This window comes from Shewanella vesiculosa (genome assembly GCF_009994065.1).
In the GTDB taxonomy this organism is placed as follows: domain Bacteria; phylum Pseudomonadota; class Gammaproteobacteria; order Enterobacterales; family Shewanellaceae; genus Shewanella; species Shewanella vesiculosa.
In genome coordinates this window covers 115,344-173,014 of the sequence record NZ_JAACSD010000003.1, presented here as the reverse complement: position 1 = coordinate 173,014, position 57,671 = coordinate 115,344, and the positions used below count along the sequence as shown (strand labels likewise).

Sequence of the window (57,671 nt, the reverse complement as noted above, 5' to 3'; positions counted from 1 at the left end):
TGGCTATAGCGAAACATATGTACCGCTATTGGTTAATGAAGACAGCTTATTAGGTACTGGTCAGCTTCCTAAGTTTGGTGAAGATTTATTTCACACCAAACCAGCAACAGAAGAAGGCCAAGGCTTGTCACTTATCCCGACCGCAGAAGTGCCATTAACTAACTATGTGCGCGACATGATTGTTGATGAAAGTGAGCTACCCATAAAAATGACCGCATTAACGTCATGCTTCAGAAGTGAAGCGGGCTCTTATGGTCGTGACACCCGTGGTTTGATCCGTCAGCATCAATTCGACAAAGTCGAATTAGTGCAAATTGCTCATCCAGACAATTCAATGCATGCGTTAGATGAAATTACCGCACATGCTGAAAAAGTATTGCAGTTATTAAACTTGCCGCATCGCACTATGGTGTTATGTACTGGTGATATGGGCTTTGGTTCAAGTAAAACATTTGATATTGAAGTGTGGTTACCAGCACAAAATACTTACCGTGAAATTTCATCGTGTTCAAACATGAAAGACTTCCAAGCACGCAGAATGCAAGCTCGATACCGTAGCAAGGTAGATAACAAACCCGCGTTATTGCACACTTTAAATGGTTCTGGTTTAGCGGTGGGACGGACATTAGTTGCCGTGCTTGAAAATTATCAGAATCAAGATGGCACTATCACAGTACCTGAGGTATTACGTTCATACATGGGCGGCTTAAGCGTTATTGGCTAGGTTTTCTAATCACTCTGTGCTTATTGCTATGAGCACAGAGTGAGGTAACAACGCATTATATTTGGGCTTACTTCGAGTATTTAAATTGGTGCCACTTTGTTTAAGTTGAGCATTATTGATAAGGATTGGTACAACCAGCAATGGGTTCAAGTCGGCGTGATAATCGTAGGCTTATCTATTTATCAGTTATCTTCTTTTTTATTTTGTTGGTAATTGTTGAACTAGCTCAAGCAGCATTGATAGTGGTAGAAAACATTTTCCCTAAATAACCTTTATCGAGGTTAATTATTTAAAAGCCCGCTTAAGTTATCTTAAGCGGGCTTTTTTGTAGGCTTTAATTAACTATAAACATTTAGCGGGTTTGGGCAGCCCAGCAATTTTGGTTGCTTGCTTAGCCGGGCCCCCAGGAAATAAGGTATACAAATATTTGGAGTTACCTTTATCGGCTCCTAATCGTTGACCGATAGCTTTAACCAGCACACGAATAGCAGGACTTGTTTTGTACTCTAGATAAAAATCACGCACAAAACGGATAACTTCCCAGTGTTGCTCGGTTAACTCAATGTTCTCAGTGGCGGCAATCACAGTTGCCATAGGTTCTTGCCAGTCATTGATATTTTTTAAATAGCCTTGATGATCGGTTTCAATTTGCAGGCCATTAAATTCAAAAAAGTTTACCAAGTTATCACCTTATCGTGTCGCAAAGATTGTTCAACAAATTGTGAATAGTCAATAATATCAAAATCACCCGCAGCTTTATTGGCTAAAATAATCATCAAGCGTTCGGATAACCCCCTAGCGACAACATCATCTTGTAGTACAAACAGTGCAATATTTGCTAAACGCTGTTGCCATTGAGGTTGTAATAAACAATTCACCGCATCGCTAGACAATAAAATACTGTCTTTAGGGTGAATATAGCGCAGGCATGTACTTAAGGCATCGTCACTCATTACTGATGCTTGGATATGATGTAATATCAAAATACTAGCACCTCATCAGCCGCTTGCAGGGTTTGCCTAATCATCTCTGGCGTCGCTACCGTTGCCGCAATACTGAGGTCATTGGGCTGCAATCCTAATGTGTGCATTGATTCAGCGCAAACCAATACGGTATCAATATCGTAAAGAGATAGCGCTTTAAACGCCGACACATAATCTTTCGATCCTGCTTGCTCAGGTGTTTGGCCTGCCAGTAAATGCAATACAGCTTCATTGGTAAACACAATACTCACCTGTTGTTCAAAGCTGGCACTGAGCATAGCAAAATCAAGCCCTTCACGAGTACTCGTGGTGCCTAAAGGTGCATGTCTAAAAATAATCACCAGTGATTTCATTATCTATTCCACAAATATCTTAAAAGCTAATTAATCTGTCTGCTTGTTCAATACCGACAACTAATTCACCTAAGCCGCCCATGGTAAATGCGTCACTGCTATTCCATTGTGGCTTACCATTTTCTGATGCATCTTGTGGTGAGAGTATGCCACGACGCAATGCTGCTGAAACACAATTGGTTAATGGTATTGCGTGTTGCGCTGACAAATTTTGCCAATGTGAGTGCATATCTATTTCATCAGATGCCGGACAAGTAAGGGAATTACTGTTGGTTACGCCATCTTGATAGAAAAAGACATTGATGATTTGATGACCGTTAGCTAATGCGCTTTGGCAAAAAGATAACGCACGAAAGCTGGCTGTTGAGCCATAAACACTTCCGTTTACTTGAATGATGAATTTGCTCATTATAAAAAAAATGACCCTAATGTAGGGTCATTTTAACGTAATTTACCAATGAACTCTATCGACGATTAATCGTCGTTGCCCATACCCAACAAATGTAGCAGGCTCATGAACAAGTTCAAAAAGTCTAAGTACAATGAAATGGTCGCGCGAACATAGTTGGTTTCGCCGCCATTCACGATTCGACTAGTGTCGTAGAGGATGAAACCGGTCATAAGCAATGCAATACCCGCATTCATTGCCATAAATAATACTGAACTACCGACGAAAATATTAATCACTACAGCACCGATCATCACTAACATACCGGCAAATAGGAAACCGCCCATAAATGAGAAGTCTTTTTTGGTGGTTAGTGCATAAGCCGACAGTGATACGAAAATCACTGAGGTTAAGCCTAACGCCTGCATGATAAGCCCTGGGCCGTTCGCCATACCAACATAATGATTTAAAATATAACCGAGTGACGCACCTTGCATACCCGTAAAGGCAAATACCCAAAATATGGCTGCAGCACTATCGGCTTTTTTTAGGGTCACAAATAACAATACTAAGCTACCAAGCGATAAACCTAATGACATCATTGGGCCAAGGTTAATTGCCATGGCTAAACCAGCAGTAACAGCAGAAAATGCCAATGTCATCGCCAGAAGCATGTAGGTGTTTTTTAGCATTTTATTGACATCAGTCGTCGATAGACTGGGTGATATAACTGATTGTTGATTCATTATCGTCTCCAGGTGTTAACTCAATGATTTGCTCAACGAGAAAAAAATCTTTCTCACTCTGAAGCTAAATCCTTTTCTATAGCGTAAGCAATGTACATTAAACAAAAATTAATTCATAACAAACATCATCTTAATAGGCGCTAATTTATCATAAACTATTCGATAAGTAATGTTATTAACAAAAACATATTTTGCATAATCTGTTTAGCTAAGCCATTCTTTTTTCAGTTTTTCAGTGTCACCTAAGTGATCTAATACCCACTGTAGAGCAGGGCTCATATTGGCAGTATTCCAAGCTAAACAGCAGGCGGTGTCTTGTTTGGGGGTAGCGAGCTGTTTTTCTATTAGCGCACCAGCTTTGATAAAGATATCGGCTAAATGATATGGCATATACCCCACACCTAAACCTTCTCTAAAGCAATTTATCGCTCTGATCCAATCGGGTACTACAATTCGACGTTGATTATTCAATAACCAATTCGGTCGATGAGCAATATTATGCGCTGTGTCTTGCAGGCAGATTGACGGATATTGTAATAACTCTTCATCGGTTAACGCGTGCTCAGCTTTAGCTAAAGGATGATTCTTCCCAACTAAAAAAGACCACTGGATCATCCCCATATCGCGAGATTTAAAGGTGCCACCAACAGGAATGCTCGAGGTAGCGCCAATCGCGATGTCACTTTTTCCTGTAGACAGTGCTTCCCAGACGCCGTTATATACTTCTAAGCGAATAATCAATTCAATGTCGGTAAAATGCCGATAAAAATCAGCTATTAAGCCACTTATTTTGTCGGCGCGAACCATATTGTCAATCGCAATCGACAATGAAGGGCGCCAGCCATTAGCCACTTTTTGTGTATCACGCTTAATGTTATTAAGTTTGGTCATGATCTCACGAGACTGGGCGACAAAATGTTCACCAGCAGGGGTTAAACTCACGCTGCGATGATGACGTTCAAACAATATTACCCCTAAGTCATCTTCAATCTGCTTAATGGCATAACTCACCGCAGAGGGCACTTTATTTAATTTATTTGCGGCGGCGGTAAAACTGCCTACGCGGGCCACAATATCTATCATTTCGAATGCTTGTTCTGAAAGCATCTCGCTATCCTTGGCATTAGCAACATTACTTGCAGTAAAGGTAAACATTAACCCAAATCAAATCAAGCAAAGTCGCTGTTATCGACCGTTTAATCACATTTGCATTAAGCTAGTGGCTATTTGTTGTGGCTTAAACAGCAGTTATTACAAATAGCGGGTTATGGGTGTTTATTGAGTGAATACCATCAAGCAAGCTGAGCTTTGTAACTATGTTTAATAGCAGATGTGCAAAGGGGATTTGAACTTGGGCATAAAATAGCCACTTAACCAATTATTTGCAATTTACTCTTTACACCATAGGGGCATTATCATATTATTCGCCCGCTCGGAGGGATGGCAGAGTGGTCGAATGCACCGGTCTTGAAAACCGGCAACGGTTTATCCCGTTCTAGGGTTCAAATCCCTATCCCTCCGCCACATTCAATGAAAAGGCCTTATCGAAAGATAAGGCCTTTTTGTTTGGGCAAAAGATAGAGATTTAAACCCAGGGTTCCTCTTTATTACAAGCAAGCTACCCCTCTGTCACATTCAACGGGGAAGCCTCATCAGTAATGATGGGGCTTTTTTGTATTTATAACATTTAAATCCAAGATTAATAGTTTTAAGATTGCTATATCTTTGCCATATTGAATAAATAGATAGGACTTTAATCCCACTAATTCTTGTTTGTTATAAACATGGTCATCCATCAATGTTGTTATCTTGAAAATGGCTGGCATAGTCAATTACTTTTAGATGTAGTAACTAAAGTTGATGCTGATAACGCGAAATAATAGCAGATAAGCATAGCGCCATTTATTTTTAATAGATTGAATATTGCTGCTGAAAACTGCTTAAAAATCACAATAGAGTTTGGCGCGTTATTCAAAGAAGAAGTAGGGGGCTTTGCCCATATTAAAAGACATTACCAGCATTTAGACCGAAAACGACGACAGAGCACAGCTAAATGCCAGCGTTGGAAGTGTGCGTATACAATCACTTCTGAATCCCACAAACTATTTTCTACTTGATCGATATCAAGCTTTTCTGTTGCCTTGGTTTTAACTAATGCGTCATTTTGTGGCTATTGAGTAAACATTATTTTTAATAACTCGGTTGAATCTGTGCGTTTAGAAAATGAGCGCAGGTGTTGGCAACTCAAAAACGAAAGGCGTTATGTGTTATCTTAAAATAGCTGGAATATTTTGATGGAGATAGTGATCTTATGCTCTCGGTTAAGAGCATGTAATGAGTTTTGTTCACCCTGACTGAGTAAGCTAGGCCATATTTGGCTTGATTATTGTTATTGTTGAGCCATGAAATAAATGGCAATTTAGGCTGAGAATTCCACATTAATGCCAGTAGAGGCAATCATATTCTGCACGTCCCATCATATCCTGCATATATAGACAAGAATTAACCTAAGGGGTCTTTAAGCATGAATAAAGCAAAGAATAGCGGCAGCCATCATTTGCCAGTTGACACTTTCAGTAGCCACACCCCGACAGCAACATCCGTTTCGCACCCCATACCCACGGGGTTTGTGCGCGTGCGCGGCGCCCGAGAGAATAACCTGCAGAACGTCGACGTGGATCTACCCAGGGACTCGATAGTCGCCTTTACTGGGGTGTCCGGCTCCGGCAAATCCTCGCTCGCCTTTGGCACCATTTTCGCTGAGGCCCAGCGACGTTTCTTCGAGTCCGTCGCGCCTTACGCCCGTCGCCTGATCCAGCAAGGCCATTCGCCTCAGGTGGATGAAATTACTGGATTACCGCCAGCCGTCGCACTGCAACAGCGCCGAGGAACACCCAACTCACGCTCAAGTGTAGGCACAGTTACCACCCTCTCGAATTCCCTGAGGATGCTTTATTCTCGAACAGGAGTTTATCCTGATGGGGCTTTGCGCCTCGAGTCAGACTCCTTCTCACCCAACACCGCCATGGGCGCATGCCCTAAATGTCAGGGACTTGGAACCGCGCACACAGTCACCGAGGCATCGCTGGTGCTCGACCCTTCACTGAGTATTCGCGAAGGTGCCGTCACGGCTTGGCCTGGGGCGTGGCAGGGTAAGAACCTGCGTGACATTCTTACAGCGCTCGGTTATGACGTGGATAAACCTTGGGAACAGCTGTCCCGCGCCGATCGCGATTGGATCTTGTTCACCGAGGAACAACCCGTGGTCGACATCATGCCGGAGCGGGAAAGGCCCCGACCTTACAAGGGAAAATTCTGGAGCGCGCAGAGTTACGTGATGCACACGCTTGCCGATTCAAAAAGCACCTCGGTGCGTAACCGTGTATTGAAATATGTTGAATCAGGGCCATGCCTAATGTGCGCGGGCAGTGGACTGCGCAGCGAAGCTCTCGCGGTTACCTTTAACGGCCGCACCATAGCCGAGCTTAACAGCTTGTCGCTCACCGATCTCCGCCGTGTGCTTGACCGTCCGGCGGCCAGCAATACCCCAGGTGAAACTATCACCAAGGATCTCACTCGCCGCCTCGATGTGCTGCTCGATCTCGGCCTCGGATACCTCAGTCTAGGCCGCGCAACACCCACGCTCTCTCCAGGTGAAATGCAGCGGCTGCGCATTGCCACCCAGCTGCGCTCTGGGCTTTTCGGTGTAATCTACGTACTCGACGAACCCTCCGCTGGGCTGCACCCGGCAGATGCCGAGCCGCTCCTTACCGTACTCGAGGAGCTCAAATCTAGCGGTAACTCAGTTTTTATCGTGGAACACAATATGGACGTGGTGCGCCGCGCTGACTGGGTCATCGACGTCGGCCCACATGCGGGAGAGCAGGGCGGAGTTGTCCTTTACAGCGGACCGACGGCGGGACTCAAAGATGTACCCGCCTCGATCACGCGAAAATTTCTCTTTGCAAGCGAGCGCCCCGTTCCGGCGGCACGCGAGCTACGACATCCGCTCGGCTGGCTGGGCCTGACGGGGATCACCCGCCATAACCTACGCGGCCTTGATGCCAAGTTTCCGCTCGGCATACTGACCGCGGTTACAGGTGTATCGGGCTCTGGCAAGTCCACCCTAGTGAGTCAGGTGCTCGCCGAGACTGTAGGCTTGTACCTTCATCCAGATCTAGACCCCAGTACCGGGATCGCATCCACAGCCTCGATGAATGGCGAGAAGGATGATCAACCCGAGCCTAAACCCGTCGAAATCACCACGGTTGAGACGATCACTGGGGCGGATCTGATCGATCGACTGGTGCGCGTTGACCAGAAACCGATTGGTCGCACACCGCGTTCCAACCTCGCCACCTATACAGGCCTGTTCGATGCCGTGCGTACCACATTCGCCGCGACCCCCGAGGCTCGAAGCCGAAACTTCGGCGCGAGCCGGTTTTCGTTCAACGTGGCGGGCGGCCGCTGCGAGACCTGCCTTGGAGAGGGATTTGTGGCGGTCGGTCTGCTTTTTTTACCAGGTAGTTATATGCCTTGTTCCGACTGCGACGGCACGCGATATAATCCTGAGACCCTCGAGGTGACGTACTGTAACAAGAATATAGCAGAGGTGCTTGAGCTTACCGTGGATGCGGCAATGGTGTTTCTCGCCGATGTGCCCTCGGCATTGCGCAGTCTTAAGACCCTTAGTGAGGTTGGGCTCGGCTACCTGCGACTCGGTCAACCCGCCACCGAGCTTTCCGGAGGCGAGGCGCAGCGCATCAAGCTCGCGACCGAGCTGCAGCGGGCACGCCGCGGCCATACGCTGTACATTCTCGACGAGCCCACAACCGGGCTGCATCCTGCCGACGTGCTATTGCTGCTCGCTCAGCTCAACCGGCTCGTCGATGCTGGCAATACCGTGATTGTGGTGGAACACGATATGGACGTAGTTGCCGCCGCCGACTGGGTTATCGACATTGGCCCTGAAGGCGGTGACAAGGGCGGCTGCATAGTGGTCGCCGGCACGCCCCATGCAGTGGCCGCTCACCCGGCGAGCCGAACGGCGCCTTACTTGGCCCAGTGCGTCTCTACCAACTGAGTTTACTGTTTGCCGTGGCAAATTCAGTAAACCTGACGCGCTGGGGCACCGATCCCAGCGCCAGTTGATAAGCCGCAATAGTTCCTACGCGGGTTCGACAGTGCAGCACAACGAGTAGCAAAGTAGGCAGCATAAATCTATCTGTAATAACACACTAAACCATCACTTTAGTATTCAAACCGATTACATTTTAACCGCGACAGCAAATAGAGAGGCAGTGCGAAATAGCACTGTCTCACAAACTACCGTTATTTTACTGATCCAAAAGCGTATTGTTATCATGGAAGTTAAATCTGATAAGTGTTTTTAAGCGGTTGTAATGGTTAACTCATATTTTGATGGTTAAAAAATTGACTTTTTAATTCAGGAATAAAGCCAGTTTCAGTTAGCAATTGCAGGGGTGATTTTAGCTTGTGAAACTAACCAATTGAAACAGAATGATTAATTTAATATTTAACGGGATGGCCTCGGGTGTAAACTCTTTTGGGAGCATTGCGGAGGCTTTATTTATCCATGGCCTTATTCCACATTTGCTTATAGGTATTACGGGTTCTTGAGCTTAGAGGGCGCCATAAATATTGCTCAGAGAAAAATGTCTCATCTCCGACTCTGGCATCTTTAACTAATTGTGGGTCGAGTAACTTAGCCGTAGCGCCATTCACTATAATGGAACCATACATTTCTAATATGCGTTTTTGCACTGGTTCGCTGATCATAAAGTCGATTAGTAAATAGGCCGCATCTAGCTTTTCACCTTTAACATGCCTTCCTATAGCTAAAGTATCTAGCCACACAGTTTGGCCTTCCTTAGGGGTTGCTAGTTTCCAGTTTTGTCCGCTTTTATTGGCAGCTGCTACCCCAAACCAATATGTGGTGGCCAATTCTAGATCTTTCATGCGCTCTACATCAGCCATACCGTTCCAAAATGAGTCTGCATTTTGGACTAGGCTCGTCAGTTTAGCTTGCACTTTAGGTTTATCAAACTCTATAGCATCTATGTCGTAGAAAGATTCTGGTGGGTAACCTAAAACCAGTAGCGTGGTATAGATGTTGGCTTCAAATTGATCACCTGTGATAGCAAATTTAGCTTTATTTTCCGGTTGCCACAATTCTTCCCAGGATTTTGGCTCATCTCGCTTTGCTGCATTGTAAGCCAGGCCATATGAGCCTCCAAGTAAAGGAACTGAATATTTTTTGCCTTTAAATTCATCGTATTGACTGTTTCTTAATGAATTAAGTACCTTGGGGTAATGACTCAGGCGACTAAAATCTATGGGTTGTAATACCTGAAGTAACCTGTTTTTATTCATCTTGTAGTAATTGTGTGTTGGGGTAGTCACATCAGCAGCTCTGGCTCGCAGTTTGTTGAAGATAAGTTCAGGATCTGTGATATAGGGATCCATAATATTTAGCTCAACTTCCATCCCCTTAGATTTAGCATAGACCTCAAAATCTTCTTTAAATGGGCTGATATAGCCTTCCCATTCTAGTATGTTCAATGTCACGGCTAGGGTATTTGTCGACATCAATATACCGGTTAAAAACAGGTTGTTTACTCTTAAGTATTTACCTATTTTCACTATGTGTATCCTTATTTAGTCACGAGCTTTGATTTATCGAATCAGTAAAGCGGTGAGTTCATCTAACCATGCATCTCATGTGTTATAAGGATTGTTCATAACAAGGAGTTTAGCCAGTTTGGCATAGCGTTTTTATTTGATACTTTGTGTTAATAATCTCATAAACCAACCACGCCAAACTAAAATAAACCCGCTTCTGTTGGTTGATTGCCGATACAAGTAACAGGTTTTTATCCGGTGTTAACTTAATTAAGTCTAAAAAACATCAATATGATATTTTCAAATAACATCATATTTTTATTCAATTCCCCGCTTACAAAAAGTGAAGTTTTACAGACCAAACTGGCTAAATTTACAGACTTTTATTAGGTTTTTTATGTTTTACCCACCAATGTTGATTATTTCAGCCTGACTTAAGCCACAAATAATAAACTAGTCGATAACGTATTCAATGAGTTGTTTACTATGAAAAATAACAAATATTAAAAGAAGGAAGTCGTTGTTATATGAAAATCAATCTTATCGCGCTAGCCGTTGCAGGTACACTTTCAACCACCCTGTTTCTCACGGGATGCCAATCAGCATCAGAAGCGGACAACAAGCAACAATTACATGTTAGTCCACTATCCGCAAATCCTTTATTTGTTGCTAGCACATTGCAATATCAAGCTCCCGATTTTAACATCATTAAAGATGAGCATTTTCAGCCAGCACTTGAGCAAGGTATTAAAGAGCATTATCAACAAGTACTGATGATTGCTAATAATAATGATAAAGCCACTTTTGCCAACACCATAGTTGCACTGGAAACTAGCGGTGAACTACTCAATAGAGCAGCGAATGTGTTTTATAATTTAGCGAGCACAGACAGTAACCCAACACTGCGAAAAATTCAGGGTGAAATGGCACCAAAAATGGCGGTTCACTCGGATAATATCCAACTCAACTCGGCATTGTTCTCTCGTATTGACTCACTTTATCAACAACGCCAGCAGTTAGGCTTGAGCGCTGAAGAGATCCGTCTGATTGAGGTTTATCATCAGCGCTTTATCATGGCTGGCGCTAAGCTAACCGATGAGCAAAAAGCCCAAATTAGATTACTCAATGAAGAGCAATCAACACTCACCAATGAATTTAGCCAACGCCTACTCAGGCTGACGAAAGAGATTGCAGTTGTTGTTGATTCTGAAGAAGAGCTTGCAGGATTATCTGTAAATGAGCTCCGAGCAGCGAAAGCAGATGCGAGTGCACAAGGTCTTGATGGTAAATATCTGCTAAGTATTACTAATACCACCCGCCAACCTGTATTAGCCAAGCTTGAAAATCGCGAATTGCGCCAACGTGTTTGGCAGGCTTCATCGACTCGCGGAATGAGTGGTGATAACGAAACCGCATCATTGGTGTCACGTTTAGCCCAGCTTCGTGCTGAGCGTGCAGCACTATTAGGGTACGATAGCTGGGCGGATTATACTCTGGCACCGCAAATGGCTAAGACGCCAGAGGCGGTATATGAAATGTTTGGATCTATGGTGCCCGCAGTTGTCGCTAATACCGAAAAAGAAGCCGCTGATATTCAAATGATGATCAACAAGACTGGCGCTGATTTTACCCTAGCACCATGGGACTGGGCTTTCTACGCTGAAAAAGTACGTAAAGAGAAGTACGATCTCGACGCCGCTTCAATCAAGCCTTACTTCGAATTTAACCGGGTATTGGAAGATGGTGTTTTCTTTACCCTTGAAAAACTCTACGGCGTCACCTTCAAGCCACGTCCAGATTTACCGGTTTACCATAAAGATGTAAAAGCCTATGAAATGTTTGATGTCGATGGCAGTTCGATGGCCATCTTCTATGCCGATCACTTTGCCCGAGAAGGTAAGCGCGGCGGAGCATGGATGAGTGCATTTGTCACTCAATCGACATTACTTAACAGCAAACCTGTCGTTGTTAATGTCATGAATATCAAAAAGGCACCTGAAGGTCAGCCTACGTATGTTAGCTATGATGAAGTGACCACAATGTTCCATGAAATGGGCCATGGCACCCATGGAATGTTTTCAAAAGTCACTTATCCAAGTCTTTCTGGCACGGCTGTTACCCGCGACTTTGTTGAGTTCCCATCAACCTTCGAAGAAGATTGGGCCGCGCACCCTGAAGTACTGGCAAATTACGCTAAACACTATCAAACCGGCGAGATGATCCCAGATGAGCTACTCCAAAAGTTACTTAAGTCGCGCAGCTTTAATCAAGGTTTCGACACTCTTGAGTATATGGCGGCCGCACTGGTAGATTTAGAGTGGCATTCGTTGCCGGCAGATGCGCCGCTTCAAGATGTCGCGCAGTTTGAAGCCGCTGCGTTGAAAAAGCATGGTGTTGATATCGCTGCAGTGCCGCCACGTTATAAATCGACTTACTTTGCTCACGCATTCCCTGGTGGATACTCAGCAAGTTACTACGCCTACATGTGGAGTGAGATCTTAGCTGCTGATGCATTTGCTTATGTACAAACTCAAGGTGGATTAAACCGTGAGATTGGGATGAAATACCGCAAGACCATTCGTGAAGTGGGTAACAGTGTGCCACCGATGGAAGCTTATAAAGCCTTCCGTGGACAAGAGCCGACAACTGAGGCTCTCCTTAAACGACGCGGTTTGAACTAAACATTCACATTGCATCGACAAAAATGCCGCTAAATTTAGCGGCATTTTTAATTAAATCAATTAAATATTCTGTTTGTGTTTTGTACATCAAGCCTCAGTAAGACCTTTTTTTTTAATCAACTAATGCTGATTAAGTAACCTAAGCATAGTGTGTTAGTGTTGATCAAGATCAAGCATATTGTTGCTCTGTGAGTCTACACTCATTAATGTAGCTGTGTTTAAAGCAGTCCGACGCTCCGTTGCAAACGTGTTTTTTGTTAGGGGATAACATGAATTTTAAAGACTATTACACGGTATTAGGCATAGATCCTCAAGCGGATGATAAGGCGGTAAAAGCCGCTTATAAAAAACTCGCGGTCAAGTATCATCCCGATGTGAGCAAGCATGATGATGCAGAGGCAAAATTCAAAGAAATTGGTGAAGCTTACGCGATATTACATAACGCTAAAAAGCGTGCTGAATACGATGAAGTGCGTCAGCATCATTTAAACCGAAGCCAAAATCAATATGCAAATCACGCAGCTGGCGGCCAAGATTGGGGCCAACAGCAAAGCGATCCTCAAACGGATCAAGAATTCTCTGATTTTTTCAATTCAATTTTTGGTGGCAGGCATACAGGCTTTGATCCTCACGGCCAATATCAAGGTCGACAGACTCAACCTGCAAAAGGCCAAGACATTGAAATGGAGTTCCCGATGTTTCTTGAAGAAACATTGGCCGACACGCTTAAGCCTGTCTCGTTCACTCTTCAACAACGCGATGCAGATGGTCATATTGTTGAACACCCCAAATCGTTAAAAGTTAACATTCCTGCCGGTGTAGTCAATGGTGAACGTATTCGTCTTAAAGGCCAAGGCGGACCGGGACAAACCAAAGCCGACAATGGTGATTTGTATTTGAAAATTCGTTTTGCGCCTCATCCTTTGTTTGATGTCGACGGGCGAGATTTAACTATTGTAGTGCCTGTAGCACCTTGGGAAGCCGTGCTGGGCACTAAGGTTAAATTACCAACATTAACAGGTCACATCCAATTAAGTATTCCTGCTAATAGTCAATCTGGACAGCGATTACGCATAAAAGGTAAAGGGTTACTGAGTAAAAAACAGCAAGGCGATTTATTTGCGCTGCTGAAAATTGTGGTGCCGACGGTATCAGATGAAACAAGCAAAAATTTATGGACTGAATTAGCCGAAAAAAATACATTCGACCCTCGTGCCAGTTGGAGTAAATAATCATGCTGCAGATTAATATAAGTGAACAAGATAGTTGGTTGAGCAGTGATGAATTGTGTGAATGCAGCGATATTAGCCTGGCACTACTACTGGAGCTTGTGGAGCATAGTATTGCCATTCCACAGCAGGGGGAGGTGATAGAGCAATGGCAATTTAGTGTCGAGAATTTACATCAAGTTAAAAAAGCCACTCGTATACAACGTGATTTTGCACTTGACTGGGGTGGCGTCGGTTTAATTTTACAATTACTCAATGAAAGAGACAGATTAGAGCATGAAGTGTATACGCTAAAACAGCAACTTAACCGTTTTAAGGTATAGCCTTATGCCGCTGCCTTAGTAAGGTTAACGCGCTTTGTGCCTTTATTTGTAGATGCAAAATAAGCGCAGGCTATGTAATGCTCAACGCTTATTTTGAGTCTTTATAGATGCTTATTAAACCGTTTTGCCGCTAATAGTACCCCAAGACAGGTAAAGCCCAGTAGCCACAGTGCATCTTGGCTTAATGACATGACTTCCGCTTCTCTAAGCACAATGCCTCGTACCATACGAATAAAATGGGTTGCAGGTAAAGCTTCCGATACCCATTGTGCTCCAATCGGCATGGCTTCATAAGGAAACATAAATCCAGATAATAAAATTGAGGGCATCAACACAAAAATGGTTAATTGCATGGCTTGAAGTTGAGTTTTCGCAATAGTACTTATCACTAAGCCTAGTGATAAACTGGCACAGATAAACAAGAAAGACGCCAGTAACAAAGAGTCTAATCCACCGCGAACCGGAACAGCAAAGATCCAGTGCCCAGCGCTAAGAATAATCGCGACTTGGATGAGCCCTACCAAAATGTACGGAATAATTTTACCCAGCATCAGTTCCAATGGCCGAACCGGAGTCGCAATTAAAAACTCCATATTTCCCAGTTCTTGCTCACGTACAATGGCCGCAGATGTAAACATAATCATTGTCATTGTTAGGATAACTGCCAGTAATCCAGGCACAATATTGACCACAGATCGCTGCTCAGGATTAAAGTATTCGACCACTTCAAATGTCGGCACACTCATGCTGGCTGAGCGGTTAGCCACTTCGTCCAACGGTAAATTCCTCAATGAGCGAATTGTTGCGGCTACCATAGTATCGGAACCGTCCAAAAGCCATTGACCTACCGGACGAGTGATTTGCGATGAACCTTGTTTGGCATCAAATGCAGGATGGATGAGTAAACGTTGAGGCAAATCAAGGGGTAAATAAAGTACGGCTTTGACTTCACCATTGGTAATCGCTTTCTCAGCTTGCTCGATAGAATAATATTGATATTGAAAATCCACTGCTTGGGTTGCAATTATCGTCTGAGTGACGGCTCGGCTATAGGTGGTTTGACTCATATCGATGATGCCTGCGGGCACATGGCGAATGTCGGTGTTAATGGCATACCCAAATAGCATTAACTGCAACAATGGGATCATCACTATCATGCCAAATGTCATCCGATCTCGAGACAGTTGCTTCATTTCTTTGACAACAATCGCCACTAATCTATCCCACATTGCGACCTCCGGTGCTGGTGACAAATACGTCTTCAAGACTCGGACGAACAATTTCAAGCTGATATTGCTGACAAATAGAACTCAGGTACTGCAGAGGCTCCGATATCGACTCATTCACCAGGACCCTTAAGCGCGTACCAGATTGAGACGCAGAAATAATTGCATCAACAGCCGACAGTTTCTGTTTTAACTCTCTTATATTATCGCCACTGACTTCAATAACCGTGGCTCCCATTGATTGCATCAAGTCACGCGGCGTGCCATTTGCTCGTCTGATACCATTTTCAAGAATGTCTAAGTGATGACAGCGCTCAGCTTCATCCATGTAGTGCGTTGATACCAAAATCGTTGTGCCACTGTTACTCAGATCAAATAAATGCTCCCAAAAATCACGTCGGTTTTGTGGATCAACGGCTGATGTTGGTTCGTCAAGAAACAGCAGTTCAGGGCGGTGCATCGTGGCACAGGCCAACGCCAAACGTTGTTTTTGTCCACCGCTCATGGTGCCTGCTAGCTGCTTTTGTTGCTGCTCGAGACCATATTGGCCCAGTAAGTCGGTTATGCGTTTTTTGTCTTTAACACTGTAGATAGCCGCCACGAAACGCATATTTTCCAATACCGTCAAATTGTCATATAAGGAAAATTTCTGCGTCATATAGCCGATTCGGCTTTTAAGTAATTCTTCATTTCCTTGCAACGGTAAACCTAAAATGGTGGCTTCGCCCGCAGTAGGCTTTAGTAACCCAGTTAACATTCTAATTAAGGTTGATTTACCACAGCCATTGGGGCCAAGAAAACCGTAAATGCTGCCTTTAGGCACCTGTAAATCGAGTTTATCTACCGCGATTAAATCGCCAAATTGACGGGTTAAGCCTTGTGTTTCGATCACATTTGCTAAGTCATTCATGGTAAACGAACCTCAACACCCAGACCATTAGGCAAGTTTGCATCAATAGGTAAGTCTATTTCGGTTAAATACATTAACCTTGCTCTATCTCGTTCATTTAGAGCAAAGTAAGGTGTAAACGCTGGGCTACTTCTGATATTGCGAACCGTCCCGGTTACTGGGTGTTCATAACCATCAACCCACACCGCTACAGTGTCACCGCGGTTAATTTTACCCAGAGCCGTTGCGGGCAAATATACTCGCGCGTAAAGTCGATCACTGGCTAGCAATGTCACTAATTGCACGTTCGCTGCGACTCGATCGCCAAGTTTCCAAGGTAAAACATCTACCACTCCAGCTTTAGGGGCTCGAATGCTTAATTCGGCTAGAGATTGCTGGGCATCGGCCAATGATGCTTGCGCCGCATCAGCTTGAGCTTGTGCTTGGACGACTTCTTCTCTACGGGTACCATTTTTAAGCTCTAACCATTGCTGTTTTGCTTGGGTTAATTGTGCAGCTGTTTGATCTTTTATTGCTTTGGCTGAATCAAAATCGGCTTTGGCGACAATTTTTTTAAACCAAAGGTCTTTCATGCGCACATAGTTTCGGTCTGCTTCTTGGGCTTGAGCTTGTACGGCAAGCATTGCTGCATTAGCGGCGGCAAGTTGCTCTAAACGAGTCCCGGTTTGCAATTGCTTAAGTTTTGCTTGGGCTTGAGTCAGCGTCGCTTGTCGTTGGTTAATAAGCCATTGCGCGTGCCGAGGATCAAGTTGAAGTAACAAGTCTCCTGCGTTGACTTGTTGTCCTTCTTTTACCTGTATCGAGCTAATCTGCTCTGTTACCGGCGCTGAAAGCATAATCCTATCCCGTTCAATTAAACCCATTGCGCGGTTACCTTCTTCAGCGGTACAGCCCGCGAAGAGCAAAATAATCGGCAAGTAAATTAGATGAGGTTTCATTTTTGGACTCCTGGTCCTGAAGATTCTAGAGGTGGAACTTGAAACAGTCCTTGATTCATCACCAGCATATTGTGGGCAATCAGTTGGTCTAACATAGACTCGCTCAGGGGGAGATTCATTTGTTTGAGTAATACTTTGGGAGCAATTAATGGAAAGACCATTAAGCTAATAAAGCTTAAGCGGACCCATTTGGGATCGAGCTGTGGGTTGATTTTTTGTTGGTCGGATAATTCTTTAATCCAGTCGCCTGCATAACCGAGCATTTCATGAATAACATTCGATACTATGATGAATGCCTCATCACTGGCCTGTTGATTTAATGATTGGAAAATTAGCCGAGGCAGGGCAGGAACATGTTCCATTATACGATAATAAGCGCGCATTAATGCTTCTGGTGAGTTCTGTTGTTTTTTTAAATCATGCTTGAATACACTGGCCACAGGAGCAATGGTTTCTCTCACCATGGTTTCAAACAAGCCAGCTTTAGAATCAAAGTAATAACGGATCATTGCTGCATCTACGCCAGCACGCCGAGCGAGTTCGCGAATAGACACACGATCGTAGCTGTTATGAAGAAAGCATCCTTTTGCCGCCTCTATCAGTGCCGCGCGAGTTTGTGTCTCCCCTTTGGGTCTTCCCGGTTTATCAGCCATATCAAACTCCGTTAATTCATCTATTGATGAATAATAACAAATACTGACTAAGAGAATAGGATATTAATTCCCCAACATAGGATCTCGTGCAGAATTATATTAATAAGCCGTATTTTGGTAAGACCAATAATTATCGCGCAGCAAGCTCAATAATTCATTTTATCAACTAAGCTATAATATGGTTTAAGTAATTATATTAGCGTAAAAAAATGACCTGAATAATAATAAATATGATTAAAAGCTAACTCTCTAATGGCGCAAGAAATGAATATATTTTTCGCGTATCTGGCTGTGTGTAAAAATTAATCTTGTTGAGTTTTTAGCAGGCAAAAATCTAATAATAGTCTACTGAGGCTAAATCAACTCTTATATCCTCATAAGATCAACTATTACAATATTGAATAAAGATAATTTATAGGGAAATATATTTAATATACAGCAGTTTATTTATAATTATTTTTGATTTAATAAGTTGTTTTCAAAGGGGATTATTTTTGTAAATATGCTTGATTTCTAAATAATCCTGAAATGATGAGCTTATTTTGTTAAAATCCCCACCAAGAACTGAATTGAGTGTCAAATTTACAGGGCTGGCGGCTCTAACAGAGGATTTATGAAGATAAATAAGGACAAATACAGTATAGATAATACCGATTATACTGTGGGGCAGGATAATATCCAAAAATGGGGCTTTGATATTCATAATTCCGTTTTTGGTATTAGTGCAGGTCTCATAGCGACCTTTTTAATTGCAATTTTAATTATTGATCCGGCAACATCAAAAGAATTTTTGGACGGTTTGAAATGGCAGATTATAGGCGCTTTTGACAGTCTATTTATGTGGTCTGCGAATTTTTTCGTACTCTTCTGTATCGGATTAATTTTATCTCCTTACGGTAAAATTCGTTTAGGTGGCGATGATGCCAAAGCGGACTATTCTAGGCTTTCTTGGATAGCAATGCTCTTTGCTGCTGGTATGGGGATTGGTTTGATGTTTTGGGGGGTTGCTGAGCCCCTAGCGTATTACACTGGTTGGTATGAAACGCCACTGAATGTGGTTGCTAATACACCTGAAGCGGCAGAGCTTGCTCTTGGTGCAACTATGTTCCATTGGGGATTACACCCATGGTCAATTTATGGCGTTGTTGCTTTGTCTATGGCTTTCTTTGCTTATAACAAAGGTTTGCCACTTTCAATACGCTCTGCTTTTTATCCTATCTTGGGTGACCGTACTTGGGGTTGGCCTGGACACATTATTGATATCTTAGCGGTATTAGCCACATTATTTGGTCTTGCAACGTCATTAGGTTTAGGTGCTCAACAAGCCGCTGGCGGATTCCAACATGTTTTTGGTATCGAAGCTGACTTGACCTTACAAATCACGATTATTGTGGTTGTCACATTACTTGCCGTTATTTCAGTGGTACGTGGTCTTGAAGGCGGTGTTAAAGTGATCAGTAACATCAATATGTTACTTGCGGTTGCTTTACTTGTGTTTGTTGCACTTGTTACTTTTGCCGTTTCCATGGGGACGATTCCGACCACGGTAATGGGCTATGTTAAAAATATTATTCCATTGAGCAATCCTATCGGTCGTGAAGATGAAGCTTGGATGCATGGTTGGACTGTGTTTTATTGGGCTTGGTGGATTTCTTGGTCTCCGTTTGTGGGTATGTTTATTGCTCGTATTTCACGCGGCAGAACCGTTCGTGAATTTCTGGCCACTGTATTGATTGTTCCAACTGTAGTAACCATTTTATGGATGTCTGTATTTGGTGGTATCGCTATCGATCAAGTGATCAATAATGTCGGTACATTGGGCAGTAAAGGGCTAACCGAAGTGCCATTAGCTATGTTCCAAATGTTTGATTCGTTGCCATTAGGTAATCTGTTATCAATGCTGGCGGTACTTTTAGTGTTGGTGTTCTTTATTACCTCTTCTGATTCAGGTTCACTTGTTATCGACAGTATTACAGCTGGTGGCAAAATAGATGCTCCGATCCCACAGCGTATTTTCTGGGCTGTCATCGAAGGTGCTATTGCTGCGGTATTATTGTGGGTTGGTGGTACTGAAGCGATTGAAGCATTGCAGGCCGGCGCGATATCAACAGGATTACCGTTTACCATTATTCTGTTAATCATGTGTGTCAGCTTACTGTTAGGCATGCGCACCGAGAAACATAATAAAGGCTAGTCTTAATCTGTAACAAAAAGCCGATGATTAATTCATCGGCTTTTTTATGGGTTAATGGTTATCGATGGGACTATAGCCACAATTTTCGAATTTCAGTATCAGAGCTAAAATGATAGTTAATTTGTGCCTGTAGTAACTCGGCAGTGGCAATCGCGTCGGTTAGGGCATCATGAGGTGCATAAGCGGGTAAGTTGTAACGCTCTCGAGTATTAGCCAGTCGAATTGACACCTTGTGTTTGGGTTTAAAAAAACTCAATATTCCCTGAGATTTAGCCCGTTGTAAATTAGCTTCAATTTGCATGGTATCAATCACTGGGAAGACAATGCCTTCATTAATCAACAGTCGTAAAGCGTGATCCAGAAAATCACGTTCAATATGGCGATAATGTACCACGACCACTTTACCTGCCAGTTCATCTAAAAGCTGCTCTAAAATCAGTAACAGATCAGGTGCTCCTTGTAAATCGGAGTGGGTAATACCATGGATAATAATCGAGTTTTCTTGGAGTTTATCTTGTGGATTTAGATACCATTTTTTGGCTTTACGGCAAAAAATTCGCCGTAAATTAAACGGCACTAGACCAATACTAATAATGCTATTTTGCTGCGAATCTAGGCCAGTAGTTTCAAAATCAAGCGCGACAAATTCAATGTCGCTCAATGGAGTTTCATTGCAGTAGGTACCCGCTTGATAAAAATCATATAAGCGTCGATCTTTACTGTTTTTTGCTTTTAATTTAAGCAACGCTGCCCAGTTTAAAATTTCGTTATCGCTGAAATTGGTCATGAGTTAGCCTTAAAGTTTGTTGGCTGTATAACGATATTTTAAAAAGTTTTGCGCATTACTTAACACTAAAAAAGCATCTTTAAGGTTGCGTCGCTCAAAATCAGACATACTTTCTGGTTCAATATTATTATCAGGCTCGATACCAGATTCGATATCTGACGACTGATGGCGCAAGCGAACCAGAGAGATAAGCTCCATGGCATGTTGTAAATCCTCACCTTTTGAGGTGGGCAGAATACCCGCTTCGATAATATCTTCTAAGCGTTCAAATGAGTTTTGTGATTGCGAACCGATGGCTAAGGCATGTACTCGAATTAAATCCGCCAATGGTGCAGTACCACGACGTTTTAAATTAATCGAGTTATTGTGGCGACCATCTTTTTCCATTACAAAATCTTTAAAAAATCCCAGCGGAGGTTTACGGTTAAGAGCATTGTGCGCCAAGCAGGCTAAGAAGCGGTTGTTTTTCTTTGCTTTTCTAAGAATAAATGCATTTAACTGCTCAGCCCATTTGATGCGGCCATAGACACCGGTAAGGTCAAAGAAAATTGAACAATTTAATAACGCTTGTGGATTAGGATTGTCTATCCAGTCACCGAAACATTCTTCCCACTGCGCACGTGTTTTGCGGTTCTCTGGGTTGCTGGCCATAATATCACCGGTGCAATAGCTGTAGCCGCAGGCGGCTAAACCATCACAGACAAAGTTTGCTAGCTGTTCAAAGTAGGCACCATGCAAGGCGACTTGATAACTATTGTCGAGAATAATGGCATTGTCTTGGTCGGTGACCATCAGCTGTTCATCACGGGCCATCGACCCCAGTGCTAAAAAGCAGTAGGGCACTGGTGGCGGGCCAAATTTTTCTTCCGCCAGTTCTAACAAACGCTGTTTAAAGTTACGGCCAATTTCTGACATTGCCCGACCAACCATGTGGGAGTTGGCATCTTCATTAACCATACGCACAAAACAATTTTTCAGCTGTGCAGAAAGAAACACTAAATCTTCGCTACTTTTTTGCTGAAAAATACTGCTGACAAATAACAAACTATTTTGTGATTCGTAACGGATAATATCCGCAACTTCGATCAGTCCAATGGGTTTTTTATTCTTTAAAATAGGCAGATGGTGAATGTTATTACGCAACATAAGCAGCATGGCTTCAAAGATATATGCGTTATGATCCAGTGAAAACAACTGAGTCGTCATGACTTGTGAGATAGGATTGTCAACATTGATGCCTGCAGCAATTACATTTGCACACAAATCGTGCTCAGTAATAATGCCAACGAAACTGCTGTCTTGTTGATTTTCTATCGTCGGATCATTAATTAATACTGCAGAAATATTCTCGTCGGCCATAATTTTGGCCACGGCCTGGATTGTCGTATTACAGGGAAGCACCAGAGCTTCCCGAGTCAGTAAGGTTTTCACCTTAGATGTGGTCAGCGCATTGTCACTGGTTTTACCTTTTACCGCCTGTTTTAAACGCGTGGTATCTTCAACCTCTACAAAATCGGCGAAATCGTCGTAATGTTCGCACAAATCAGTAAATACTGACTCTGGAATACAATATAGCAGGGTATCTTTTACCGCTTTGGCTGGGAAACGAACTTTATTATTAGTCAGTAAACCCATTTGGCCAAATAATTGCCCTTGATCGAGGCGATTATACAATTCACCTTTACGGCGATATAGCTCAACCACTCCGCTGCGGATCATATAAAGTTCGGTAATGTTATCGGTGAAATTAACTATCATGCTATCGGTACGGTAATAAGAAATTTCAACGCTTTTGGCAACTTCAATGATGACTTGTTCAGGAAGCTGATCAAAGGGAGCGTACTGGGCAATAAAGCTTTGAATTTCGAGTAGTTCGGCTGACATAAATAGGCCTGCTAATATGTGATGACTGAGCTTCGTTGATAGTATTTAAATGCAAATCTATCAACGCGAAAATAGTGGCGTCTATCGTTGTTGATGATTATTGAGTCTGCTTAGTGGTGATGTTATTGCAGATAATAAGTAAACAATAGGTAAAGACAAACGATAGTCAATTTGGAAGTCTCATTCTATCACTGCTGTGCTTGTGTTGTAACAAAAGCTGCTACCTGCTGTTGAACAATACCGATATAGCTAACCGTACTGGGTTTGCTTGATTGTATTTTAAGCACCTTTGTGGTGATTGATACCTAGGTTGCTGCTTGTTGAGTTAACTTGATGGGACAAAAAGATCACTAAAATATAAGTTCTCTAAAATATGAGAATACTAAAATATGAGAATACTAAAATATGAGATCACTAAAACATGAGATCACTAAAAACATAAGATGAATCACGCGACTCTTATACTTACTGTGCCCGGGTTAACAGGCACTGTGTTATTGAGAGAGATATTTATAATCGCTTAAAACGGTATTTTCAATTGAGATACGCCGTCAAAATAGACTCGTTCGCCTTTACTGTATACCGCCTCTATTGCCAATGTATGTGCATTAAGCAGATTAATATCGGCATCCAACCCAGCTGCGATACAGCCTTTAGTCTTAAGCTGCAAAATGCTCGCAGGGGACAGAGTTATCGACGTCAAAGCATCTTCAATTGACACGTCAAACTGTTTTACTGCGTCAACCATAGCTTGATGAAGACTGCAGACTTGACCCACTTGTAAATCGATTAATTTACCTAAGTGATCAAATACCGGCAAACTCGCATTACCATCGGAGCTCATGGTGATTTGGTGCACAGGTACTCCCTGTTTTAACGCTAAGGCTAATGCTTGTGCGGCCGGTATTTCGCCTTGCTCAATAATTTGCGCTGTTGTACTGGTAGTAAAGTCGATATAACCCCCTTTGGTGGTAAATTCAATCCCAGCTTCAAACAAGGCGCGACTGCGATTAATATGGGTTGGATAGTACTGGGTGATGGGAATATCAAATTGTGCTATAACATCATAAAGCAAATCTAGGCGACTGTTTTCATCGCCTAAATGCACACTTACAATTCCTGCTTTTCCCGCTAACATGCCGGCCACTCTTGCTTCAGATGTTAACCTTGCCATTTCATGAGCGGTTAATTGAGAACTTCTGTGATCAGCAATGGCCACCTCCCCAACACCAATAAACTTTTCAATAAGCATGATATCGTGTTTCATGGATTGAGTGACTGTCACCATAGGATAATGGTAAGAACCTGTATAACAGTAAACCGATATGCCTTGCTCTTCTAAGGCATAGGCTTTGGCGAGTAAGTTCTCTAAACTTCGGGTTTGTGCATCCGTTCCCAGTACTCCAATTACAGTCGTTACGCCACCTTTTATGGCTTCATTAATATGCATCTCCGGGGTGCGAGTGGTATAACCGCCTTCACCACCACCACCGGTAATATGCACAAGTGAATCAACAAAGCCTGGAGTTAAAATAAGTCCATCAGTTTGGATCACTTCAACAAATGAGCTGGCGATTAAGTTGATGTTGTCTTCAACGGCAATAATTTTATCACCAGCAATCAGCACATCTTTTTGACCAAGATATTGGGGTGCATAAACGTGAGCAGATTTAAATAATTTCATGAAATTCCTTAACTGAGATTAATGCTTACGGCAATCACGATGAATGAGATTGATATCACTGCCAGTAACAACATAAATCGCCATATAAATTTAGCCCACACAAACCAGTCTACTTTTGCAACACCTAGACAACCAATTAATGCAGCGGATGTGGGGATAATAATATTAGTGAGACCGTCACCGAGTTGAAAAGCTAATACTGCAATTTGCCTTGGTAAACCTAAAATATCTGATAACGGTGCCATAATGGGCATGGTTAACGCAGCTTGGCCTGACCCCGAAGCGATGAAGAAATTAAATACCGATTGAAATAAGTACATACAAACGGCGGAGATTGTTTTTGGCAAATCGCCTAAAAACAAGCCGGTATAGTAAAGCAGGGTGTTTAACACTGAGGGCGTATTGGCTTGATCACCACCTAATATAATAACAATGCCTTTTGCCATCCCTACAATCATTGCTGCTGGCAATAATTCCATTGCGCCTTTTTTAAATGCATCAGCAACAGCATTGACCTTAAGTCGGCCGCTAAAAATAGCAATAATGCCAACTAAGCAACCAAGAGTAAAAAACTGGCTTGCCAGTTCAGGAATATAGTATCCACGGGCGATAACCCCCCAAATAACCCAAACAATACCGAGTGCAAAGGTGGTTAAGATAAGGATATCGGTTAGAGTGATATTTGCTTTTAAGGTATTTTCAGCACTGGAGTCAGTGTCGCTATGGATTGTTAGATGACCATCAAGATGATCATCTAATAACCCACAATTGTGCTTTACCTGTTTGGCATACCGCATCGTAAACACCACACCAACAAGTGTGAAGATACACCACATGACGACTCTAAACTGCAAGCCAGACATTAAAGGTAAATCAGCGATACCCTGTGCTATGGCAACACTAAATGGGTTCATCCACGAGGCGGCAAAACCAATTTGTGTCGCGACATAAGTGACTAACACGGTCACAATACCGTTGTAACCAATAGCCCGCATTAATGGCAGCAAGACGATACAAAATGCTATGGCTTCTTCACCCATACCAAAAATAGCGCCACCAGCAGAAAACAACACAAATAAAATAGGGATAAAGGCTAATTCAAACTTTTGCGTTTTAGCGATGAGCGCTAAAATACCATTGTCTATGGCCTGTGTTTGCATGATGATGCCAAAGGCTCCCCCGGTAATAATGATAAACATCATTACGCCAATAGACGATCCCCACTTATCTCCAGAAACCATGCCTTCAAAGGCAAAATTGAGAAATCCAATTTCGCCGTGTTCAGCAAATAAAGGCACACCTTGGTACTGGCTTGCAAATTGAAAACTCCCGGCAACTAATTCAGATTTGTTTGTGTGTGGATTGATCGTAACTTCAAAAAAACCTGCTGGTATAAAGTGAGTTGCGATTGCTGCAAACATCACAACAAAAAATAAAATGATAAATGCATCAGGCATTTCTCGAACAGTTTGTGGCTTCATATTGTTATACTTTTTCACCGAAAAGAGAGAAACGTTGGTCGTTTATGGACAACGACCAACGCAGATTTACTTAGAATTTAAAAGTATATCGGACATTCCAACGACGGCCGAGCCAATCATGAATTGAACTGGCGTAACCGTTAGTCGGTGACGATGCATAGGGTGGTTGTTCATCAGTGAGATTACGAACCGAAAACAACAGTGCATGCTGTGGCGAGAAATCATATCCCAAGCTGGCACTAAAGGTTAACCAATCATCCACGGTTTCGTTATCAAATTTAAAGTCACCATCACCAAGTGAACTAATATAGTGGCTCGACACACTGGCATTCCAATCATCTAGCTGCCAATCAGCGCCAAAATCAAGTACGCTTTCTGGTCTGGCTATTTCAGATGCACCACTGAGTTTACCCAGTAAATCTTCAACAGGAGTTGTCGGAGACACTTGTCGTTCAAATGAGAAAGTTTCAGTACCCGTGAAATAGAATGAAAAATCACCCATATTGCTCGTTTGAAGACGATAGTTAATTTTATAATCTATGCCATCGGTACTTTGGTTACCAACGTTAAAGTAACCAGTGCGTAAAAAGCTAATGTCGCCTTGACCATCGACAACACAACCAAAATTATCACCTAAGTCACCGATATTGTTCACCACATTAGCTGGGTTTTTAATACACGAATCTAAGGTAGTATTGGCATCAATATCAACAATGTCATCGTGTTCATAGCGCCAATAATCAAGAGTGAATTGTAAATCATCTGTGGTATTCCAAGACAATCCTACATTCATCGCCTGTGATTTTTCAGCCTGCAGATTTTTATTGCCTATGGTTTCTTGATCAAATTCTAACTCGCCGTAATCAGCCCCCGCAACACCACAAAGTGCATTATATGGCTCGCCTGCACCACAATTAATATATTGGCTACCCAAAGATGTTCCCGCACCTAACTGCGATAGAGATGGTGCCCGAAAACCTGTACTCCATGAAGCGCGCAAGACAAGGTCATCAAAAGGATTGTATCTCAGTGACACTTTAGGATTAATATCGCCGCCAAAATCACTGTAATGGTCATAACGCAAAGCCGCGATGACATCCAGAGAATCGAAAATCGGGAAGTTAAATTCACCGTATGCTGCATATTGTGTTCTGTCTGCAGCTGCATCACTGGCTCCAAGACCAATAATGTTGTTATTAACCGCATTGAGTGACGGTGTGTCTGAGATATCTTCTTTTCTAAATTCGCCACCAAAAACAGAGCTTATTACGCCCGCGGGTAATTCGAATAAATCGCCTGAAAAGTTAAAGTCGACTGATAACACCTCTGACTCACCTTTGCGCACGCCAGGATCCCTTAATGCAGCAATTTGTTGTTGTGTATTATCAAGCCCAAGATTAAACGGATTAAAACTGCCATTTGCGATTGCTGCATCGAGTAAGTCGCCATTCATATAACCAGAAGTATTGCTAATCTCGTTAATCGACTTTCCGTAACTCAACGCCGTTTCCCAGCTCCAATCGTCCCATTCTCCGCGAAGACCAGATAACACACGATAACTTTGAGTATCATATTGCTGAATTCGACGTTCAGGGAAGCGGGTTCTTACGGTAATAGAATCACTTACTGTGCCATCAAGTAAGTCTATATCGCGCAGATACTGTGGAACATTAGTGGAATTACCATCGATATAAGTAGTATAGCCAGCGGGGGCTTCGTAAGATGATCCGCTATTTTTCTGGTACATTGCTTCGGCAAACAATGTCATCCCATTATCTAATCGATAAAGGTGATTTAACGTGGTGCCTATATTCTCATAATCTGGTTGAATTGCTCGTTGGATAACATAGTCATAATTACATCGACTACCATCTTGTTGAGTATCGTCACCACACCATGATTCAGCATAGTCATTACCATCTATCGACACTCGTGTACTTGATTCATAGGTAACATTAACCGCTCTGTCGCTATTAAATATGGCATTACGAGTCGCATAATCTACTACTACTGTGGTGTTGCTATTGGTTGTTTCAAAGCCTCCAGCATAGGTAATGTTGGTGCGACTTGCATCGTGGCTTGATGTGTCGTCTCCATACTGAGCGCTAAATTCATGACCGACAAAATCTTTACGTAAGATAAAGTTAATCACCCCAGCTATAGCGTCAGATCCGTAAATGGATGATGCGCCATCTGTTAGCACATCAATACGCTCAATGGCAGACAGTGGAATGGCATTAACATTCACAAATGAATCAGAACCATTGGAGAACGAATCAACCGCAACACGGCGGCCATTAATTAATACTAGGGTAGAACTGGATCCAAGACCACGTAAGCTGACACCAGACGAGCCTGCTGGGGCACCATCTGCACCGGCAACGCCACCGGTTTCTGAAAAGGTCCCAGCGCTGGAGGCTTGTGGTAAATCTCGAAGAAATTCGCTTACCGATCCATAGCCCTTTTTAGTGATGTCATCGTGAGTAAAGCTTTGTAATGGATTAGCGCCTTCCATATCAACGCCTTTTAACCTTGATCCGGTAATACTGACCCGTTCTACTTTATTGACCTCTGTTTGAGTGTCATTTAATTCATTGCTAACAGCACTTGCAACAGGTGATAACGCTACGCCAAATGCAGCGCATAATAATACTGAACTTCTCATGATAAGCTCCCGAGATATCTCTTATTGTATTTTTTTAGATGCAGACAAACTGCGCGTGAGTCAATACGCGTGGCATGTAAGAATATGCAGATGCACTACATCAATTAAGTTTTGAGAGGGGAGTAATGACAGCAAGACAAGACTCCACCGAACACTATTGTATTCAGTGGTTTATTCGTCCCACCATTCAGACAAATACCATGTGCGGTAATGGTATCTTTGGAAAATTGTTGCAATTAGAATCATGTTATAAACTATGAGCTATTGTTGTTGACCTGTTAAGAGGCTATCCGTAAGATAGGTGCTGAGTCAATACATGGCAGAAACTTTTTTTGAGTACTACCATGAAAATTTCGATTAAACCTAATTTCAATGCCTTATCTTGTCTATTATTTAGCTTGTTAATCAGTACTTTGTTGCTGTCGTTATACAGTTCAATGGCGCTGGCTAGTACTGCTGTCAATACCGATGTTACTCCGCCGGTTCAAACTTTCGATTTAATAATGGTTGGCGGTGGGTTGGTCACTTGCAGTTCTTTATCTAGACAAAACTGTGTGCCTGGCAGTCAATTTACTGCTGATGCAAAACAAACCTCTGTTTATCGATTAACGCATTCTGCACTCGAGCGAGCCTTTAAACATCCGAGTTTATCTGGGTTAACAGCACCTCAAAAAACTATATTGCTCCATGCCAGTCAGCAGCAGGGTGATGCGGGTTCTAGTTTGAGCTATCAAGCATTTTATGATGCCATCTCTGCTGTTGAAAAAGATTTTTTAACGGATTTAAACGATCAAGTTTATTATGCTTTATTGGATTTACTTGAAGACGAACAAGCAATTACCTCGGGTATCAATCGCCAAGAACATGTGATGCTGAGTGCGACCCAGAACCAATATGGCGCGCAGATATTCTCTTTGTTTACTCAGCAAGCACTGTTTAAAAAACAACAACGGCAGCCGCAAGCTAAGCGGCCATTAATCGCCGTAGTTACCGCATCTGCAAGAGATCCTTTTGAATCAATTGATTTCTATACTCAAGTTTTTGAGCAAGCCGGTGCGGATGTTATCTGGCTGCCTTTAGATAGCGCATTGCAAGCCGCTATAGCACAACAACAATGTGATCAGTTACCTGCATTGCGCGAAAAAATTCAAGGTAATGTCGATCGCGCGCGATTGTATCCGGTTGCTACCGCATTACAACAATCCATGTGTGTATCTCCTGATTCTCTTTACCAGCAACTGCTTAATATTGACGGATTATTTCTTAATGGTGGTGATCAACGTTTAACATTATCAGCTTGGTTAACACCACAGAAAAAGCCAAGTAAAGCGCTTGATATTATTAAAAAAAGATTACAACAACATCAAATTGTGATCGGTGGCACGAGTGCAGGTACGGCAGTAATGACAGCTCAATATATGGTCACAGGCGGCACAAGTCATGGCGCATTAACCTATGGCGTGTTGGCTGCCGAGGCGCCAAGTGAGCGATGTGAGGAGAGTCATTGTCAGTCAGACATTCCGGCTACTGCGGTTACGTATTCCACCGCGGGAGGATTAGGTTTTTTTCCATTTGGAGTCACTGATACCCATTTCTCACAGCGTGAGCGGCAAGTGAGATTATTCATGCTAAGTGCCTTGTCTGAAAATAAATTAGGCTTTGGAGTCGATGAAAATACCGCTCTGTTAGTTGATCTTCGCAATCACACAGTATCTGTTGTTGGCGAGCATGGTGTTTGGGTAGTGGAACAATCTCATGTTACTCAAACACCACTATCTTATTCAGGAGTCATGCATTACTTAACCGCGGGTGATAACGCAAAAATAGATGTAGTCACGCAATCGTTAAACCATATTCAATTATTAAGCGCTGATAAGACGATCAACAAGCAAGCCGATGTTAAGCGTGAGTTTAATGCTTGGGTTGATAAAGCCTGTGTAGATGGCCAAAATGATATTGATCTTGGCCAAGCTAAATTGATTATTAAACCCCAATCACAACAAGAATGTGACCAAATTAAGCGTAATGGTCAACATTATCAAAATATAAATATACAGCTCAATTTAGTTAATCATTAATCTGTTTTTATGCCCTTTATTTAAGCCATATTTTGGACTTTATTGGGTTATGTTAGCGAGACTGATAACTAAATTTCTACATATAATCTATCAAGGTTTTTATCCCCTTATAGGTTAGCTAACCTCATCTGTCGATGTGAATCCCTAGCAGTATTGTGTTGGGGATTTTTTTAGACAAAATTCTGATTTTATTGGCTGACATTTAAGTTAATCCATTTTTAATGCTGCTATCAAAGCGAAATTACGACAATGAATCACGTTGTTTTAACTTACTGATCAATAAGCTTTCATCCTCATTGTCGCAGTAGAGGCCATATCAATTATTGGATCAAATCGATTCGTCATCACCGCATAAGACACTTGCTCTTGCAAACAAAAATAAGCACCGACTGCATTCAATTTTACAGCGTTATCTGCCTAGCGGTTAACCAGTCAACACTAAGCCAAAATGCTTAACACAATAGTGACAAATAACGCCCATGAAGAAAGTGATACCGGTGAGTAAATCAGTAGCAATGATCCTAAGTTAAAACGTTGTCAATCTGCTCGGAATTTTTACAATTAAATTCAATGATTTATGTCTAATTTTAAAAACGCTAACATTGACAGGGCGATCGCTTAGGGACTACTGTATAAAATATACCACGAAAGTGTGTGGTAAATATTTAACAGCGCAGGATCTATTCATGTGCTTTTTATGTAGCGTTAGTGCAAAAAAGCCGAACGGCGTAAAAAAGCGTCATGGAAATTGGTATGGAAAAAATAGAGATAAAAAACCTTTATAAGGTTTTTGGTTCTGAGCCTCGCAAGGGGGTGAAATTACTTGAACAAGGGAAAAGCAAAGAAGAGATTTACGAACAAACAGGACTAACGGTTGCCGTACAAGGTGCCAGTTTTGTTGTCAATAAAGGTGAAATTTTTGTGGTTATGGGGCTATCCGGCTCAGGAAAATCAACCCTAGTAAGAATGTTAAACAGGCTTATTGAACCCACATCGGGAGAGGTGTTGGTTGATGGCCAAAATATCCTCGACATGAATAAGGACGAACTGGTCAAGTTTCGCAGAAGTAAAACCAGTATGGTGTTTCAATCCTTCGCGCTTATGCCCCATCAAACAGTGTTAGAGAACGCCGCATTTGGCCTCGAACTTGATGGCATGGATAAAAAACAGCGTGAAGAGCGAGCCCTAGATGCTTTAAAACAAGTCGGACTCGAAGGCTTGGAGAAGGCCTATCCCAATGAGTTAAGTGGCGGTATGCAGCAGCGAGTAGGATTAGCGCGAGGCTTAGCGGTTGATCCTGATATTTTGCTCATGGATGAGGCATTTTCGGCGCTTGATCCGCTTATCAAGACAGAGATGCAAGATGAACTGCTGAAACTGCAAGATCGCCATGAGCGCACCATCATTTTTATCTCCCATGATTTAGACGAAGCATTACGCATTGGCGACCGAATTGCCATTATGCAGGGCGGCCGAGTGATTCAGGTGGGGACCCCAGAAGAGATTCTGCAAAATCCCGCAGATGATTATGTGCGCGCATTTTTCCGAGGTGTGGATCCAACTGGTGTTATCTCGGCTGGGGACATTGCCCGCGACAGTCAACCAACCGTTGTTTGGCATACTAAAGCCGGTAGCCCACGCGCCACCCTAGAAATGTTGAGTATTAAAGATCGCGAGTTTGCCTATGTACTTGACTCAGAACACCGCTTTTTAGGTGTGGTCTCTTCAGACTCCCTGCGCGACGCTATTGACCAAGGAAATGGTGCCAGCAAACTTGAGCATGCTTTTCTAACAGATGCTAAATCAGTTCAAGAAACAGATAGTCTTCAGGATATCTTATCCCTGGTCGCCTCCCATTCTTGGCCTATTCCAGTTGTAAACTCAGAAAGTAGATATCGCGGCGTTGTTTCTAAAAATCTGTTTCTTCGTACCTTAAACCGTGCAGAGAAGGGGACTTATTTTGAGCAGTCAGCATCTTAGAATATTAGCTTCAGGAGTTTTAAATCATGTTCAGTTTTGATGAAAGAGTGATTCCTTTAGATGTTTGGATCACCAATTTAGTTAACTGGTTAGTTGAAGGCTATCGATGGTTTTTTCAACTGATCAAATGGCCCGTCGACTTTATTTTGTCTGGTGTGTCAGATGGTTTACTGGCAACTTCACCTCTGCTTGTTATTGCCCTGTTTGGTGTCATTGCTTGGCGAGTGTCTGGTCTAAAGCTGGCTGCCTTTACGCTGTTATCATTGGTGCTCATCGGTCTACTCGGTTTCTGGTCAGAAACCATGATAACCCTCGCCATGGTCTTTTCATCCGTGGTGTTCTGCACCCTTGTTGGTGTGCCATTTGGGATATGGGCTGGACGCAGTGATCGCGTTAACAACATTCTACGACCCATTTTGGACGCGATGCAAACGACGCCAGCCTTTGTCTATTTGGTCCCCATTGTGATGCTTTTTTCTATTGGCAACACAGCGGGCGTTCTGGCGACCATCATTTTTGCCCTGCCACCCTTGGTGAGATTAACCAGTCTCGGTATTAGGCAGGTACACCCAGAGTTAGTCGAGGCTGCGCTCGCCTTTGGGGCAACAAGCTCGCAGGTTTTACTTAAAGTTCAGATACCACTTGCTTTACCGACCATCATGGCGGGCCTGAATCAGACCATCATGATGTCGCTCTCCATGGTGGTAATCGCCGCAATGATTGGCGCAGGCGGCCTTGGGGCACCTGTCGTTCTGGGCTTAAATACACTTGATATTGGTTTGGCCACGGTGGGCGGTCTAGCGATTGTTTTATTAGCAATCATTCTCGATAGGATCACCCAATCAATGGCAACCAAAAAAAATAAGGACGTAAAATGATACTTAAAAAAGTAATACAGGGTGCAGCGTTAGCTGCAATGACAGTGACGGGATCAGCAGCGCTTGCAGATACTCTCAAGCCAGGTGAAGGGATAACCGTTAAACCCGCTCGTGCGACATGGGACACAGGTTTTTTTCAGGAAGCACTTGTTCGCCGGGGTCTTGAAACGCTTGGGTATGATGTCGAAAAGCCTAAAACGCTGGTTAACCCCATTTTTTACAAAACCGTCACACTCGGTGATATTGATTACTGGACCAATGGTTGGTTTCCAATGCATAACGATCAGCTACCGAGCAATTTCGACGAGAAAGCCGAAAAGGTTGGTTATGTTATTAAAGCCGGTGGATTAGGCGGATATTTAGTCTCTAAAAAAGAAGCCGATAAATATAATATTACCTCTCTTGCAGATTTTAAACGCCCTGAAGTTAAGAAAGCATTCGATACTAATGGAGACGGTAAAGCGGATTTGACTGCATGTCCTCCTGGTTGGGGATGCGAGAAAATCATCACCCATCATATGGATGTTTACGGTCTAAAAGATTCGATTAATCCGGTGAAAGCAGCTTATGCAGCTGGGATGGCATCCGCTATGGCGGGTTATAAAAATGGTGGTCCGATATTTTTCTATACTTGGGCGCCTAACTGGACCATTTTTAAAATGAAGCCAGGTAAGGACGTAGTGTGGATAAACGTGCCTGAAATTAATCCGACTAAAGCTCAAAGTTCAGCTGTTGAACGAATGACGGTACAGGGGCTTGAAGGCGCGGTTTCTGATCCGGTAAAACTGGGGTTTGTGGCTTCTGATATTCAGATTGTTGCCAACAAAAAATTCACTAAACAAAATCCTGCAGCAAGGAAGTTTTTTGAGGTATTTACACTGCCATTGGCTGACATCAATGAGCAGAATACTCGTATGAACGATGGCGAAAAGAGCAAGCAAGATATTCAACATCATGTAGATGGGTGGATTACTAACAACCAAGAAAAATGGAACGGTTGGCTTACTGAAGCACGAAATGCGGCTAAATAGTCTCAAGCTTTAATATATAAGTAACCCGGCGTACACCTATTGTACTTCCGGGTTGTTTTTTATACTTATGATTAAACCGTTAAACCGTTAAACCGATAGAACTTGCAAGATAGCCCGAGGAATATAGTTAAGTAGGTCACTGGCTAACATGCCATATTGACTTAAGTCCTCTGCAGCAATATCACCTGCTAAACCGTGTAAATAGACACCTAAACATGCGGTATCTATAGGGCTGACACCTTGAGCACAAAAACCAGCTATCATTCCGGTTAACACATCGCCGGTTCCGGCTTTGGCAAGCGCGCTGTTTCCTGTTGGGTTGATAAATACCTGCTCGCCATCACTAATCACAGTATGTTTGCCTTTAAGTACAACGACTGCGTTTAATTGCTTAGCGGCCATATTGGTATAGTGCACCCGTTTGGCTTGGATTTCGCTAACATCAAGATTCAATAATCGTGATAACTCTTTGGGGTGTGGCGTGATAATGCTGTGTTTTGGTAGGGTTATCGATGTGGTTGCGATATTACCTGGGTGAAGTAAGCGACTGATAAAATTCAGTGCGTCAGCATCGAATATGACCGGATTAGGATTAGCTTGTAACTGAGTTAAGAGCGCGTAAAAAAACTCACTATTACCATTAGGGACAGATAAGTCATCTGAATCGCTATTGTGATGCTTTTTGTTACCCAGAGAGCTGTTGTCAAGATAATTACGGCTACGACTAAAGTTAACGCTGAGTTGGCCAGTACTTTGGCCAATACTTAATCCACTGCCTATTGAAATCACACTGGCTTGGTTAAGTTTATCGTCAAGTTGTAACACGGCCATTTTATCAATTGCTTGTAGATCAATTGTCTGCCAACGAGCGGTCTGTATTTGTGTTGCTAATAAGTCAGTATTTGGGGCGTTATTATCATATTTTGCTGTCATCTGAGTCAGCAGCGGTAAGGTAACAACATTTGGCGTTAATGCACTCACACTGTCACATACCGATGGGCTGCTGGCTAAGGTGACGTAACCCGCGCCAACCCGCACCGCGATAATGAATCGAACCTGCAATATTCAATACATGGCCAAAAGTCATTTTATGGCTGTTATCTGGCCGAGGCGGTAATAGAGCGTTGATATGGTCATGGGTGAGATTTTGCATAGTGGCCAGCGATTATGATCAATGTTTATATCATAACTTATCACAGCAACCACTAAGATTGATGCCTGCAACAAAAAATGACAATACTGAAGGTATTGTCATTTTATTTATGGTGATACTAAAACTGGATTTAATCGTGATGATATTTTTTAAGCAATGACATGCATATATATCTTTAACATAGTGGCTAAGTTTTTCGGTTAATTTCTTTGTTGGGATTAGCCTTCTTGCGCCAGGTATTCAATAATTTGTTCCATGTTCAGATTAAAATCATCAGCACGCACACACTTTACAATTAAGTCATCAGTGACGGTTGCCAAATCAATTTTTTTATCAGATGCAAAATGATCCGGTTTTAGATGATAAAAGGGTTTCACAAGAGGACGTATTGGATCTTGAGGATTATGACCTTCAACGATAGCCAGCCTATTTGATTCAAGTTGTACCACAGAGCCGACAGGATAAACTCCCATACAGCGAATAAATTGGTCGACTAAATCTTTATCTAATTCATTGTTGTCTGCTAACGCACGTAAAATACTAAAGGCTTTTACCTGAGCATAGCCTTGTTTGTAGCAACGATGAGAAGTGAGCGCATCGAAAATATCACAAATGCTAATCATACGGCCATAAAGGGTAATTTTATCAGCCGTTACGCCGAACGGGTAACCCAAACCATTGAGTTTTTCATGGTGTAGGCTCGCCACTTCTAAGCTCAGCGCACTGATCCCAGGAGTATTTTTCATGATCTCAATAGAGTAACTGGCGTGAGTTTTCATAATATGAAACTCTTCTTCAGTCAGTCTATCGGGTTTGTTGAGAATGCGATCGGGGATCATGATTTTACCAACATCATGTAAAAAAGCCCCGATGGCCAGTTGATTAACAATCTCTTTGTCGATTTTCTTGTATACGGCAAACATCGTCATGAGTACTGACACGGACACTGAATGCTCAAGTAAATATTCATCTTTATTACGAATATTAATCACACATGATAAGGCATTGGGATTATTAAAAATTAAATCTGTTGATTCTGTGGTAATTTTTTCTACCGGATCCATGTCTAACGGAAGACCGTGCTGCGCATTATGAAACAGCTTTTTTTGAATGTCTTTTGATTCATTGAATACTTGGCGCGCTCGTACTATTTCTTGATTAAAGAAATTTGCTGTCACATCGGTGCGCGCAGGCGTGACTTTTTGAGGCGCTTGAGGCTTAGGCACATTGACCTTAAGATCAACTTTTTCGACAATAACTTCACTTTTACTGGTATCAATGAGCAGCTTAGTAACCGACTTTTGTTTTAATGCTTCGATAACACGCTTGCTTTTAATCACACCTGGCTTAGTTAATGAAAACATGTCTTTAGGTTCAGTGATTTCAACTACATACATTCCAACATCAACGTCAGTAATGTTATGTTCAATCAGCATATATCGGTTCCTTGGGTATTTATTTGCATCAAAGATAAATCAGTTACTCGGTATTTATTCATACAGCATTGCATAAGATAGTTCATTTAACATTGTAATATAAGCAAAAATGCTAAGAACATCAGCCTGTAGCACAATCTTTAGCATGATATTGTTCAAAAATGCTTGTGCAGTTAATCAACAATGTGAAAGGAGTACTATTTGGATATTATGCCTAATTAGCCGTGAGGTCCAATGGCTTTGAACAATCATTATTTAATCGTATTATTTTAGCCCGATTTATAGAGTTTATACCGTTAATACAACCCTTTAAATACAGGTGTGAATATTGGCTAATGGCACATTAGCCTGAGTTAAGACACTGGTAATGTTCAACAATAGAGATTCTGGTCATTGAGAAAATAACGCTATTCTAAGAGTTAACAATCCTGGCTAAATATCATAAATGATTTGAGTCGCGTGAAACCTGTACGTTAACCCTTGGGCATACATCCATATATCGCATATTTTCGCTTATGCTTTAGCATATACATCAGCCGATATTGCTCATTTTATTAATGTTATGGCGTTAGTAATTGCCGTAATGAGTGCCTTAGCTGTTTAAATACTGGTTCGCTGCTATAGCGATGATGCTGAATAACATCGACATTTGCCTGCCAGCCAATTTCTTTAAATTCAGAGGGTAACAGCACTAATTGGCCATTATCTACATAGCTGTTGGCAATATGATTAGGCAGCAAGCACCAACCATGTCCCTGTAATGCCAGTTCAAGTAAAATATAATAATTGTCGGCATACCAAACATCTGGACTAATGGCTAACTGAAAGCTACTGGATTTGGTGTTGCGTGAACGCATTAATAATTGGCGGTGCAGCTTTAAGCTGGCTAAGTTATCACATACTTGTTGTGCTAGCGCATGGCTACTGGCGACATACATATCAAACTTAATTGAGCCAATGGATTCAAAATCAATTTGCGTTGGAATAACTAGTTCACTGAAAATAATTCCAGTGACGGCTCGGTCAGTGTCAATCATATCGATAATATCAATGCTTGAAGCGGTTAAAAATTCTAAGGTGACATTTGGGAAATTTGCTTCTAACTCATTAATAATATTTGACAGTTTTTGCAGTGGAATGCCTTCATCTAAGCCAATGGTTAACTCTGAAAGTGTTTGCTGTTCTAAGGTTTGGGCGCAATAGCGTAAGCGTTGATGCTGCGCTAATAAGACTTGGGCATGTGGCAACAGCTTTTTACCGGCCGAGGTTAACTGCGGATATCGTCCACTACGATCAAATAAGCTAGCGTTGCAGTCTATTTCGAGGTTTATCACATGCTGGCTGACCACCGACTGCGCTTTATGTAAGGATCTTGCAGCAGAAGAGAAAGACCCAGTTTCTACTGTCGCCACAAAGGCCTCAAGTTGCTCAATACTATACATATCGCTTTTCCCGATGCTATCCAACTATTATGTATCCCTATTCTGGATGACAATAGTTGAAAGGTCACGATATATTGAGTCTATTATGCAAGGTAAAGAAAGAGTGTTTCAGGCGATAACGTTTGAGCTGCTGGCAATGGCGCTTATTGTGCCTACAAGCGCGTTAATGATGAAGCAAGAGGCCAGCGATATGTTGGTTGTGAGTATTGGTTTGTCGTTATTTGCTATGTTATGGAATTACATTTATAACGTGTGGTTTGATAAAATAGTTGGTCCAAATAGGATTGAAAGAACGTTACTGATCAGGATTGTACATGCATTGTGTTTTGAAGGCGGCATGTTGTTGGTCACTATTCCATTAGTATCATGGTATCTGTCATTAAGCCTTATCGAGACCCTGATATTAGAAGCTGGAGTGTTGATTTTTATTTTAATTTATACCGCGGTCTTTAATTGGCTTTACGATATATATCAACCGTATCAAAAATGGTTTGCTAATTTTGCTCAATAATTTGGTTTATTAAATTGGCTCAATAATCGTTAACTTATATTACTTGTATAAACTAATGATTACCTGTGTGGTCTATTTAATACCTAAGCGGAGTTTGTTTATATTACTTCCATGACTATTGTCATGATCACAGTGCCATCTTAGCCCGTCAATAATTATAAGCTGGATGTGAATGTGAAACATGATTGCCTAGGTTGCACATCTTATTTACGCAAACCCGTTCGCTGGGGTTATGGCTGGTCGTATCCTAGAGATTACGGCTCGTTAACTGTCGATGAGCTTAAGCAAGTTGAGCAACTGTAACAACCCTTATTAATATCACCATTCTAGTTCAACTCAAGAGGGGCAATATTTGGGGCTACCTAGCCAAGATGATACATTTGCATTTTTAAGCTTACACGCGAACATTATTTGTGTTTTCTTGAGAAAAAGTAAGCGATTTTTTTCTTCGTAACCACTCAGATGTCGTTGGTTTTTAATATCACTTATCGGCTAGTGTTAACATTTTAGACCGATTAACTTACGCTTTGCAGCTTATTACTTTCAGCTGGTTATTTCAGTTTTTTAATTGATGCTATGCCTTTTATAAACCCATCATCAACTCAGTCCGCTTAAATTCATCCACGGTCACGAGTGATGTTGTACCATCCATCACGCTATATTAGGCTTAAACGATATAGTTAACATGGCTACTTGCACCACAATATAATTTAAGAGTACAATTGTGCGCTGAAATTGAGCTAACACTTGTGCGCTAAAATGAATCTATTGACCCGACTTAACCAAGTCACCGCAAAAACCTTATTCCATACTGACTCTCTTGGCAGTTATTTCGAACCTATTATGCAGCGCATAAAGCCCGCTTGGCGCACCGATTGGTTTCGCGCCCAAGTGTTGGGGCATCAATTACTTCGTGCCGATGTTGTGCAACTAGACTTGTCTGCAGATAAAGCCTGGCCGCAAGCCATAGCAGGCCAGCACGTGTTATTGATGGTAGAAATTAATGGCCGTTTAATGACCCGACCTTTTTCAATCTCCTCTGCACCCGACCAGTCCCATAGCCAATACCCTAAAAAGCGCGTGATTCGTTTAACCATTAAGACCCATGTTGACGGTGCTTTTACGGCAAAATTATTGGCGAATATTACCGCGGGTACTTATGTCAATTTAAGTGCGCCACAAGGTGAGTTTGCAGTTAGTGACCGTATCCAACCATCAACACCATTATGGTTTGTGGCGGCTGGCAGTGGCATTACGCCATTTATGGCGATGCTAAACCAACTGGCGTTGTTACCACAACAACCACAAAATCCCATTAATTTGGTTTACTTTGCCAAGCCGGGTGAGCATTTGTATGTTGACGAACTCATGGCGTTACAGCAGCAGTTAAACCAATTAAAAGTGCAATTGCTTATTCGTAAAAATGGCGACAATTTAGCGGATGCTCTGAGTGACTGCACCGTGAAAAGCCAAGTGTTGGTATGTGGCCCAGGCCAGTTTAAGCAGGATGTTGATCGCCAATTAGATGCCATTAATCAACCGTTAAAGCAGCGGCAAGCGGAGTATTTTCAAGCTCCGGTTATGTCGCAAACACACAGCGGCGAGCAGCATATTCAGTTAACCCAGCGTGGTAAACAAACCCAGCTAACATTAGCAACCAACAACTCTTTACTCAATGGCTTAGAGCAACAGGGGATCAGTGCTAATTTTGGTTGCCGTATTGGTGTGTGCCATCAATGCCAGTGTATTAAAAAATCTGGTGTGGTGAGGAATATGCGTACCGGTGAGATATCACAGCAAGGTGAGCAATTAATTCAATTATGTATTTCTCAGGCGGTGACGCCACTTGAGTTGGAACTGTAAAGTGATGAATAAGAATATTAATTTTGATCTGTTAGCTAACGAGTTAGATGAGTTGAAACGTCAAACGTTAACCGAAGTTGGCACAGCCGATGCGGCCTATATTCGTAACGTCATTGTGTGGCAACGAGCTTTAGAGTGGGGCGGGCGTGTGTTATTGATGTTGGGGGTTATTCATCCACTCTGTTGGCTTGTGGGTGTGTTGAGCTTAGCCAGTGCCAAAATTCTCGACAATATGGAAATCGGTCATAATGTGTTGCATGGACAATACGATTGGATGAACGATCCTCATATTAACTCGCGTCAGTTTGATTGGGACATAGCCTGTGACGGTAAAAGTTGGCAACGGATCCACAATTATGAGCATCACACTTATACCAATGTGATTGGTAAAGACCGAGATTTTGGTTATGGTTTGTTGCGTTTGTCGAATGACTTTTCCTGGCGGGTTAAAAACCTGTGGCAATTTCTCACTTACCTAAATTTAAGCATGCTATTTCAGTGGGGAGTTTCTTATCATGAACTCGCCGCAGAACGTGTTTTTATGGGCAAAAAGAAACAAGACCGCACGTCAAAAATTGATCCAAGCGAACTGAAACGACGTTTTTTTAGTAAAGGCGGTAAACAATTATTCAAAGATTATCTGCTATTTCCCTTGCTCGCGGGGCCGCTATTTTTGTGGGTGCTATGTGGTAACTTAATCGCCAATTTAATTCGTAATTTATGGACATCGACTATCATATTTTGTGGTCATTTTACCTCAGATGTTCATACCTTTAGCCAAGCTGAGTGTGAAAATGAAACTCAAGGTCTGTGGTATTATCGCCAGGCATTAGGTTCGTCGAATATTCTCGGCGGCAAATTATTTCATATATTCACTGGTCATTTGAGCTTTCAAATTGAACATCATTTGTTTCCCGATCTGCCATCGTCACGCTATCAGCAAGTGGCGCCAAAAGTGCAAGCTATCTTTGCCCGTCACGGTATTGCTTATCATACGGGACCTTTTTTACGTCAATATAGTCAAGTGGTTAAACGAATACTGCGTTATTCACTACCTTAAATGATCTTCAGGTTAACGGCTAAGCACTTCAACTGAAGTGCTTTTTTACCAGTAAAATAGTCATTGGCGACATTGTTGTGAGCCGCTAATATAGGCTAATCGGTTTAGAGTGGATATGCGAAAATGATAGCGTCAGGCAAAGGTGTACGTGCGGTTGCGGTATTAGAAGCCAGTAAAGGAATGTTGGCTTTATTGGTTGCTATCGGCCTGCATGCATATGCTGGGCAAAACCTGTCGGCGCTGGCAACACAATGGATGATTCATCTACACTTAAATCCTGCGAGTCACTATCCCGGTATTTTTATTTCGGCCGTTAGCGCAGTATCACCATCGAGTTTAACGTTAATGGCAATAGGTGCTGCAGCATATACCTTAATTCGTTTTATTGAAGCTTATGGTTTATGGCATAACTTACGCTGGACTCAATGGTTCGCGTTGGTCAGTGGCGCGATATATCTGCCTTTAGAGCTTTATGAAGTGGTTAATCACTTTAACTTAATGAGTGTGGTGGTGCTGATAATTAATCTACTGGTGGTGGGATATATGTATTTGGTGTTATTTCCTCGTCGCGTTTCAATATGAGCTGTATTTCAAATTTTTTATAAAGCGATTAAGTTGAACTATTAACATAAATTAATCGTTGAGAGTTGATCCTTTATATCATGATGTTAGTATAAATACATTAGTAACGTTAACGATGAGTTAGCCATAGCGCTATTCATCAACAGTAACTATATGGTGTGTAATATATTATTAAGGCATCTGTTAAGATGTTATTGGTTTGTTTTTAAAAGAGACCTTTTAAAAGAGACCTATGAGTTGAGTAATAGTGTTAATATATAGACTCTATTTATAGGTTTAACACATAGGTTTAACACATAGGTTTGATACTATACACTGATGTAATATTATATTAGTTAAGTTGGTATATGCATTAAGGCCAATATATTGTTATTCGATGTTATGCTTATTTTATTAAGCGACTTATGAATAACGTGTATTCACCATTTATACAAATGCTGTAATGTTATGACTAATTAATTCTACTTTGAGAGGAATAAAATGACAGACATCGATATTGGTATAAAAAAAGACGACCGACTAAAAATTGCTGAAGGCTTAAAAAGTTTATTAGCAGATTCATATACACTTTATTTACAGACTCATAATTTTCACTGGAATGTAACAGGCGTACACTTTCGTGAGTTACACCTGATGTTTGAAGAGCAATATACTGAGCTTGCGGTGGCTGTTGATGATATTGCTGAACGCATTCGTACATTAGATGTAGCAGCACCGGGGACTTACAAAGAGTTTGCTCGTTTAAGTTCAATAAAAGAAGTTGAAGGTGTACCAAGTTCTGCAGATATGGTTGATTTATTAACCCAAGGCCATGAGCAAGTGGTTAAAACATCGCGACAAGTGCTTAAATTAGCTCAAGCGGCTGATGATGAATCAACCGCTGCATTAGTGTCAGATCGGATGCGCATACATGAAAAAACTGCATGGATGTTAAGAGCTACACGCAAGTAAGCTGCTGTATGAGATCAACCGCTTCTGATTGGCGTTATATCGCTAATAAAGGCTAATAACTTGCAGTAAAATCAAACCGCTGTCTTTGCTACAGCGGTTTGTTGTTTTTGGCTTTCGGATACGAAATTTATCGATCTCAATAGCCAAAAACGATAATCTAGCGTTTTGATTTTTTGATGATGCTATTGTGACCGATAAAGCCCTTAATAAACTTGCTAAGCATTTATATGCTCAGCGTGGTATTCCTCATCCTGACTCAAACTATTTAGCCTTTGTGCCCCAAAGTATTGAACAGGCTATTGCTGTACAACAATTGATGATAACTCAACATGGCACCATTGCAGGTTGGAAATGCCTAGTTCCGCAAGCTAATGGTCAGTTAATTGTTGCGCCAATATTATCAACAGCAGTGAGCCAGACTATTGATTGCGGCATTATACCCAGTATTAAAGACGGGCAGCCAACCGCGCTGATAGAGCCTGAAATTGCGTTTATTTTAGGTCAGGACATTGAGCCTTATCGCCATTACAGTAATGATGACATTGACCAAGCTATTAGTGCTACACACATGGCTTTAGAATTGATTCAAAATCGTTTTAGTCGTGAGATACAACCCAGTTTTTATCAAAAACTTGCCGATGGCTTGAGCAATCAAGGTCTGTACATAGGTCCAAAAATAGACACTTCTATTGCTTATCAAGCCAGCCATATTGAGGTGGTGGTCAGTGGCGGTGAACGCACCGCAAGATTACAGCAATTTTCTGGGGTACACCCTTGTGAATTACCGCAAAACCCTGTGTATTGGTTAATTAATTACTTAGCAAAATTGGGCATTAAGCTCAGTGCTGGTCAAGCCATTATCACGGGTTCATATTGCGGTGTTGTCAAAGTCCCCATGGCAACAGAAGTGAATATTGAATATACAGGTATCGGTCAATTTAATATCAAGTTTTATGACTTACTTACCTAGTGGAGTTGCTGGCGGATTTAAAGCTGTCGTTAAATAATACGACATATTTTTGTTATCATTTGTTAAAAATTAAAAAAGCGCTCAAAGCGCTTTTTTAACTTTCTAATTGAATAAAGAATTCTTCTAGTTCTCTGTTTACTGTGTCTGTATCGCCGGTGGCTTTGAGATAAGATCGTAAACCAATAATGTGCACTTGTAGCTTTTTCGCCACTTGAGATTTATCTAATTTGCTTGGTAAATCACCATCATGCTGAGCTTTTTCTATGATACTGGCAAAGCGATGCTCAACTTGAGTCAGCAGATCTTTAGCTATGTTCAGTGTTTCTTGATGAGATTCATCGAGTTCAGCTAAAGTGCGCACAACCATGCATAATTCGCTTGGCACTTCGGCACAGCAAGGCACGATAATACTGCGTAAATATTGCTTAAATCCATTCCAGGCACTGTCACTTTGGGCTATTTTTTCATTTAAATCACCCGTGGAGGTTTGCACGTAATGAATCAACGTTTGGTGAAATAAATCGGCCTTACTACCGAATGCGGCATATATGCTGCCAGGCCGCATATCCATGGTAGTTTGAATTTCTCGGGTCGAAGTCGCCAAAAAACCTTTTTGCCAAAATAGATTTTTTGCTTTTTCAAGTACTTCTTCACGATTAAATTTGGAAATATTAGCCATTAGTGCCTCTTTTAGTTAGATCACTATTTTACGACAAGCCGGTAACCTAAGGCCAGCCTATTGTGCTAAATATTAATTATAAAGCGTAACAGTTATCTATTGTTAACCCTAAAATAGACACCATATAAGTGACTCAATACAGCCATTGATGCGTGTTATCATTTAGCGTTTTTATCGTTAGCATGGATCAAGTTAACGTTAAACAGCAGTAATTCATTTATAATAAATGACTTCAATATTATGTTTTGTCGTCATTATCTGCTCACTTATTTCAAAGGTGAGGTTAAACCTGCTTGCCAATAATCACGTCAGTGTGTTGTTGTGAATTAAATGGTCAATATTGGCATCACAATGGTGAAATAGTTTGATAAAGTGATTTGCTATTATGGCAAAGTCAGAGTAGTGGCAGCAGGGGATTGAGCTGAATATATCATCAACATTAGGATCGCAATAGTATGGCAAATGTGAACATGCCTTTTAACGCAAGTCAGCAACAATTGGCCTTACTACGACTGGTTAATTGGGGTTTAAAAATTGGGCTGATCTTGTTTGCCACAGACTTATTTGGGTTAACAACTCCTCCAATAGCTTTATCATACGTGTTAATTATTGAAGCTTGTTATGTTGGCTTTAGTTATCGTTTTCATCGACTGAGCATGAACAACAATGGTTTGTTGTTTTTAACCTTATTGTTAGACACTTTGTTTTGGGCAACCTGGTTATATTTTACCGGCGGGGCGACCAATGCTTTCGTATCATTACTATTATTACCGATAGCTATTTCTGCCATTACCTTGCCTCGTTGGGCGCCTTGGTACTTAACCATAGTATCAACCGCATTTTATACCTTAATGATTGTCGATATTTCAGATGAAATGCGCGATCCCGCTATGGCCCATGACATGAGCCAAATGCCAATGACCCATACGATACAAGCCAATCAGGCTATGCCTGTAAGCCACAGTATGGATATGGGCTCGCACTATTTAGGCATGTGGTTTAATTTTGTGATTTCTGCATTGGTGTTAACGGTTACCGTAGGTTTTATCGCCAAACGGATACGCCAAAAAAATGCAGAGCTACGCTATTTACGCGAAGCCCAGTTACGCCAAGAAAAGATTTTGGCGTTAGGCACCGCATCAGCACAAATGGCTCATCAGCTGGCAACACCATTGGCAACATTACGCTTATTGGTTGATGAACTGTTCGAATCGGCCAATGATGCTGAACAAACAGAATTGATTAGTGAGATGCAACAAGCGCTTAATCGATGTGAAGTTACCTTAAGCGATTTACGCCTCGCCACAGAGTCGATACGCGAGCATAAATTAACCCACCAACCGGTTAATCAGTTAGCTGATATGTTGATTGACCAAGTGAATTTATTAATGCCAGAAACTCAATTAAACATCACCTTAACGCCACAAGTCGAGCAGGGGATCTTATATACCGACATGAGCTTATTACCGGCGTTAATGGCCCTGATCCAAAATGGCGCTCAGGCGAGTCAAGATAACCAGCACTCAGCCGTTGTTGATATCAATATCAGCCTGTCACAGCCACAAGAATTGAGCATCACTATTCGCGATTACGGTGTCGGCATTGCTACTCATTTGCTTCATACCTTAGGTAATAATATGGTAAAAAGCCCCAAAGGGATGGGCATCGCGGTATTATTAAGTCACACCAGTTTTGAGCGTTTAGGCGGTAAGTTATACCTTAAACCGCACCCAGACTGTGGCACCGAAGCCATAGTGACATTACCGCTTAGTGTACAAAAAGCGAGTTGAAGCTATTTTAACGAATAGAAGCGAATCGAAGTAAACAGAAGTTGAAATAAAGATAAGCTGGATTGAGATCACCATGAACAAGCTATTGATTATTGAAGATGATTTGGCCCTAGCTGCCATTTTAGCCCGCCGCCTCGGCAAGCATGGGTTTGAGTGTAAAACCTGCCATCACGCCAGTGATAGCTTATTAATGGCAAGGCAATTTGTGCCCACCCATATCGTGTTAGACATGAAATTAGCCGAACATAATGGCTTGTCGTTAATTAAACCCTTAAGACAACTTTTACCCCAGGTACACATGGTATTGCTCACTGGCTTTGCCAGCATCGCCACCGCCGTCGAAGCCATCCGCCTTGGAGCAGACAATTACCTCGCTAAACCCGTCGATACCCAAACGTTATTAAATGCATTATCCGTCTCGGCTAAAACCACAACCACTTATGATGATATTGAAGAACAGCCACTTAACCCCAAGCGCGTTGAATGGGAACACATTCAACAAGTGCTCGCCAACAACAATGGCAATGTATCAGAAACCGCACGACAATTGGGTATGCACCGCAGAACCTTACAGCGGAAGTTATTGAAAAAGCCTACGGCTGATAATCGGTAAGAAAGGTGGCTAAACCAAGTGTCATTCCGGTAATGCTTTTGAGCCGGAATCTAGCGTTGTTCTTTTATGTTTTGTGCTTTATGGCCTAAGGCCGCTATCGTCGTGGCGCTTCGCTTACACCAGAGCAAAAGGGTAAAGCGCATTCTTATTTATAAATCAGCCTTTGCAAACCCTCAGCGTTCCGGCAACATTTTCAAAAATCTACAAGGTCGCGACGGAAGGAGATCCCGCTTTTAATTTCGTTTGAATTCCGCTTTGGCCCATCTTGTCATAAAGAGTGAAAATGCTAACGATTGTTATGGTGAATGGATTCACGAATGTCGTGGTGGCATGTATGCCAAAGAACGACTTGTAACTCGAAAGCTAGTGGGGATCTGATAGGCAGGATGCCTTGGAATTCGTGAACGGCTATGGTCAGCTCACTGACTCTTTTATAAAGAGTCTTCAATGGCCTCAAGTTCAGAGTTGAATTTACCCATTTACAGGTACTAACTCATTTTTGGACAGAATTTTTAGAGAAGCTAGTGTTTCAGTTTAATTTTATAAAAGTTTACTCTGATTCGATTGAGTTATTAATATCCCCACCCAGTTTCATTTGAATGTCTGCGAAAGCGCTTGATGCTTGGAATGAGCCAAAAACAAGCAAGCAATAAAATTATGACAGGCATTCAAAAATTAGAACCAATTGGTTACTTGTATGGTGTTGCCATGCTGACGCATGGGGGAGTTCAAAACACAACAATATCGATTAGCTCACACTGATAGGTTCAGCAATACCGTTTCAGCTCACATTTTTAAATGAGTTTCTTTGCTATGTTTTATTGTAAGCTGAGTCGCAATATGATTATTTAAGGAGGGAGTATGGGGAGATCACTTGTATTGTTTGTTGCCTTTAGTCTAATACCCATATCTTCTGTCTATGGAAAAGAATTAAGACTTGCCGTGGTACCTAAATTTCATAGTGTTTTTTTTGAGCGAAGCAAAGCTGGCTGTATAGATGCAGCGGCTCAAATAAAAGGCGTGGAATGCATATATCGGGGACCAGATATAAGTAATGTTAGGATGCAAGATCAGGTAATAAATCAACTTATTGATGAAGGTATAGACGGTATCGCAGTAGCCGTTACACAATCTAAATATCTCGTTAAAAATAGCCTTAAGAGAGCTAAAGAAGCAGGTATTCCGGTTATTACCTATGACTCTGATATTGATGTTTCAATCAACGAAGATCCTAATAGTTTACGCCTAGCCTATATCGGCACTGACAATTTTGAATTGGGTAAGTCATTAGGTGAAGAGTTAAAAAAACTTCGGCCCAATGGGGGAACGCTAATAATGCAATCTGGGCGACCAGATTCTCCCAATCTGAATTTAAGATTGATGGGTGTCCGTTCCGCATTATCGGGAAAAAAATACGATGTACCTCCTGGAGAATTGCTTAATAACGATTCGGGATGGACTGAAGTTAGAGAACCTTTCTTTAATTTTGATCAATTGGATCAATCTATTAATCAAATGGAGTCTGTAATGAAAGGTAAGCCTGTAAAAGCAGACTCTTTTATTGCTGTTGGTGGTTGGCCGCAAAATGACCAAGAACTTTATCGTAAAATGATTGCCCCGTACCAGGCAAAAATTAATAACAACAAGGTCATCATTGTTATTACTGACACATCCTCTGAACAATTAGCTATGTTGGAAGATAATCTTGTTCATATCAATATTGGTCAAGCCCCATATGAAATGGGAAGACTAGCCATTTTGACACTGTATAAAATTGTAACAGAACAAAAATATGAGAAAACAATTTACACACCTATCACAGTTTGCACACCAGAGAACGTTGATACATGTACCAAGATTACGGGATTGTAATCATATTTAAACAGCATGGTATAAAAGCTAACGAATAACTATTTATAATATTTCCCAAATCTCTTTTGGACAGAAATAATTTAGATCATTGAGTCTAATTAATCTGACATTGATTAAAAAAGTATGGTAATCAGATATGCTGTGCTTTTATCTCTAAGGAAGAAGGTTAAACAGCATCGGGTAGAGAAAGAAATACTAAAAAAGGCCAGTGCCTTCTTCGCGAAAGAAATGAATTAAAGTTTCGGTATATTCGAGACAACCGCTCTCAATTCGAAATAAAACAGTTTGTAGGGAGCTGAAAGTCATTCGCAGTGCCTATTATGACTTTTTAACGAGACCCGCTAAGATTATTAGCGAAAATTAGCCAAACCTATACTGAACGGCAAAGTGTCTTTTCAGGCGTAGTCGTAACAGCTTAGGCTCACGTCAGTTAGCGAAAAACTAGGTGAAAAAGGCTTTGTTATTGGCCCTTATCGTACTCGCTCTATTATGAGTAAGCTCGGCTTAGTCGTGACTCAGCGGCAAGCTTATAAAGTAACGACGAAGCGAAAACACAGCGACAGTGTTGCTGATAATGTTCTAAACCAAAACGTTAAACCAGCCTTGCCTAATCAGGTTTGGGCGGGTGATGTGACCTATTTAAGAACTAATCAAGGCTGGTTATATCTGGCGATTGTGATGGCCTTAAACTCTAGGTGCATAATCGAGTGGGCGATATCAAAGCGGATGACCGTCAGTTTAGTTGAGCGTGCGTTACAAATGGCCTCAATGCTTAGTCAACGAGGTCAGGAGATACTGTTTCACAGCAACAGAGGCGCTCAATATACGAGTAAACAATTTCAAGGAAAAGGCATTATAGCTTCGATGAGTGGTGTGGGAGCCTGCTTGGATAACGCCTTTGTTGAGCGCTTCTTTGGTAGTTTGAAGAATGAACGGCTGTTGAATGTTGTGTATTTGACGCGAGAAATGATCAAGCAAGATGTTGAACAATACATTAGGTATTACAACCATGAACACTTGCATACAACGCTCAGTGACTTAACACCCATCAGCTATGAGAAATTACAAAGTCAGGAGTCCAGTTGTGCTTGACCAGAATAGTCTTTCATATTCACTGTATATAGACAGCTTTTGGTCTGTTTTCTAAAAATACATTTCTGTAGTTTTTTGTATTATGAGGATACATTATTAATTTTTAAAATCATGTATCCTCATACTTTCTTTATCTTTATCCTTAACGCTCTAACTCTATGGACTTAGCGGTAATAATTCCTTGAGCACTCACGTTACCTTTCACTTTTACTTGGTCGCCTGTAACAACTATTTTCCAGAATTCGTCAGCAGGAAGTTTGTCATCATTAAATTCAAATCCAGTGTTTGAGGTTATCAAAACATCATGGCCTGAAACGACTAGCGTCTGGTCTGAAATATCCTCAACAATTCCTCTTAATTCAGTACGGTGCATACCTTCATCGGAGTGATCATCGTCAGATTCGTTTTCTTTTATTTCAACTTTAAATGCGACAAGAATACCATCAATGACTTGACCTTTAACTTCTACCAGCATGTCATTTTGCAGTTGTTCAAAAAATGTTGCTTGGGTGACATCGTCTCCATCAGTACCCTCAAACAATGTATTTTCATTGGTACTAACGTTCACGCCGACAATATCAAAACTAAAGTCTATAATATTACTTACAGTGCCTTTTAACTCTGTATCATTATCATCGCCTTCATTTTTACGTTCCATTTTTGTTGCTATATTATTGCCTTCATTATCAATAAAGCCTTTTATTTCAACAAAATCGCCAACGGTTAAATCAGCTAAATCAAAAAAACGTTCGCCTCTATCAGATTCATCTTTCATCTTTGTTTGGTTGCTAATTTCAAAAACAACGTCAAGTACGGTTACTGTACTTAAATCTAAATCAACTTCTTGTATAGATCCTTCTAAATTCAAGTTAGTTCGTTGATGAATGCGGATTTCTTTTGCCAGTAAATCACCAGTGGCATTATATTCCCCTTTAATTTTTACCCGTACGTTTAACATTAAAGAATCAACTGAACCATGTTCAAACTCGGTATTTTCATCAGTAATTACGTGAATGTCATTAACAATGAAACTACTGTTTGATTCAAAACTCGTGATAAATCCTTCTGTATGTTTACCATCACCGTTTTCATGCTCTTCTTTGCTTTCTTTGAGTTTTATTTCACTCACCACAAATACATCATTAGCTAATGCTGAAGATAGGCCCTTAACACGTACTTCTTGATCCTCAGCCAAGTCTGCTTCAACAAAATCGTCGAATACTGCCGAACTATAATCAATTGTTAGACTACCTAAAGTGAACGTTTTATTAACAGTGTCTAGCATTTTAACCATGCCTTGCACTTTTAACTTGGTAGACTCAGTTTCTTTTTCAATTCTTGTCGCGTACAAGTTACCATCTGCATCAAAAAAGCCACTGATTTCGAGAAAGTCTCCGGGTATAAGTTCGATGAGTATGACATTGTCCAAACTGGTTAAATCATCAAATAAAATGGTTTGTCCAAGCACAGACAAAGAATTGCCAATTAGATCGATACTATCAAGCGGTCCTTTTATTTGTTCATCATAATGAATAGAACTAGCGTTACCCGAAGTCCCGTCTTCATTTATTTCACCATTGAGCGTAATAATCATACCAATCTGTAAATCGGTTTCACTTGCTCCTGCATTATCATCGGTTGAAACCTCAGCGGAGTCGGTTTCGTATTCAACACCATTGACAAAGACACTACCAAAACCAGTAATAACTCCCGTAATTTCTGTTGTAGTAGCGCTAGATGTAGGTGGGGTTGGTACAGTAGGAGCGGGTGGGGTTGTTGAATTTGTTGACGAACCACCACAACCAGCAAGTATTGATGTGATGATGAGTGGAAGAATATATTTTTTTAACATTTTATTATTCTCAGTAATTAATCATATGTAAAAAATATGTGAAAATTTTTTACTATGATTGATAACTCTGGAAGACGGCTATTTGATGACTAAATAAGAAATTTAAAATCACTTTGATAGTCTTTCTTCGTAAAGAAAATAGCAAACTATCATTTACTCTGGGTAAGCAACAATTCACTACGATTGTTTTGTACTCATTCGATTAAGCATAGAACAATTTATCAACATGATCAGATTATAAGTCAACTTAACTAATCAATGTAATGGTCAACTTAATTTGGCCACGGCTTTAGAGTCTAACCAAAACCTTCGCTCTGATTCATTTGGGCTCAATCCAGCCCGGACTCAGTCATTTTTAGTTTCAAGAATTCAGCTTGAAAACCGTCTTTTCTGTATGCACAGGTAAACCAAATCCGTTGCTCACTATCAACATCAAAGCCTACTGATGTGGCTGAAATGAGAATTTTCATGATGCTAGTGCTTTAGCACAGACCAATATTTAAAATCCACTCCTTCAGTAGCATGTACATTTAAGGCCAAAGCACTAACTAATATCAGAAGCAATGCTTTCATTTTCTCCCCCTCCCTTACATTTACTAATAAGAAACCCCTAATAAAGTTCAATCATTAGTAATATTAAGTCATAAAGTTTCTTATGAAATTGTTAGCTTTTACAGATCTAAGTAGGAATGGGGCAAAACCAAGTTAGCTGTTAACTTAACATTCGTACCAAATGATGCTAAATCGAAGAGATAGCATGAACCAGTGCAGATGCGACTGAGGGTATCGAAAACAGGGACGTTTTCGTTAAGCGGCCATAGATGGCGTAAAGCGTCCCGAAGCAGTATCTGCACATAAGCTCATAGCAGGTGATTGACTGCATTGAAGCTACAAGCTTCAAACCCATTTAACCAATACCCACTCAACCAAACATAAAAAATGCCAAACCTTCATTCGAAGGCCAACAAACTTCGGGGCAAAGATGAGTTAGATTTTTGGCTTTTAAAGTACACATTCAACTCTGAACTTGAGGCCGTTGAAGACTCTTTATAACAGAATGCGTGAGCCTGACAGGACGTCAGGCTAGTTTTCGCTGTACAGGTCGTTCTTTGCCTTCCATGCCACCACGACATTCGTGAATCCTTTCACATCAGATTCCCATCGCAAGCGTTAGCATTTTACTCTTTATGACAAGATGGGCCTAAGAAGGTTACAAATCAAAGTTAAAAGCCAAACTTATTTCCGTCGCAATTTTTTCGCAGCTGTTGTTTTTTTAGATAGCTAAAATGTTGCCGGAACGGCAGGGGCCCATTCTTTTATAAACAGCAAAGAGCGGATTGCTGTTGATCCCCTTTTGGTCGGTGCAGGGTGGAACCTTGCGATCTTAATTCAAACGAAGTTTGATAACTTGGTATGGGCGAAGCGCCCGACGTTAGTGGCCGCAGGCCATAAGTCAGAATAGATACCCATGACAAGCTATCGATTTTACAGATTCAGCAAGCTAAGCTTTCCATTATTATAAGCAGAAGTTACCATGGATGCGGGTTGTTTCCGTTTCTCTCAGGCTCTTTCAAATTACCCTGCGCAGGCATTCGACATTAAAGGATGAAATGATTCGACTCCAGACATCGAACACATTGAACAATCATCGATACGACATATCACGCAGCGGGGAATAGCCCTTCTACTTAATCAATAAGGTATCCCTATGACTAAGCAACTGTCCCAGCATACATCCGCAACTGTCGAGACAGTTGACGATCTTGCTAAGTTGGCCAATTACTCTTTGATGGACACGCTTAATAGTGATCCTGACGCAACAACAAATGGCGACGACCATAGAGCACGACAAGTGTTTTCGGGGCACTATGTCCCTGTTAAGCCGACGCCTATTGAAAACCCCGAGTACGTAGCACACAGCCAACGCTTTTTTAGTGAGTTGGGTTTTGCAGACAGCATGGCGCAGTCTGCCGATTTTATTAGCTTGTTCTCTGGCGATATTTCGCAGGTTCCAGAGCCGATGAGCAAGGTCGGTTGGGCGTGTGGCTATGCACTGTCAATCTTCGGCACCGAATACATCCAGCAATGTCCGTTCAGAACGGGCAATGGCTACGGCGATGGTCGTGCGGTTTCGGTGCTTGAGGCTGTCATCAAAGGCAAACGTTGGGAAATGCAGCTTAAAGGGGGAGGTCGTACGCCATATTGTCGCGGCGCTGACGGCCGTGCTGTATTGCGATCGAGTGTGCGGGAGTTCCTCGCACAGGAACACATGCACGCGCTTGGTGTGCCAACGTCACGTTCGCTAAGTTTGTATGTGTCTAAAACTGAGACGGTCCAGCGGCCGTGGTATTCCGAGGGCTCTAACTCACAAGATCCTGACCAAATGATCACCGAGGCTGTGGCTATCTCAACTCGTGTGGCACCCTCGTTCATTCGGGTCGGCCAGCTTGAGCTATTTGGTCGCCGCGCTCGCAAGCAAGAACACCCACAAGCGATGGCAGAGCTTGAACAACTTATGCTGCATTTAGTTGATCGAGAATACGCTGATGTTATCGATCCGCAACTTACCAATGCCGAAAAGGTGTTGGTGCTGGCGGGCGAGTTCCGAACTCGGCTAACTTCACTGGTGTCGAACTGGATCCGTGTCGGCTACTGTCAGGGCAACTTCAACAGCGATAACTGTGCCGCAGGTGGCTTTACACTGGATTATGGTCCGTTCGGATTTTGTGATGTGTTTAATCCGCAATATCAGCCTTGGACAGGTGGCGGACAGCACTTTGCATTTCTTAATCAAGGTGTGGCAGCGGAACGCAATTTCTTGATGTTTTGCACAGCATTAAGCCCATTACTGGCGTCTGAGCCAGATTATCTCGACCAGTTGCAGCAGCTGGTCAATGGTTTTTCGGCCGAGATGCAAGCAAAAATGGAGCAGATGTGGGCCGCCAAACTTGGGCTTGGCACTTTTAACGCTGCCCTATTTGATGAACTTGAAACGCTCATGCTGCAAACCCCAGTGGATTACACTCTGTTTTTCCGCGAGCTTTCGGCGTTACCGGATGATATTGGCCCACTGAAAAAAAGTTTCTACCGAGACTTAGCACAAGCCCCCGCAGGACTTGAGCAGCGCTGGTCAGCTTGGCTGACACAATGGCAATCTCTGCTCGACAGTAATGTGGTCGACAGCTCTGAGGTTGGCAGTACCGGTGACACAAATACGCAGGCGCGCAGTCGTGATGAGATTTCTGCACAGATGAAGGCTGTTAACCCTAAATATACCTTGCGCGAGTGGTTGCTAGTGCCTGCTTATCAGCGAGCCAGCGTCGGTAATTATGCACCGGTTAGAGAATTGCAGGCTGTTATGACCCAGCCTTACGCAGAGCAGTCCCAGCAAGTTGAGGACAAATACTATCGAACCAAGGCATCTGAATTCTTTGGTGTTGGTGGTTGCTCGCATTTGAGCTGTTCATCGTGATTTTTTAGGCTATTGTCACCGTCTGTCTAAATGATTCTATTTACATAGGCTGGCTGGCAATGATTTGATCATTAACAGGGCTTGTTGTTGGTCCCATCTTCGGTCGTGCTCGGCAGTTAGCTATTTCTGTCTGGCAAAATCAAGCGTCACTAGGTTAGTGGCCACAGGTCATAAAAAAAGGGCCTCTATTGATAGAGGCCCTACAATCTTAATAAGATTAAAAGTGATACCTTTACCCAGTATTTATCCCCATTCCCATAGCAAATAAATACTGAGTAAAGTTACACATGCATTGTGTAGACATTTGATTGAAACCTCAAAGTATGCAATCAAACAATGCTAACGTGTTGTATCAAAAGTGGATTAACGTCATGAGTTAATGGATCATTCTTAACAGGGGATCTCATTGACGTCATTCAGTAAATTTAGTGTGCTTAATCGCTGCGATTGTGGCAATCAATAAAGTCCAAACTGCGACACATTGTCGCAGGCATTGTCTATTAATCCTCCTATGCATAGGTATTAGCCTGGTGTATGCAATGAAATGTAAGATATTTATCATCACGATTTAATCCTTCAGTATCGAAACAATACCTCTGAGAATCATCAAAATAGTCTTGCTATCAAAAATGGAAAAGTCTGTGGCGATATTTACTAAATAAGCACTACATATTGTAAGGATATTGGCATACATTGGTTGCACGATTATGAGTCGTTAGTCATGACATTGAATCAATAAGTGTTGATTGAGTGCCATGTTTAATAACGCTTTGGGGATACATCGCTTATGAAAATAGCATTATTTATACCTTGTTTAGTCAACCAAATGATGCCAGAAGTGGCTATCGCAACCCTGACATTATTAGAAAAATTGGGTCATGAGGTTTTTTTCCCTGCAGGACAAACCTGTTGTGGACAGCCAATGACAAACTCAGGTTGTTTTGACGAAGCTAAAAATACTACCCTTAAATTACTCAATGCCTTCAAAGGGGTTGAGTGCGACGCCATTGTTTGTCCTGCAGCCAGTTGCTTAGTCGCTGCGAAAGAAAACTTCCATGAGTTTGATGGCAGCAAAGAAGCTCAAGATGTGATTAATAAGCTTTATGAGTTGACCGAATTTCTACATGACGTTGCTCCGATTAAATCCTTTAAACGCCCTGTGGCAGCTAAAATAAGTCTGCAAATGAGCTGTCATGGTATTCGCATGCTTAATTTAGCTACGCCCACGGAAGAAATGGGCAAACAACGCTTTAACAAAGTAGAAGCGGTACTGGGCAACATTGCCGGGCTTGAAATTGTCTACCCAGCACGTATTGATGAGTGTTGCGGCTTTGGTGGTACGTTTGCGGTTGATGAAGGTGCTGTGTCAGCCAAAATGGGCAAAGATAAAGCTCAAGCGCACGCTGCAACCGGTGCTAAATATGCAGTAGGGTTTGATCCCTCATGTTTATTGCATTTAGATGGCATGATCCGCCGCCAACAATTACCGATAGAAACCCGTCACATTGCCCAAATCATTAATGACGCACTTTAGGAGCCACTATGTCCGAACTATATACCGCATCGGGTTCTAAGGTGCATGCCCATAAAGCTGATATTTTTTGTCGCGATGAAACTCGAGTTGATTGGCATTCTAAAGCCCTGTGGGCATTACGTGAAAAACGTGATCGTGCCGCGGGCAGTTTACCTGAATGGGAGCAACTAAGGCTGCTAGGCTCACAGCTTAAACTGCACACCTTGAGCCATTTAGCGCAGTACCTTGAACAATTTGAACAACAATGCATTAGTAATGGTATTAAAGTGCATTGGGCTAAAGATGCCCAGCAACATAATGAAATTGTCCACGGTATTTTAGCTCAACATCAGGTTAAGAAG

Annotated in this window: 44 protein-coding genes, 1 tRNA gene and 1 pseudogene (2 of these 46 cut by a window edge); 25 read left to right on the top strand and 21 right to left on the bottom strand. The window is 41.9% G+C overall.

Translation table 11 applies throughout. The features are described from left to right. Positions 1–724, top strand: the 3' portion of a protein-coding gene (gene serS, locus GW828_RS00810; RefSeq protein ID WP_124015956.1) for a serine--tRNA ligase. It extends 563 nt beyond the left edge of the window; the window shows 724 of its 1,287 coding nt (coding positions 564–1,287); its start codon lies beyond the left edge, outside the window; it ends in the stop codon at positions 722–724. A 342-nt stretch (positions 725–1,066) separates the two neighbouring features. Here serS and GW828_RS00805 read toward each other — a convergent pair whose 3' ends face one another. The 6 genes from GW828_RS00805 to punR form a co-directional block, all read right to left on the bottom strand. After that, on the bottom strand, positions 1,067–1,405 hold the full coding sequence (locus GW828_RS00805) for a TusE/DsrC/DsvC family sulfur relay protein (protein WP_124015957.1): 339 nt from the start codon (positions 1,403–1,405) through the stop codon (positions 1,067–1,069). Next, entirely contained in the window at positions 1,399–1,707 is a 309-nt protein-coding gene (gene tusB / locus GW828_RS00800) for a sulfurtransferase complex subunit TusB (RefSeq protein ID WP_182697190.1), read from the bottom strand. Before tusB ends, GW828_RS00805 begins: the two co-directional genes overlap by 7 nt. Continuing rightward, positions 1,704–2,060 carry a sulfurtransferase complex subunit TusC gene (gene tusC / locus GW828_RS00795; RefSeq protein WP_182742940.1) on the bottom strand — a complete coding sequence of 119 codons (357 nt, stop codon included), beginning with the start codon at positions 2,058–2,060 and terminating at the stop codon, positions 1,704–1,706. Before tusC ends, tusB begins: the two co-directional genes overlap by 4 nt. A 19-nt stretch (positions 2,061–2,079) precedes the next feature. After that, positions 2,080–2,469, bottom strand: a complete 390-nt coding sequence (tusD, locus tag GW828_RS00790) for a sulfurtransferase complex subunit TusD (RefSeq protein WP_182742941.1) — start codon at positions 2,467–2,469, stop codon at positions 2,080–2,082. A 65-nt stretch (positions 2,470–2,534) separates the two neighbouring features. Then, positions 2,535–3,194 (bottom strand): Bax inhibitor-1/YccA family protein, encoded by a 660-nt coding sequence (locus GW828_RS00785; protein ID WP_124015961.1) that lies wholly within the window; start codon positions 3,192–3,194, stop codon positions 2,535–2,537. Positions 3,195–3,398: 204 nt separating this feature from the next. Then, complete coding sequence (gene punR, locus GW828_RS00780; protein WP_124015962.1) at positions 3,399–4,301, bottom strand: DNA-binding transcriptional activator PunR; 903 nt, start codon at positions 4,299–4,301, stop codon at positions 3,399–3,401. A 327-nt stretch (positions 4,302–4,628) separates the two neighbouring features. Between punR and GW828_RS00775 the strand changes: the two genes are divergently transcribed. Together GW828_RS00775 and GW828_RS00770 are read left to right on the top strand one after the other, a co-directional pair. After that, positions 4,629–4,718, top strand: a tRNA-Ser gene (locus tag GW828_RS00775). 1,000 nt (positions 4,719–5,718) lie between these two features. Then, positions 5,719–8,277 (top strand): excinuclease ABC subunit UvrA, encoded by a 2,559-nt coding sequence (locus tag GW828_RS00770; protein ID WP_273057216.1) that lies wholly within the window; start codon positions 5,719–5,721, stop codon positions 8,275–8,277. A gap of 503 nt (positions 8,278–8,780) precedes the next feature. On the opposite strand, the gene GW828_RS00765 is transcribed toward GW828_RS00770, so the two are convergent. Further along, a complete protein-coding gene (locus tag GW828_RS00765) occupies positions 8,781–9,857 on the bottom strand; it encodes an ABC transporter substrate-binding protein (protein WP_273057218.1) in 1,077 nt (358 codons plus the stop codon). A 506-nt stretch (positions 9,858–10,363) separates the two neighbouring features. Between GW828_RS00765 and GW828_RS00760 the strand changes: the two genes are divergently transcribed. The 3 genes from GW828_RS00760 (at position 10,364) to GW828_RS00750 (ending at position 14,069) form a co-directional block, all read left to right on the top strand. Beyond that, on the top strand, positions 10,364–12,517 hold the full coding sequence (locus GW828_RS00760) for a M3 family metallopeptidase (protein WP_273057220.1): 2,154 nt from the start codon (positions 10,364–10,366) through the stop codon (positions 12,515–12,517). 269 nt (positions 12,518–12,786) lie between these two features. Beyond that, entirely contained in the window at positions 12,787–13,749 is a 963-nt protein-coding gene (locus tag GW828_RS00755; RefSeq protein WP_273057222.1) for a DnaJ C-terminal domain-containing protein, read from the top strand. Between the two features lie 2 nt (positions 13,750–13,751). After that, on the top strand, positions 13,752–14,069 hold the full coding sequence (locus GW828_RS00750) for a chaperone modulator CbpM (protein ID WP_182697195.1): 318 nt from the start codon (positions 13,752–13,754) through the stop codon (positions 14,067–14,069). Between the two features lie 101 nt (positions 14,070–14,170). On the opposite strand, the gene GW828_RS00745 is transcribed toward GW828_RS00750, so the two are convergent. The 4 genes from GW828_RS00745 to GW828_RS00730 are packed head-to-tail and all read right to left on the bottom strand — an operon-like array spanning position 14,171 to position 17,796. After that, positions 14,171–15,298: an ABC transporter permease gene (locus GW828_RS00745; protein WP_182697196.1), complete on the bottom strand. Its 1,128-nt coding sequence runs from the start codon at positions 15,296–15,298 to the stop codon at positions 14,171–14,173. After that, positions 15,288–16,205, bottom strand: a complete 918-nt coding sequence (locus GW828_RS00740) for an ABC transporter ATP-binding protein (protein ID WP_273057225.1) — start codon at positions 16,203–16,205, stop codon at positions 15,288–15,290. The genes GW828_RS00745 and GW828_RS00740 overlap by 11 nt, the downstream gene beginning before the upstream one ends. Then, entirely contained in the window at positions 16,202–17,143 is a 942-nt protein-coding gene (locus GW828_RS00735) for an HlyD family secretion protein (RefSeq protein WP_273057226.1), read from the bottom strand. The genes GW828_RS00740 and GW828_RS00735 overlap by 4 nt, the downstream gene beginning before the upstream one ends. After that, entirely contained in the window at positions 17,140–17,796 is a 657-nt protein-coding gene (locus GW828_RS00730) for a TetR/AcrR family transcriptional regulator (RefSeq protein WP_124015970.1), read from the bottom strand. The genes GW828_RS00735 and GW828_RS00730 overlap by 4 nt, the downstream gene beginning before the upstream one ends. Before the next feature lie 613 nt (positions 17,797–18,409). On the opposite strand from GW828_RS00730, the gene GW828_RS00725 reads away from it, so the two are divergent. Further along, on the top strand, positions 18,410–19,990 hold the full coding sequence (locus tag GW828_RS00725; RefSeq protein WP_182697199.1) for a BCCT family transporter: 1,581 nt from the start codon (positions 18,410–18,412) through the stop codon (positions 19,988–19,990). A gap of 70 nt (positions 19,991–20,060) precedes the next feature. On the opposite strand, the gene GW828_RS00720 is transcribed toward GW828_RS00725, so the two are convergent. The 5 genes from GW828_RS00720 to GW828_RS00700 form a co-directional block, all read right to left on the bottom strand. Then, positions 20,061–20,777: a 3'-5' exonuclease gene (locus GW828_RS00720; RefSeq protein WP_182697200.1), complete on the bottom strand. Its 717-nt coding sequence runs from the start codon at positions 20,775–20,777 to the stop codon at positions 20,061–20,063. A 9-nt stretch (positions 20,778–20,786) separates the two neighbouring features. Then, positions 20,787–22,661 carry a putative nucleotidyltransferase substrate binding domain-containing protein gene (locus GW828_RS00715; RefSeq protein ID WP_124015973.1) on the bottom strand — a complete coding sequence of 625 codons (1,875 nt, stop codon included), beginning with the start codon at positions 22,659–22,661 and terminating at the stop codon, positions 20,787–20,789. A gap of 520 nt (positions 22,662–23,181) precedes the next feature. Further along, entirely contained in the window at positions 23,182–24,345 is a 1,164-nt protein-coding gene (gene iadA, locus GW828_RS00710; RefSeq protein WP_273057230.1) for a beta-aspartyl-peptidase, read from the bottom strand. Between the two features lie 8 nt (positions 24,346–24,353). Continuing rightward, positions 24,354–25,826: a putative basic amino acid antiporter YfcC gene (yfcC, locus tag GW828_RS00705; RefSeq protein ID WP_273057232.1), complete on the bottom strand. Its 1,473-nt coding sequence runs from the start codon at positions 25,824–25,826 to the stop codon at positions 24,354–24,356. Between the two features lie 70 nt (positions 25,827–25,896). Further along, positions 25,897–28,491: a TonB-dependent receptor gene (locus GW828_RS00700; protein WP_273057234.1), complete on the bottom strand. Its 2,595-nt coding sequence runs from the start codon at positions 28,489–28,491 to the stop codon at positions 25,897–25,899. Between the two features lie 344 nt (positions 28,492–28,835). Between GW828_RS00700 and GW828_RS00695 the strand changes: the two genes are divergently transcribed. The 4 genes from GW828_RS00695 to proX all read left to right on the top strand — a co-directional run bounded on the left by GW828_RS00695 (position 28,836) and on the right by proX (position 34,458). Then, a complete protein-coding gene (locus GW828_RS00695; RefSeq protein WP_273057235.1) occupies positions 28,836–30,569 on the top strand; it encodes a cyanophycinase in 1,734 nt (577 codons plus the stop codon). A 753-nt stretch (positions 30,570–31,322) separates the two neighbouring features. Next, entirely contained in the window at positions 31,323–32,549 is a 1,227-nt protein-coding gene (gene proV / locus GW828_RS00690; protein ID WP_182697205.1) for a glycine betaine/L-proline ABC transporter ATP-binding protein ProV, read from the top strand. 26 nt (positions 32,550–32,575) lie between these two features. Then, positions 32,576–33,427, top strand: coding sequence for an ABC transporter permease (locus tag GW828_RS00685; protein ID WP_182756552.1), 852 nt, complete (start codon positions 32,576–32,578; stop codon positions 33,425–33,427). Next, entirely contained in the window at positions 33,424–34,458 is a 1,035-nt protein-coding gene (gene proX / locus GW828_RS00680; protein WP_273057238.1) for a glycine betaine/L-proline ABC transporter substrate-binding protein ProX, read from the top strand. Before GW828_RS00685 ends, proX begins: the two co-directional genes overlap by 4 nt. An 87-nt stretch (positions 34,459–34,545) precedes the next feature. On the opposite strand, the gene GW828_RS00675 is transcribed toward proX, so the two are convergent. From GW828_RS00675 to GW828_RS00665, 3 genes are all read right to left on the bottom strand, one after another. Beyond that, positions 34,546–35,520, bottom strand: a complete 975-nt coding sequence (locus tag GW828_RS00675; protein ID WP_273057240.1) for an NAD(P)H-hydrate dehydratase — start codon at positions 35,518–35,520, stop codon at positions 34,546–34,548. A 309-nt stretch (positions 35,521–35,829) separates the two neighbouring features. Further along, positions 35,830–37,047, bottom strand: a complete 1,218-nt coding sequence (locus GW828_RS00670) for a cyclic di-GMP phosphodiesterase (protein WP_182697209.1) — start codon at positions 37,045–37,047, stop codon at positions 35,830–35,832. A 560-nt stretch (positions 37,048–37,607) separates the two neighbouring features. Then, complete coding sequence (locus tag GW828_RS00665; RefSeq protein WP_273057242.1) at positions 37,608–38,489, bottom strand: LysR family transcriptional regulator; 882 nt, start codon at positions 38,487–38,489, stop codon at positions 37,608–37,610. An 85-nt stretch (positions 38,490–38,574) separates the two neighbouring features. On the opposite strand from GW828_RS00665, the gene GW828_RS00660 reads away from it, so the two are divergent. The 7 genes from GW828_RS00660 to GW828_RS00630 all read left to right on the top strand — a co-directional run bounded on the left by GW828_RS00660 (position 38,575) and on the right by GW828_RS00630 (position 44,426). Beyond that, entirely contained in the window at positions 38,575–39,000 is a 426-nt protein-coding gene (locus GW828_RS00660; protein WP_273057245.1) for a PACE efflux transporter, read from the top strand. A 174-nt stretch (positions 39,001–39,174) separates the two neighbouring features. After that, entirely contained in the window at positions 39,175–39,303 is a 129-nt protein-coding gene (locus tag GW828_RS00655) for a hypothetical protein (RefSeq protein ID WP_273057247.1), read from the top strand. A gap of 456 nt (positions 39,304–39,759) precedes the next feature. Further along, a complete protein-coding gene (locus GW828_RS00650; protein ID WP_273057249.1) occupies positions 39,760–40,863 on the top strand; it encodes a flavin reductase family protein in 1,104 nt (367 codons plus the stop codon). 4 nt (positions 40,864–40,867) lie between these two features. Then, positions 40,868–41,923, top strand: a complete 1,056-nt coding sequence (locus tag GW828_RS00645) for a fatty acid desaturase family protein (RefSeq protein ID WP_273057251.1) — start codon at positions 40,868–40,870, stop codon at positions 41,921–41,923. Positions 41,924–42,046: 123 nt separating this feature from the next. Beyond that, positions 42,047–42,505, top strand: coding sequence for a DUF2127 domain-containing protein (locus GW828_RS00640; protein WP_273057253.1), 459 nt, complete (start codon positions 42,047–42,049; stop codon positions 42,503–42,505). Between the two features lie 480 nt (positions 42,506–42,985). Beyond that, positions 42,986–43,456 carry a Dps family protein gene (locus GW828_RS00635; protein ID WP_124015988.1) on the top strand — a complete coding sequence of 157 codons (471 nt, stop codon included), beginning with the start codon at positions 42,986–42,988 and terminating at the stop codon, positions 43,454–43,456. A gap of 187 nt (positions 43,457–43,643) precedes the next feature. After that, complete coding sequence (locus GW828_RS00630; RefSeq protein ID WP_182756540.1) at positions 43,644–44,426, top strand: hypothetical protein; 783 nt, start codon at positions 43,644–43,646, stop codon at positions 44,424–44,426. A gap of 94 nt (positions 44,427–44,520) precedes the next feature. On the opposite strand, the gene GW828_RS00625 is transcribed toward GW828_RS00630, so the two are convergent. Then, positions 44,521–45,105: a TetR/AcrR family transcriptional regulator gene (locus tag GW828_RS00625; protein WP_182697214.1), complete on the bottom strand. Its 585-nt coding sequence runs from the start codon at positions 45,103–45,105 to the stop codon at positions 44,521–44,523. Positions 45,106–45,560: 455 nt separating this feature from the next. Here GW828_RS00625 and GW828_RS00620 point away from each other — a divergent pair, with 455 nt between their 5' ends. The 4 genes and pseudogenes from GW828_RS00620 to GW828_RS00605 form a co-directional block, all read left to right on the top strand. Beyond that, complete coding sequence (locus GW828_RS00620) at positions 45,561–46,895, top strand: sensor histidine kinase (RefSeq protein WP_182722822.1); 1,335 nt, start codon at positions 45,561–45,563, stop codon at positions 46,893–46,895. A 73-nt stretch (positions 46,896–46,968) separates the two neighbouring features. Continuing rightward, positions 46,969–47,508: a response regulator transcription factor gene (locus GW828_RS00615; RefSeq protein ID WP_273057257.1), complete on the top strand. Its 540-nt coding sequence runs from the start codon at positions 46,969–46,971 to the stop codon at positions 47,506–47,508. An 861-nt stretch (positions 47,509–48,369) separates the two neighbouring features. Continuing rightward, positions 48,370–49,380, top strand: coding sequence for a substrate-binding domain-containing protein (locus GW828_RS00610; protein ID WP_273057259.1), 1,011 nt, complete (start codon positions 48,370–48,372; stop codon positions 49,378–49,380). Between the two features lie 441 nt (positions 49,381–49,821). After that, a pseudogene (locus GW828_RS00605) lies at positions 49,822–50,472 on the top strand (IS3 family transposase); the annotation flags it as partial. A 142-nt stretch (positions 50,473–50,614) separates the two neighbouring features. Here the strand turns inward: GW828_RS00605 and GW828_RS00600 are convergent. Next, entirely contained in the window at positions 50,615–52,324 is a 1,710-nt protein-coding gene (locus GW828_RS00600; RefSeq protein WP_273057262.1) for a DUF5666 domain-containing protein, read from the bottom strand. A gap of 1,708 nt (positions 52,325–54,032) precedes the next feature. Between GW828_RS00600 and GW828_RS00595 the strand changes: the two genes are divergently transcribed. The 3 genes from GW828_RS00595 to GW828_RS00585 form a co-directional block, all read left to right on the top strand. Next, the gene (locus tag GW828_RS00595; protein ID WP_273057264.1) at positions 54,033–55,796 is read left to right on the top strand and encodes a protein adenylyltransferase SelO; all 1,764 of its coding nucleotides are present in this window, start codon (positions 54,033–54,035) and stop codon (positions 55,794–55,796) included. 787 nt (positions 55,797–56,583) lie between these two features. Beyond that, positions 56,584–57,330, top strand: a complete 747-nt coding sequence (locus GW828_RS00590; protein WP_124015015.1) for a (Fe-S)-binding protein — start codon at positions 56,584–56,586, stop codon at positions 57,328–57,330. A gap of 8 nt (positions 57,331–57,338) precedes the next feature. Then, on the top strand, positions 57,339–57,671 hold the 5' end (the start) of the coding sequence (locus tag GW828_RS00585; RefSeq protein ID WP_273057268.1) for a lactate utilization protein B. 1,056 nt of this gene lie beyond the right edge of the window; the window shows 333 of its 1,389 coding nt (coding positions 1–333); its start codon is at positions 57,339–57,341; its stop codon lies off the right edge, out of view.

Coding starts and splice junctions, on each gene's coding strand:
- yfcC (WP_273057232.1), bottom strand. CDS start 25,826: ATGAAGCCACAAACTGTTCGAGAAATGCCTGATGCATTTATCATTTTA.
- GW828_RS00625 (WP_182697214.1), bottom strand. CDS start 45,105: ATGGCTAATATTTCCAAATTTAATCGTGAAGAAGTACTTGAAAAAGCA.
- GW828_RS00660 (WP_273057245.1), top strand. CDS start 38,575: ATGCAAGGTAAAGAAAGAGTGTTTCAGGCGATAACGTTTGAGCTGCTG.
- tusD (WP_182742941.1), bottom strand. CDS start 2,469: ATGAGCAAATTCATCATTCAAGTAAACGGAAGTGTTTATGGCTCAACA.
- GW828_RS00685 (WP_182756552.1), top strand. CDS start 32,576: ATGTTCAGTTTTGATGAAAGAGTGATTCCTTTAGATGTTTGGATCACC.
- proX (WP_273057238.1), top strand. CDS start 33,424: ATGATACTTAAAAAAGTAATACAGGGTGCAGCGTTAGCTGCAATGACA.
- GW828_RS00760 (WP_273057220.1), top strand. CDS start 10,364: ATGAAAATCAATCTTATCGCGCTAGCCGTTGCAGGTACACTTTCAACC.
- GW828_RS00640 (WP_273057253.1), top strand. CDS start 42,047: ATGATAGCGTCAGGCAAAGGTGTACGTGCGGTTGCGGTATTAGAAGCC.
- GW828_RS00740 (WP_273057225.1), bottom strand. CDS start 16,205: ATGAATGACTTAGCAAATGTGATCGAAACACAAGGCTTAACCCGTCAA.
- GW828_RS00615 (WP_273057257.1), top strand. CDS start 46,969: ATGAACAAGCTATTGATTATTGAAGATGATTTGGCCCTAGCTGCCATT.
- GW828_RS00695 (WP_273057235.1), top strand. CDS start 28,836: ATGAAAATTTCGATTAAACCTAATTTCAATGCCTTATCTTGTCTATTA.
- GW828_RS00750 (WP_182697195.1), top strand. CDS start 13,752: ATGCTGCAGATTAATATAAGTGAACAAGATAGTTGGTTGAGCAGTGAT.
- GW828_RS00600 (WP_273057262.1), bottom strand. CDS start 52,324: ATGTTAAAAAAATATATTCTTCCACTCATCATCACATCAATACTTGCT.
- GW828_RS00610 (WP_273057259.1), top strand. CDS start 48,370: ATGGGGAGATCACTTGTATTGTTTGTTGCCTTTAGTCTAATACCCATA.
- GW828_RS00700 (WP_273057234.1), bottom strand. CDS start 28,491: ATGAGAAGTTCAGTATTATTATGCGCTGCATTTGGCGTAGCGTTATCA.
- GW828_RS00755 (WP_273057222.1), top strand. CDS start 12,787: ATGAATTTTAAAGACTATTACACGGTATTAGGCATAGATCCTCAAGCG.
- GW828_RS00665 (WP_273057242.1), bottom strand. CDS start 38,489: ATGTATAGTATTGAGCAACTTGAGGCCTTTGTGGCGACAGTAGAAACT.
- GW828_RS00590 (WP_124015015.1), top strand. CDS start 56,584: ATGAAAATAGCATTATTTATACCTTGTTTAGTCAACCAAATGATGCCA.
- GW828_RS00650 (WP_273057249.1), top strand. CDS start 39,760: ATGAATCTATTGACCCGACTTAACCAAGTCACCGCAAAAACCTTATTC.
- tusC (WP_182742940.1), bottom strand. CDS start 2,060: ATGAAATCACTGGTGATTATTTTTAGACATGCACCTTTAGGCACCACG.
- GW828_RS00635 (WP_124015988.1), top strand. CDS start 42,986: ATGACAGACATCGATATTGGTATAAAAAAAGACGACCGACTAAAAATT.
- proV (WP_182697205.1), top strand. CDS start 31,323: ATGGAAAAAATAGAGATAAAAAACCTTTATAAGGTTTTTGGTTCTGAG.
- GW828_RS00730 (WP_124015970.1), bottom strand. CDS start 17,796: ATGGCTGATAAACCGGGAAGACCCAAAGGGGAGACACAAACTCGCGCG.
- GW828_RS00770 (WP_273057216.1), top strand. CDS start 5,719: ATGAATAAAGCAAAGAATAGCGGCAGCCATCATTTGCCAGTTGACACT.
- GW828_RS00725 (WP_182697199.1), top strand. CDS start 18,410: ATGAAGATAAATAAGGACAAATACAGTATAGATAATACCGATTATACT.
- GW828_RS00720 (WP_182697200.1), bottom strand. CDS start 20,777: ATGACCAATTTCAGCGATAACGAAATTTTAAACTGGGCAGCGTTGCTT.
- GW828_RS00620 (WP_182722822.1), top strand. CDS start 45,561: ATGGCAAATGTGAACATGCCTTTTAACGCAAGTCAGCAACAATTGGCC.
- punR (WP_124015962.1), bottom strand. CDS start 4,301: ATGCTTTCAGAACAAGCATTCGAAATGATAGATATTGTGGCCCGCGTA.
- GW828_RS00715 (WP_124015973.1), bottom strand. CDS start 22,661: ATGTCAGCCGAACTACTCGAAATTCAAAGCTTTATTGCCCAGTACGCT.
- iadA (WP_273057230.1), bottom strand. CDS start 24,345: ATGAAATTATTTAAATCTGCTCACGTTTATGCACCCCAATATCTTGGT.
- GW828_RS00595 (WP_273057264.1), top strand. CDS start 54,033: ATGACTAAGCAACTGTCCCAGCATACATCCGCAACTGTCGAGACAGTT.
- GW828_RS00745 (WP_182697196.1), bottom strand. CDS start 15,298: ATGTGGGATAGATTAGTGGCGATTGTTGTCAAAGAAATGAAGCAACTG.
- GW828_RS00670 (WP_182697209.1), bottom strand. CDS start 37,047: ATGCTGATTGAACATAACATTACTGACGTTGATGTTGGAATGTATGTA.
- GW828_RS00645 (WP_273057251.1), top strand. CDS start 40,868: ATGAATAAGAATATTAATTTTGATCTGTTAGCTAACGAGTTAGATGAG.
- GW828_RS00735 (WP_273057226.1), bottom strand. CDS start 17,143: ATGAAACCTCATCTAATTTACTTGCCGATTATTTTGCTCTTCGCGGGC.
- GW828_RS00785 (WP_124015961.1), bottom strand. CDS start 3,194: ATGAATCAACAATCAGTTATATCACCCAGTCTATCGACGACTGATGTC.